This window comes from Sneathiella glossodoripedis JCM 23214 (genome assembly GCF_000616095.1).
Lineage (GTDB): Bacteria > Pseudomonadota > Alphaproteobacteria > Sneathiellales > Sneathiellaceae > Sneathiella > Sneathiella glossodoripedis.
Map to the genome: position 1 here is coordinate 173,014 of NZ_BAMS01000001.1, position 57,671 is coordinate 230,684.

The following is a 57,671-nucleotide window of genomic DNA, read 5'->3' on the forward strand; positions in this document are numbered from 1 at the left end:
ATCGCCATAAACCTGGCCAGCTTCATCATGACTTTGGTCATTGAAATACATGCTCCGGGACTGGGTAAACATAAAAATCAGGCCGCGATGACATCACCGCGGCCTGCGGAGGCTAAGGTCTTATTTGCTGTATTTATCGATGAGCATTTTTGCTTCATCGATCAGCGCCTGACCGTCAATTCCTTTGGACTTCATATCAGCAACCCACTCGTCATAAATCGGTTGAGCCAGTTTGCGCCATTCAGCTGTCTGCGCCTCATCGATCGTGATGATGTTGTTACCGGCATCCACCGCTTTTTGTCGTGCTGGACCATCTGAATCTGCCTGAGTACCGCCCGCAAAGACAGAAAATTCAAGCCCGGAATTTTTATCAATAACCTTTTTCAGATCATCAGGGAGGCTTTCATATTTGTCTTTGTTCATTGCCAGAACAAACGTCAGAGTATAAAGCGCCTTGCCAGAAAATTCCGTGTGATTTTTGACCAGCTCAGGAACCTTGAGTGCTGCGGTCACTTCCCAAGGGATAGTTGTCCCGTCAATAACCCCTTTTGACAATCCTTCAGGGACTGCCGGTACAGGCATACCAACTGGTGTCGCACCAAGCTTCGTCAACAAAGAGTTCACCGAACGCGAGCCACCTCGAATTTTCATTCCTTGCAGATCGGAAGGTTTGGACACCGGATCTTTTGTATGGATCATGCCCGGACCGTGTACCCACGTACCAAGAATATGCACATCCTTGAACTCGGTATCTTTCATGTGCTTTTCAAACATTTCCCAGTATGCGCGACTGGCGGCGCGGGCGTTTGTCATCATGAAAGGCAACTCAAACACCTCAGTGGATGGAAAACGGCCTGGCGTATAACCAACAACTGTCCACACGATGTCAGCAACACCGTCAATGGCCTGGTCCATCAGTTCAGGTGGCTTGCCACCCAATTGCATGGACGGATAACGATCAACCTTGATACGGCCACCCGAATCTTTTTCAACATTATCGGCCCAAACATCGAGCACCAACTTTGGTACATTTGCCTGCGCTGGCAAAAACTGATGCAAAGTCAGCGTTACATCAGCTGCCAATGCAGATCCGGTTAAAAAGCCTGCAGTGGCAGCGGCAGCAACAGTTCCGCCCACCCAGGACATTAAGGTTCTACGTTTGATCATTATTCATCCTCCCAAAGACGCTTAGCATTATAATGCCAATTATTGTCACAGTATGCATGATAATGCCAGTGCAATTTCTTATTTGATTGCAACACAGGGTTTATTTTTCTGGCACGCTATGTATATCAAAACACTTTTTTATAGATAGTTGCAAGATGAAACTATTCTTCAATGCCCTATCAAAGTTAAAAATCAACTTTATTGCTATTTTGCTGACTTAACAAGGCTCTCAGGTTCTTCTGTTGCCGAATTCAAGCCTTAAACATCAGCTTGCCTCAGATGAAAGATCAATTATCCTTCGCATTCATACACATTCTAAGCGGACGGGCTATTTTGGATACTTTCTACAAATTAAGAGAAAACCTCATCTCTACCGTTCTAAAAATGAACGAGTTGGGCATCAATCAAGGAACCGCAGGAAATGCGTCCGTAAGAGTTGATGGGGGTTTTCTAATCACCCCTTCGGGTATGAAGTATGAAGAATTAACACCAGAAGACATCGTCTTTAAGAAATTTGATGGCCCATATGAAAGCCTCAAAGAAAACAGAAAGCCCTCCAGTGAATGGCAATTTCATGAAGATATTCTTGTCAATAGAAAGGAGATAAGCGCAGTAATTCACACTCATGGAAAAGCAGCCATGACAATCGCTTGCCTGGGAAAAGACATACCGCCGTTTCACTACATGATCGGAATTGCAGGCGGCTCAACAATCCGCTGCGCTCCATACCACACCTTTGGAACCAAAGCTTTATCTCTAGCCGCCTTAGACGCACTGAACGAACGCAAAGCATGCCTGCTCGCCAACCACGGGCAAATAGCGCTAGGCTCTTCACTGCAACAGGCACTGGATCTTGCAATGGAAGTCGAAACTCTCTGCGATGTATACTGGCGCACTCTTGCTGTGGGAGGCCCAGCGCTTCTCGATGAAGCACAAATGGGTGAAGTATTTGAACAATTCGGCAAGGGTTACGGGCAAAATCCCAAGGACAATTAAGCCTATCGTGTTATTTAACCTAAAATATAGGTTATTCAAGGGTTTACCTGCGAAGCTGCTGGCAAATCCATATCTGTTGAACTATACAGTTTGCTCCACATGAACATTTCGAGCAAAATTGAGAAGCAATGCCAACTCTACCCGATAGACACGCAAAAATCATAGCAACACTGGGTCCCTCCTCCTCTAGCTTTGAAAGCATTCTCGCACTCGCAAAAGCAGGTGCCAATGTTTTTCGCCTGAATTTCTCACATGGTAGTTATGAAGAACATTCTGCGCGGATTGAAGCGGTACGCCATGCGGAAGCAGAATTAGGTCATCCGCTGGGCCTTTTTCTGGATCTGCAAGGCCCAAAATTCAGACTAGGCAACTTTGAAGAAGGCAAGATCAAGCTTGAAGCGGAACAGCTTTTTAGATTTGATCTTGATGTAAAGAAACTTGGTGACGAAAAGCGTGTAGGCCTACCACATCCAGAAATCATCGAAGCTCTTGAGGTTGGACACCGGCTATTAATTGACGATGGTAAAATGATCATGACCGTCACGGAAGTCGCCGATCAGTACATCATCGCAAAAGCTGACGTAAAAGGCACTCTATCTGATCGAAAAGGCATGAGTCTGCCCGATGCTGAGATCAACGTCTCGGCCCTTACTGACAAAGATAAAAACGACCTGGCATTTGGACTCTCTCAAGGTATTCAAAGTGTTGCTCTCTCATTTGTGCAACGTGCAGACGACCTTCTGGAACTGCGGGAACTTGCTGGTCCGCGCGCGCAACTGATTGCAAAAATTGAAAAGCCTACTGCCCTACAACATCTGGAAGCGATTGTTCGCCAAAGTGATGCTGTTATGGTTGCCCGTGGAGACTTGGGGGTTGAACTACCGCCCGAGAAAGTACCTGCGGTTCAAAAAAGAATAGTGTCCATGGCCCGCAGTTACGGTCGTCCGGTTATCGTCGCCACACAAATGCTTGAAACGATGATCTCCAGCCCCACACCAACACGTGCCGAGGCATCTGATGTGGCAACGGCGGTATATGATGGTGTTGATGCTGTAATGCTATCAGCGGAAACCGCAGCTGGTGATTACCCGATAGAGGCCGTGTCACTGATGTCACGTATCATCTGTGAGGTAGAGCATGATCCACTGCACCGTCGGTTAATGGAAGCCTCACAACAGACAACCGAAAACACAAACACAGATGCGATAAGCACCGCGGCCCGTCAAGTCGCAACAACATTGGATGCTGCAGCCATCATCTGTTATTCAACATCAGGTAAAACTGCCTTGAGGGCAGCTCGTGAGAGACCGGAAAGCCAAATTATAGCGCTCACCGCGGATGCACAGGTTGCCAGAGCCTTGAACCTAGTCTGGGGAATACAGCCTGTTGTCTGCGCCGACGCCAATCACATGAATGAAATGGTCAACATCGCACTATCGGTGACGCAGGAAAAAGGGCTCGTCGAAGATGGCGACACTGTTGTCATTACTGCAGGTGTTCCATTTGGGAATGCAGGCTCCACCAATATTTTGCGCATTGCAAAGGTAGGTACCAAGGTATAAGAAATTAACTCTCATCTGTTTCGAAGCCGGAACATTGCTTTGTAAATCAACAGACAATATTGGGTTTATTCCGATCGTGCACGGAGACACTAATGACATTACCCTATACGCTTACCCTCTCCTGTATTAATCATCCGGGAATTGTTGCCGATGTAGCCAGTTATCTGGCGAAGAATGGCGCCAATATTGTTGAAGCTGCACAATTTGACGACCCTGAAACAGGTCGATTTTTTATGCGACTTGCATTCAATTTTCTGGGTGACGATCATTTTGATCAAATTAAAAATGGATTTAGTGACATAGCGAATACCCATGGTATGGACTATCACTTGCGTTCACCCAAAGAAAAGAAACGGGTCCTAATTCTGGTCAGCAAGTTTGACCACTGCCTTGTTGATCTATTGTATCGTTACAGAACAGGTGAGTTGCCGATGGAACTGGTAGGTGTTGCCGGAAACCATCCGATAGAAGTTCTCAACAAAGTTGATTTACAGGGAATTCCCTATACTCATTTGCCAATTAGCGAAGAGACAAAATCGGAACAGGAAACACGCCTGAAAGAGCTGATCACAAAGAATGACGTGGATCTGATTATCCTCGCCCGCTACATGCAAATTTTATCTGATGACATGTCGGAATTTGTGTCAGGTAGATGCATCAACATACATCATTCGTTCCTACCCGGCTTCAAGGGTGCAAAACCCTATCACCAAGCGCATGAACGCGGCGTTAAACTGATTGGAGCAACGGCCCATTTCGTCACGTCAGATTTGGATGAAGGGCCCATAATTGAGCAGGATGTGGAAAGAATAAACCATTTTGACAGTCCAGATGACCTGATTAAAAAAGGTCGTGATATCGAACGTCGCGTGTTGGCCAGGGCAATTTCCTATTATTTGGAAGACCGGGTTTTACTTAACGGATCCAAAACTGTCGTTTTCAGCCGGTAAGCACAAAAATTCAGTTTAGCTCTGTTTTTGCCACAATTGGCTATAATATGCCAAAAGTCATAAATCTTATGCAGGGGGATCGTCAAAAATGAAGGGGGCAACTTACCTTTTCACAGTGTTCTTGGCAGTGTTTGCTTTTTCCTTGCCAACATTCGCGGACGAGAAAGGACATATCCCTGCGCCACCCAAATCTGAAGATACCATCATAACAGTCATTATTGAAAACGACTCGATCGGCACCCGGGGTACCGACAAAAATTACACCAGTGGTGTTCGGCTGGGCTATTACGACATAAATGCTGAACTTCCAGAAATAGCTTACATCATCGATGACTATATCCCCACATTTGAAATCACCAAACGATCCAGCGTTTTTTATTCTCTTGGGCAAAATTTATACACCCCGCAGGACATTACCCAGACGGCTCATGACCCGGATGACCGTCCCTGGGCGGCTCATTTATATGGATCGATGGGGCTAGTAACACAGACCGACAATCACCTTGATGAACTCGAAGTCTCCATCGGCGTGGTCGGGCCTGCCGCTCTTGGCGAACAGGCGCAAAAATTTGTTCATAAATATGTTACACCTGATAGTCCGACACCAAAAGGTTGGTCTCATCAGTTAAAAAATGAACCAGCACTCATGATTGGGTGGCAACGCAGATATTATCCAGAAAGTCTGTCAGCGGAAATATTTGGACTATCTGCTTCTGCATCACCCTACTTTGGCGCCACACTCGGAAATGTTCATACTTTTGCGAATGCAGGTCTCAATTTTCGCCTGACACCATATGAAGAAACGCGGCAGGATGCGCCTATGAGAGTGCGACCTGCGTTACCGGGCACAGGGTATTTCGAACCACCCAAAGATAGCTGGAGCTGGTATGCCTTTGCAGGGATTGAAACACGGGCAGTAGCCAGAAACATATTTCTGGACGGCAATACACTCGCTGACTCCCATTCAGTAGACAAAAAATATCTGGTTGCAGATGCCAACGCCGGACTTGCGCTAACCTATGATCGCTATCGTATTAGTTATACGTTGGTTTATCGCACTAGAGAATTTGATGGACAGGATGAGCCGTCAGTATTTGGCGCACTTACTTTTGGATACCGCTTCTAAGTTACCTTACAGATCAGCCAAATAGCTGTTTTCTTCACGCGATTTGGAAAATGCAGCAGGATCAATCGTTGCAAAAATGAGTTCAGGCGCATCAGTTGCAAGGGCCAGCCCCTCGCCAGAGGGGGCAAAAATGCCAGAGTAACCAAAATATTTGAAGCGCTCGTCAGAGCCACAAAGATTGGCATATGCGACAAACACCTGATTTTCAAAGGCGCGCACCGGAACAAGCTTTCTGGCAATGAATTCAGCGTGATCACTCAAGGGAAGGGCGGTCGGTACCAAAACAACATCTACACCAGCAAGGGCCAGCCGACGCACATTTTCAGGGAATTCAACATCATAACAAATCAGAAACCCAATTTTGACACCTGCTATACTCAAAACAAGGGACTCAGGGTCCGCGGCGGTAAACAGCCCTTTTTCATAGCCTCCATACAAATGGGATTTACGGTAAATTTCCGGCTTCTCGTGAGGCCTTATGCAGACCGCACTATTGAAAAGGCTTTGGACATTGACTTCCGCAATGCCAGCAACAATCACTATGGTGAATTCGTCGGCCATCAATTGCAGTTGCTCAATCTGATCATTCTCAGCGGAGGTGCTTAAAGAGCTCATCTTTTCAGCTGCGCCGTAACCTGGAACTGCCAGTTCAGGAAATACAATAACCTGAGCTCCTTGATCAGCAGCTATGCGAGCCTGAGATCTGATTGTATCCAAATTATTCTGCACATTACCTGTTTCTGACTGCATTTGATAAAGTGCCAGTTTCATTGCTTGTTCCCCTCAGTCAAATTTCCAAGCAATTTGGGTAAATTTCCAAATTTAGCAATAAAAGCAAATACCAGCGCAGCAACCAAAACAAATAACACTGAAACCGAAGCCATAGTCGGTGTATACCCATATCGCAAAGCGTTAAAAATCTTAATGGGTAGTGTTTCCATTGTGAAACCCACGGTCATATACGCGACAATATATTCGTTCAGTGACAGCACGAAGCTAAACGCAAATCCGGAAATCACATAAGGCAGGATAAGCGGTAGCACGATTGTCCTAAAGACCGTTCGATCATTCGCTCCCATCGTTGAAGCTGCTTCAATCAAATCAGCATCAATGGAAGTAAAGCCAAGCGTGATCGTCACAAGAGGTAACGTCACAAAAAATATGCCATGGCTGATGATAGCAGTATACGGTTCGCCGTAACCGCCAGTGGTAGCCCAAAAAGCTAAGAATCCAAGGGCAGTAATAACTGGTGGCAGAATGAAGGGCGCCACACCTAACAAGCGGAAAACCTGCGCCCAAGGGGCATAATAGCGCCACAGAAACCAGGCCAGAGGCAAGGCAACAGATACCGCTAAAAAGGCTGAACCTATCGCAAGGCCCAAAGAATTGAAAAGCGCGCTTCGCCACTCACTATCAGTGAAAATCTGCCAATACCAATTCATTGAGAAACCTTGAGGAGGAAAAGCAAGGGACTGCTTCTCGTTCACCGAGACTCCAACGACAACCACAAGAGGAGCAATCAGAAAAACCGCTACCAGAGTAAAATACAAAACTGTCAGTTTCTTACTCATGCGGGCGCCTCCGATTTACGGCCAATCAATAGAGTAAGACCCACAAGCGCTAATGACATCAACACCAGAAATACTGCCATTGCAGCTGCAAAGGGCATGTTGGACTGATAGATGGCTTGATCGGTAATCAGCACTGAAAGTGTCCAGTGCTGGGGGCGTCCCAATATCTGTGGCAACAGATAGGAGCCAAGAGCAAACACAAACACCATTATAACCGTAGCCAAAATAGTATTGCGCTGCACTGGAATCAAAACGTTCAAAAATGCTCTCACTGGTGAAGCGCCCATTGTTTTAGCGGCTTCCAGAAAGCTTGTATCAAACCGCGATAACGAGGGATACAAAACCAGCACAGTGTAGGGCAGTGCCTGATAAACCATAGCAGTCAGCACTGCCCCAAATCCCGGATATAGTGCTGTCGATTTTTCTGCCACCCCAAGCCAAACAAGGATATTACCGATACCTGCCGTTCTGGAAAACAGTGTCGACCATGCAAATCCGATAATTACTTCTGAAAGCGACAGGACCGATAGAATTACAATCAGCCAGATAATTTGCGTCTTACGTTCGCAACGTGTGAGCAAATAGGTAAAAGGGAAAGAGATCGTTACGCAAATCAGAGATACAAGCATTGCCAGAGACAAGGAAAAACCCAGGATTTTTGCAAAGAACAGACTAAAAAATCGCTCATAGTTATCCCAGACAAAATCAGGGGTATAAAAGCCACCAACGTCCCGCTGAAAGAAACTGACCGCCATCATGGTCCCAAAAGGAATCACAAAAAACACCATCAGCATTAATGCTGGATAAAACAACGGTGTATAATCTGCCAAACTTTGCGGTTTTCTCTGAGTCATTTGGTGAGCACCACACACTGCTCGGCTGGTAATTGCAGACCAATATTTTGGCCAACGCTCAAATCCTGGCGCTCCCGCGGAGATGTAACCGCTACAATCATCGTGCCCTCCACATCGATGAATGTTTCCACGCTACTGCCAAGGTCTCTGATAAAGGTTACCTTACCTTTAAGTTGCCCGGCATCCTCACCAACCATATGAACATCTTCCGGTCGGACAGACAGTGTTGCCTCAGTGATATTTTCGGGACAAGCAATATGGGGCAAATGAAAATTCTCGAATACCGACCTGAGCCGTTCGCCTTGATGGTTAATAGGTTGGTAGCGCCAATAAAATCAGCGACAAATTTATCCGCAGGCTTTCGGTATATGTCTACTGGGCTGGCTGCCTGACGAATTCGCCCCTCACCCATTACAACAACCAAATCAGCCATGGTCATAGCTTCTCGCTGGTCGTGCGTAACCACGATTGTTGTAATTCCAAGCTGTTGCTGCAGTTGTCTTAACTCCACCTGCATCGCCTCACGCAACTTTGCATCTAGCGCAGATAACGGCTCATCCAGCAAAAACAATGTTGGTGACAAGGCCAATGCACGTGCTATTGCAACGCGTTGCCGTTGCCCGCCTGAAAGCTGACTGACCGCCCGCTCCTCATATCCCGGCAGATGTATCAAAGAGAGAAGCTCGTTTACGCGTTGTCGCTGCTCGGCTTTGGATTTACCCCGAATGCGCAACGAATACGCGATATTTTCAGCTACAGTGAGATGAGGAAACAGTGCGAGGGACTGAAACACCATACCCAAACTTCTCTCATGGGTTGGAATATTTGTAATATCCTCGCCATCGATCAGAATGTCTCCCTCAGTCGGTTGCTCCAACCCTGCGATCATACGCAGTAACGTTGTTTTTCCGCATCCAGACGGACCTAACAAGCACACAAAGCTTCCGTTAGGTATGGACAAATTCACGTCATTTACGGCTACGAAAGAGCCAAATTCCTTGCGAATTCCTGCCAGGGTCAATCCAGACATTCGCACCTCACTCTAATTAAGCGAACTGGCTGACTAAAGTCAGCCAGTTCTTTTTACCAAATTTCAGGTCCAGACAAAATTCTGGAACTCTAACCTACAATCAACTCTGTCCATTTCTGGTTCAACCAGTCTGATCTGTTCTGGTACATGTCGTAACGCGGTATGATTGGATCAATCTCAGATGACACTGATGCAAATTCTTCTGGGGTCAGATCCAGCAGAGACCGTTTTACCGTCGGAGCAGTTCCCACTTTTCGGGACATATTCGACTGAACCTCTGGCTGGCTCATATAGTTCATGAATATATGGGCTTCTTCGACCTTGTCAGAAGCTCTCGACAATGCCCAGCTCCCGCTATCAAGTATCCCGCCTTCTTTGGGAAACGTAGAGCGAACCGGATGACCATCAGCAATCGCAAGGCCAGTCACATCGTGATAATATTGGCCCATTGGGATTTCACCCGATTTCAAGCCCTGTTCAAACTGCGCTTCATCGCGATACCAAAGGCGTACGTTGTCTTTCAATTCAGAAAGCTTGTCAAACGCCTTGAGAATACCCTCTTCCGTAACCAGCGCACTTGTACCGCCCATAAATGTCTTTGCTGTGACTTCAAGCAGGAATGAGTTTGACACCAGCGCCAGCAATCCGAGCTGATCTTTGCGTGCTTCATCCCAAAGAGCCGCCCAGGAGGTAGGTTCTTCTTTAATCACGTCAGTATTTGACACGAGGTTCACATACCAGGAGACAGCCCCAATACCAGCAACCCGGCCATCCTCATATTTGTTAATGAAGTTACCGAGCAAATTGGCGCTGTTAGGAATTTTCGAAAGATCCAGTGCTGCCCAAAGATTTGTGGTCTGCCCTTTCAAAAGAGCCACTTGAGACATCATGGAAACATCCGCTGGAGCCCTTTTCGCACGCGCTGCCTGTTCCAGCTGTACCAGCCAGGCTTCACCAGTTGGCTCTGCGACAGATTCAACTTTGATCCCTGTCGCTTCTGTAAATGCAGGGAAAATGTGCGTATCGAAGGATTTCTTGAAATAGCCGCCGTAAACACCGACTTTTAACGACCGTTCATCCGCACGCAGGATGCCCGGCATGGACAAGGCGGCTACACTAGCGGCACTTGCACCAAGAACCGTACGCCGGCTTATCCGGCTCTGATTAATTTTTGACATAACTTGCTCCTCTGTTAGAACCTGTACACACAAGGTATTCCTCGCTTCTTATCCTATTTATTGCCCTTTATACAGGGGCTGAACCTGATCAGACTTAAAATCTCAAACAGAACCTGTGCTCCGACATGCGCGGAATTGGTTGTTGGATCATATTGTGGTGCAACTTCCACCACATCTCCACCACAGATATTCAGGCCCTTTAGCCCCCTTAAGAATTCCAACACCTCTCGTGTTGTAAGCCCACCCACCTCAGGTGTTCCTGTTCCCGGTGCAAAGGATGGATCTATTCCGTCAATGTCAAAAGACACATACACCGGCCCGTCGCCAACCACTTCACGGGCTTTTGCAATGACAGCTTCAATGCCCATTTTGGGGACTTCTTCTGCATGAATAACTGTCATTCCCGATTGCTCAGAAAATTCCCACAAATACTCTGCTGATCCGCGAATACCAACTTGAATGGTTCTTGTTGGATCAAGCACTCCATCCAGAACTGCGTTCCTGAAAGGTCCACCGTGATGAAACTTAGTCTCATCGAAAGCACCGCCCGTATCACAGTGCGCGTCAATATGTATAAGCCCAACCGGGGTTTCGCTACCAATGGCTTTCAAAATCGGATGAGTAACTGAATGATCACCACCTACAGACAAAGGGATCACACCGGCAGAAACGACTTTGCGCATATATGCCTCAATATTCTCAAGGCTTTTCTCCAGTCGATACCGACTGCCAAAAGGTATATCCCCGATATCTTCGACCTTTAGTTCCTGTACTGGGGCACATTTGAGTACATGATTATAAGGCCCAATACGTTCAATTGCACGCAGTGCCCTCGGACCAAAACGGGCACCGGGACGATTGGTGACACCCAAATCCATTGGAATGCCAATAAGCGCAACCTGCAAATCTTCCAGCTCTGATCCCGGATCAGTAACATGCCTGTAGGGCGCATCAAGAAAAGTTGGAATTCCGGAAAAAGGTGCCAGCCGGGTACCACTACCGGAAAAGATTTTATCAGCAACCTTACGAAATTCAGGATCGTGCAGTTCCCCACCATGGGCATCGCCAAATTTGGCCTTGAGCTCAGCAAGTTTTTCAGGACCCCATGATTTAGACATTTGCCACCTATCTGTATTTTTTTCACATACTATATAGATTTATATAATTCTCAATCACTGCAACAAACAGCTTCCTCAACCCGAAACCCTTTAAAATCTGTCATTGACGGATTGACGAGTTAGATTGTTGTGAATAACATCAGAAAAAGCAATTGATATGTTATCTGCAATCATGTGAATTTTTTTCACACCTAATTTTTCAAAACCGGAACGACTGATGGCCACCCCACTCCCCCCTCTCAAGCCCCTCCGCGCATTTGAGGCTACGGCTCGGGCGGGAAGTGTCACAGCTGCGGCTGAGGAACTTAACGTCACACATAGCGCCATCAGCCATCAGATCAAGGCATTGGAAAAATCACTTGGAATGAAACTGTTTGAGCGACAAGCAGCGGGCCTTAAATTAACTGCGGAAGGGAATCTTCTATTGCCAGCCGTCACAGTTGCTTTCAAGGAAATAGCATCCGCGGCCGCACGAATGAGCAGACCAACTACCAGCGGAAAATTATCAATCGCATGTCCACCCGCACTGCTTTCATTTTGGCTCATGCCGCGGATCAATCAATTTTCTGATCAGTATCCAAACATACAATTGCAGTTCACGTCATCAGTCGACAAATCACTTTTGTTCACACCAAATGTCGATGTGGCAATTTTATACGGCGATGCCCCCAGAAGAGATTGCTGGTTAAGCCACTGGGCCCAGTTTGATCTGTTTCCGGTTACCTCTCCCACACACCTGAACAGACACTCCATGAGGGATGTATCTGATTTAAGTGACCACGTATTACTGCATGCAGACGATGGTCGCGAGTGGCAAACCTGGTTTGGAACGGCTGGGGCACTGGATATAAAACCAAGACAGGAACATTACATGGGAGATGCGCGCCTAGCCCTTGACGCTGCCCTTCAGGGGCAGGGCATTGCACTTGGTGACACGCTGACGGCCAGTAATCTTCTCGGCACCGGTGATCTTGTGGTCCCTTTTGACCTTGCAGTGCCAGCCAATGACGCCTTTTATATTGCCTGCAAACATGAAATCAGATCGACACCTATTGTGGACGTGTTTATAGAATGGCTCTTTCGCACTTTGTCCGAAGATCAAAGCAAACTTCCTGTTCCAAACTCGGAAAAAACTGGACTGGTTCGCAAGCGCAAGCGTAAAAGCTGATACATACCCATTAAAATATCTAACTTAAAATTGACTTCACTATGACCGCTGCCTCTTATAATTCTGCCGTTCAGTCACTCTCATTGCCCCCTATTCCTATGGTTCATAAATGGGCAGGCAACTATAATGGAAAATACGGGGAGATGCTGGACATGTCGCAAGCGGTGCCCGGTTATCCGCCGCCTCAACTCTTGCTGGACTGGTTGGTAAAGCTGCACAGAACGCCAAAATGACCGGATATGGGCCCATTGAAGGTGAACCGATTTTGCGACATGCTTATTGTGAACACGTGGGTGGGCTATATGAAAGCAAGCTCAAACCAGAGCAAATTCAGATCACTTCTGGATGTAATCAGGCATTTATCGCAAGTGTTATGGCGATCGCCGGGGCTGGCGACTCTGTGCTCGTCAGCAATCCATTTTATTTCAATCACGCAACAACTCTTGCCATGCTCGGCATTACCTGCAAAGAATTTGATTTGCGGGCCGAAAACGGTTTTCTTCCTGATGTCGAGGATATTCGGCAGAAAATCGACCCCTCTGTAAAAGCTGTCTTACTTGTTAGCCCCAACAACCCGACGGGCGCAGTCTATCCACCCAACTTACTTGACGCCATATTTGAACTCTGTCGGGAATTTGGAATTTGGCTCATTCTTGATGAAACATATCGTGACTTCCTGCCTCTGGGCCAAAAACAGCCGCACTCCATATTCGGGATCCAAGACTGGCAGGAGAACTTCATCCAACTTTACAGCTTTTCCAAATCATTCTGCATACCTGGACATCGATTGGGAGCAATTACCACTGGCGAGCAAACCGTCGTGCAAATCGCAAAAGTGATGGACAATCTGCAGATATGTGCCCCTCGCCCTCCTCAGGAAGCAATCGCTTATGCGATACCCAGATTAGGAAGCTGGCAGGCTGATAACCGACGTGAGATAGCAACTCGGGCGGACACATTGAAAACCACGTTAAGTCCGCTCGAAAATTGGCAAATCAGCTCAATTGGCGCCTATTTTTCATACATCAAACATGGTTTTGACGGAGTTTCCTCGGAAATAGTCGCCCGCGAACTGGGCCAGAATATGGGAATATCCGTACTTCCAGGTACTTTTTTCGGTAGCAATCAAGAACAATATCTACGCTTCGCATTTGCAAATGTTGATTGCGACAAAATCCAGCTTTTGGGATCCAGACTAGCCGAATTTACTCTTTGATCGCCAGCTTCTCACCGCTATTAAGAGGACGCATCAAACCGATGATCTGACTTCTCATCCATCCATGAAAAGGTGAATTTCTGTGCCGTCGATGCCACAAAGCAACAATCAAAGGAGTTGGAATTTCCATTGGCGGCTGGTAAAGCGACAATCCAACTTGCGGCGCCATTTTTTCGGCAAGTTGGCGTGGGACCAGGGCAATCAGATCACTCTCTGCTACCGCGCGGCAAACGCCTGAAAAAACAGGCAACGTCATAATAACCTGGCGTTCTTTTCCGACAGCCGCCAGCGCTGCATCTCCCATTGCAGCAAAATTTCCTTCAGGTGAAAAAAGCACATGACCCAATTCGCAAAATAGATCCAACGGCACTACTTCGCCCTCTTTAAGCTCATTCAGCAACGAGTGGTTAGTCCGCGCAATGACAGCAAAACTGGAATAGAAAAGCTCTGCTCGATCCACCCAATCAGGAGTGGCCTGATCGGGAACTAGCGCGATGTCTGCGCTATATTTTTCGAGACTGTCAACATAGCTATCCGGCACCAGATCGACAAGCTGAACCTTAACCCCTGGTGCCTCCTTTCGGAGCAGGTCCGCCAAGGGAGGCATTAACATTTCAGCAAAAAAATCACTTGCAGAAATTCGATAAACCCCTGACCAGGTTTTCGGATCAAAAACGACAGGTGGCATGAACAGCATTTCAAGCCGTTCAATTTCTTCCCGAAGTCTAAATTCAAGTGATTTCGCGTATTCTGTAGGGACCAGCCTATTGCCTTGTCGTACAAACAATTCATCATTTAAGGCATGTCTAAGACGCCCAAGTGCACCGGAAACAGATGATTGGGACATGTTCAGTTTTTTTGCCGTCCGAACCGTTGACTTTTCCCGAAGCATCACATCAAGAACACGCATCAGGTTGAGGTCAAAATTTGCAAAATTCAATTTACCGATATCCCTTATCGTTATTATCGTTTCGCGCGATAATGATGCATAAGATATACATAATGCAACTAAGTTTTTAGCGACCTTGCAAGGATTGCCAGATGCCAAAACATACGATCTATCATATTCCGGTCTGCCCTTTTTCTCAGCGCCTTGAAATACTTCTGAGACTGAAAGGACAAGAGGATAGTGTAGATTTCAAGGTTGTTGACATTACGCGACCACGCGATCCTGAGTTACTTAAAAAAACCAGAGGGACAACGGCCCTTCCTGTTCTGGAAACTCCGGACGGAGATATTCTGAAGGAAAGTCTGGTAATATTACAGTATCTGGAAGAGATCTTGCCCGGCGGCCTGATCCGTCAGTCAGATCCCTTGAAACATGCGATCGAGAATATGCTCATTGCAAAAGAAGGCCCCTTTACAATGGCCGGATATCTGTTCGTAATGAACCAGCAAACGGATCGGCGAACTGAACATGAGGAGAAACTCCTTGGCATTTATCGGGATATCAATGAGTTTCTGATCAATTTTAATCCCGAAGGGACTTATCTGTTTGATGAATTTGGTTTGGCTGAAACAGTGTATACGCCTATGTTTATGCGTTTCTGGTTTCTGGATTATTACGAAAACTTCACATTACCAGACAATGAACAATACCAACGGGTTAAAAGATGGCAAGACGCTTGCCTTACTCATCCGGCTGCCCAACAGGTAACTAAAGAAGAAATCGTTAAATTATATTATGATTACGCGTTGGGCGCGGGAAATGGTGCAGTACCGGAGGGCAGAACCCGGTCTAGTTTCGTCTTTGAACCGCACTGGAAAACTCGCCCCTGGCCACCCAGAAACAAATATGATGCAAAAACCACGGATGAAGAATTAGGGCTGATATCCGCGTAGCCACAGAAATAAACGACGCATGCCATGGCTGGCAGCGAAAAAAAGGGTCATGGAACTATATCCATGACCCTTTTTTTTAGTAGCCCATGACTGCTAAATTCTGGGCCCTGCTCTTTTATCAATCGCACCGAATACCAGTGCCACCACCAATAGCGCGATGAAAATAAAGAAAATAAACTGTGCGATGTCAGCTGATGCTGCTGCGATTCCACCAAATCCAAATAGGCCTGCGATAATCGCAACGATGAAAAACATTAATGCCAAACGTAACATGTTTGCCTCCTTAGCGAGATGTCTAATTTTGGTTATTCGTCACTTGCTTCTTCTGCCGCTTCTTCAATCGCATTACCGGCAGATTCTACGTCCTTGCCAAAACCTTCCATGGTGCTGCAGGCCCCAAGCCCCAAAAGGCCAATGATGGCTAATAACTTCAGAGTCGAACTTCCAAGTAGCTGTTGCATTTCTCTCTCCTTCGGTTGGAGTAATATTTTGCGTCGTTTATTTCGATTTGAAAGTTAGAGGCACGAAGTTCAAATTTCGATTTGTAGAAGCACCGAATAAAATAAAATCCCCATAAATTTCCGGGCTGGAAGCGGTAAAATTTATGATCTCTTTATGCTTGGAGGCACGGCTCCATAGAGACCCTTTATCCAGTCCTATCTATTTTGACCTTCAAATGACGGAGGTTCCAATAGATGAAACCAGAAGAATATATTCAGGAAGCTGAAGAAAAAATTGTTCCTCTAACTGAACAGTTTCTAACTTGGGCACAAAATCCAGACATATATTACCAGCTAGCCATTGCGGCAGGGGCTATTACGATTGCATATGTCTTCACTTTCTTGATTAAAGCAGGCGTAAAAGAACTCCAGAAACCGAAGAGAAGTCATCGCAAAACTTCTCTTCGCTGGTTGCTATACAGCCTATCGAGAATCATTTTTCCTGCCATCAGTATATTTTCACTTATATTTGCAACTCAGCTCGCAGAAGAAATCGTCCAACAAACCGAAACAATTGACGCAATTCAACGGCTTTCAATTGTTTGGCTTTTATGGGCTTGCATAAATGCTTTTGTCAGCAACACTTTGATCAGAACCATCGGCTTGTGGATGGTGCTTCCAGCCGCACTGCTTCAGCTGTTTGGATGGTTTGAGCCAGTCACAAATTTACTGGAAAGCTATGGCTTTACATTGGGAAAAGTGGAAATCACTGCCTACACTTTTGTAAAAGCCATCTTTTTTGTCAGTATCATAATCTGGCTAGGTAAACTTATCAGTAATGCAGGTGAGGAATATATCCGTCGCAACAGGAGCCTAACACGAGCAACAAAAGAACTGTTGATTAAACTGTTCGACGTTGTTCTGTATGCTGTCCTTTTCATGACAACCTTAAACCTGATTGGCATCGATCTAACAGCACTGGCTGTTTTTAGTGGTGCACTCGGTGTAGGGTTAGGTTTCGGGCTTCAAAAAGTCGCTTCCAACTTTATCAGTGGAATTATCCTGCTTAGTGAGCGCTCTATAAACATCAACAATCTTATAGAAATGGATGATGGAGTCTTCGGCTATGTCCGCAAACTTGGCGCGCGCGCCAGTGTCGTGGAGACATTTGATGGGAAGGAAGTTATGGTTCCCAACGAAGATTTCATCACATCCCGAGTTGCAAATCTTACGCATACGACCACGAAAGGTCGCGTGGGTATTACAGTTGGGGTATCCTATGGCACAGATCTGCGACTGGCATACGATCTTATTAAAACAGTGGCTGACGACTATGAAAGCGCTGTACATGATGACGAAGAACTAAGCCCACAGGTTTATCTGAGAGACTTTGGCAGCAGTTCGGTTGATTTTCTGCTGACCTTCTGGCTCGAAGATGTCAGCAAAGGACGCTGGCGCGCAAAAAGTGATGTCATGTTCGCCATTTGGGATGCCTTTAAAGAAAACGACATTGAAATTCCGTTCCCACAACGAGACCTGCATTTACGCAGTGGATTTGATCAGCTCGAAGTAAAACAGCCATCAAACCTAAGCGATGACGCAACAAGCGAGGATAAGGAGAGCGCTTAATTTTATGCTCTCTTTATATCAAAAGCCGTCACTTCGAATAGAAGCCTTACGCTGCACCCTCTAATTTATTCATCATGAACGAAGGAGAGATAACGCAATGAAAAATACAACACTTGAATTGGTTGACGATAAGTCTGTTGAAATCGGCGTTAAAGAAGAAAGAAGGGCAGAGGTTGCCAAGTCACTCTCTACGTTTCTGGCTTCCACATATACGCTGTACATGAAAACACTTTACTACCATTGGAATGTGACAGGGAGCAACTTTTCAAGCCTGCATGCCTTATTTGAAGATCAATATAATGATCTTCATGATGCCGGTGACAAAATTGCCGAACGCATCAGAATGCTGGGCCATTTCACACCAGGCACCTTTTCTGAATATATGGAACTTTCCTACATTTCCGAGGACAAAAAGCTTCCAGAGAATTCAACCAAGATGGTTGAAAATCTGCTTAAAGATAACGAAACCTGCTCACTACAAGCACGCAAGGTCATGAAAACCGCGGAAGCCGCAGAGGATGAGGTGACCGTTGATATGATGGTTGATCGTATGTCGACGCATGATGAAGCTGCGTGGATGTTGCGATCCTTAATTCAATAACGGAGGAGATCATGGGAAATACAATGTTTTTAAAACGACGTAGATATGGTGTCACTACATTGATCGCCGTCATTCTGTCAGCCTTCATGCTCACAGCCTGTGATGATGATCCGGTCATTGTAGATAAGGCACAGGAAATTTCAGACAAGGTTGATGACGCAGTTGATAGTCTGGATCCCAATAGAACAGTTGGTGAAAAAATTGGGGATGCGGTTGAAGATACCGGAGAGAAAATCCAGGATGCAGCCAACTGATAGAGATTCTCCATACGCGCAACCAAGCAGTCCCATCGGGGCTGCTTTTGCCATTTCATAATGGAGAATTTATATCAACCTATCTAGGATGAAACAGGTTTGATTATCGGGTGATTGTTCATGGCGGTTACAGAAAAAATTGTTGTATTTATTGACGCACATCCCAAAACCTATGTGCTGTTGAGAAGTGCCGCTAACAAAGCACGCGAGATGAAGCTTCCTTGGGAAGCTGTATATATTGAAACGGAAGACCATTTTTTGATGGATCGCGAGTCACGTGAGAGGATTTTGCGATATTCTGAGCTTGCAGAAAAACTTGGTGGTTTGTTCGTTCAAAAAACGGCCAAATCAGCACTGGATGGGGTGACTGACCATATCGAAGCCAGTAACGAAAAAGGCCAGCTAGTTGTACAGGTAATAATCGGACATACGAGCAAAGAAGGTCTTTTTGCAGAGCTTAAAACTTCTCTTGCTGAAAAAGTCACCCGACGTTTTCGCAATCAGCCTATTCAGGTTCAAATTGTACCGCTCAACAGCCGACAATATGCCGTTAGCTGGCTTGACCGTTTACGCTTGAGAGAGGTTCGTTTCATAGACATTTTCCTCTCAATCGTAGCTGTTGGTATCGCCTATACAATCACGGCGATCCTGAACTGGACTGTAGATAATACGGAATGGACAATTACCCACAACAATATCGCCGCCATCTTCATTATTGCATCTGTTTTTGTGGCCATCCAATTTGGCCTTTTGCCCAGCCTTTTGACGACTCTACTGGGTTTTTCAGCAATAAATTTCTTCTATATTTCTCCGCTTAACAGCTTTGATATACACAGTATTTCTGACGGCATTGACCTGTCCATATATCTGGTTGCGTCAATCATCATTTCGATCTTGGGGGCTTACAGTCAAGCCGCACGAACTGCTATTCAGCAAAAAGAAAAACGCTCCGAAGTCTTATATCGAATTAATCAATCAGCAAATGCCGCAAATGACCGCGAAACAGCCCTGAAAGTTCTTCACGAAGACCTGAGCAGTTATCTGCAAATGGATGTTGCTTTTTTCTTACCGCCAGCTCTCAACCCGGATGCAATCGAGCTTGCATTTCCAAAGAACGTTTCGTTTTCAGACAATGATCTGCAGTTGCTGGACAAATGCTGGAACGATGTTCGGGCGACCGGCCTTGGTACCTTGCGGCATTTCGGATCTCAATGGCGATTTGAACCGCTGACCTCTCCAAACGGGGAAATTGGCGTGTTAGCATTTAAAATACCGCCGCTCACGCGGCTTGACGTGTCTTTTGGTCGTCTCGTTACCGCACTCGCGGATCAAATAGCAGCTATTTTGGAAAGAATTGAGCTGACTAAAATGATTAGCGAAAGCCGAATTCGCGAGGAACGCGAAAAGCTGAGAGGCATGCTTCTCTCTAGCGTCTCGCATGACCTGAAAACGCCTCTCGCCTCAATAATTGGATCGTTAAGTATCTACCGACGTATGCAAAAAGCAGGACGACTGACCGAAGATACTGCTAATGAACTGACCGATACCGCACTGGAAGAAGCCCAGCGGCTTAACAGCTTTATTACGAATATTCTGGACATGACCCGTATTGAGAGTGGTGACATTGAATTTTCGCAAGAGTGGGTTCTTCCATCATCGCTGCTTGCCTCCATGCCAAAGCGATTAAAACAAACCTTGAAAGGGAACAAAATTCTGTTTGATACGGAAACTGAACCCTGCGAGGTCTATGCAGATAAATTGATGACCGAGCAGGTTCTGCAAAACCTGATTGATAATGCTGCCAAATATTCACCTGCCAATACCGATATAGAAATCGGCTTCGGGCCGTATGAAGACGGCTTTGCCATTTGGGTTAGAGACTTTGGCTCAGGAATTCCCGATGAAAAAATGGAAGCGGTTTTCGATAAATATGAGCGGCTGAAAAGATCTGATACCCAGGTAGCTGGCACAGGATTGGGCTTGGCAATCAGCAAAGCGGTTATGGAAAAACAGGAGGGCCGTATTTGGGCCACAAACCACACTGAGGGCGGCGCCATATTTACAATCTGGTTCCCAAAATGGAGAAAAGTGGGGGAAGAAAGGACAGCGAGTTAATGAGTTTACAAGGCGCAAAAATTGTAGCGATTGATGACACACCGTCCATTCGCACGTTTTTAAAAGTGACGCTGGAATCTGAAGGAGCAGAATTCTATGACGCGGCAACTGCTGAGGAGGGACTTCATCTGTGCGAAAAAGTACTGCCAGATATAGTCGTTCTTGACCTTGGCTTGCCTGATGCGGATGGGCTGGACATTTTACCGCAAATCAAAAAAACCCAGGAGGGCGACAAACCGCCTGTAGTCGTTTTGACTGTCCGAAAGGGTCGGAAAACCATGCAGGCCGTATATGAGAAAGGCGCGGATGGTTACCTTACCAAACCATTTATGGTTGATGACCTTTTGGAAGTATTGGAAGAAAAGATATTGCGATGCCATATTCCTTAACCCCCCAAGAACTTGCCATACGACTGGGCGTAGCAGCTCTTTGCGGTTTTCTTATCGGGCTCGAGAGAGAAATAAAACACAAAAGTCTGGGCGTTCGAGCCTTTGTACTGGTTTGCCTTGGCTCTGCAGGCTTCTCGCTCACATTGATCGAAATTACCAATTTCTATATTTCGACATATGACGATATTGCGATGGACCCAACACGGATAATTCAAGGAATTGTCACTGGTATTGGTTTTCTTGGTGGTGGAGCCATTCTTCAGTCACAAGGCAAGGTTAAAGGAGCCGCGACAGGTGCAAGTATCTGGGTTGCGGGCGGTATCGGTGTTGCTTGTGGATATGGATTTTACTGGCACGCTTTCATTACAACAGCATATGCATTTTTAATCCTGACAATTTTCGGATATTGCCGGGCAAAATTCCGCGATGATGTTAAAGATAACATCAAGGAGGAAGAAAAGCCTGAAAGAGACGAGGGATAAGAGACTAGTCATTTGTGTCTTTATGTAGAATTTATCATTTGAGTTACTTCTCACTCTCGTTTCTTTATCTCTGCAGAACCAAATCTGTTCCTGTAAACGCGATCCGATTTGTGGATCGCACTAGGAAACGAAATTGGAACAGAAAGAGGATCAAATGTTTAAGAAATTGTTGTCTACAACAGCCCTGACAATGTTCGCCGGATCACTGGCATTTGGAACTGCAAGCGCTGCTGGTACAGACCCAACCGACAGCAAATTCGATAACGAAAGTCCCATTAGCATTAGCGGCACTATTACAGCCGTCACAGAGGGCGCCTTTGAACTAAGATATAATAATTCAGACAAAGGCGAGGATGGTGTGATCGTCGTTGAATTGGATGACTGGGATTTCACCGACGAAGCTAAATTCGTAGAAAAAGGTGAGAAAGTCACTATTTACGGCCATATCGACCATGATCTGTTTGAAACACGGAAAATCGAGGCTGACACAGTCTTTTCTCACAACGACAAGGTCTACTATTTTGCCAACTCTGTCGACGAAGAAGACTTCTATGACACCTACTATGTCACACCGAATAGCGTGAAACTGGAAGAAATTCCAGATGAAGCCTGGGTGAATATTAAAGGTAAAGTGACTGAAATCGATGGCCGCGAGCTTACCATCAGCCTCGGCGGTAAGGATATGGTAATCGATACTGATGAAATGCCATACAACCCGCTGGATAAAGTTGGTCTCCAGAAAATCGAAAAAGGAGACTATATCTATGTGTCTGGTGAAATGGACAAAAACTTCTTTGACGATAACGAGGTTGATGCCGCTAGTATCATAACCTTGCGAGATGCGTCAAAATCGAAGGCTAATAATTCTTAATATATTAGCACCGAAAAAGTCCCCGCCCTGTGCGGGGACTTTTTTGTATCACGACTCCTCTTTAATAGTCTGATAGGTTTAGCCACTACCCATCCATAACACCGGGCGAACATGAGTAATCCAAACTATATTTTTCACACCAAAACTCAGGATGCCTGGTCAGCGATGATGAAGTCCTGCTTTACCGCTGAAAAAAGTATTTATCTTGAGCAGTTTATTCTGCAACCAGATGAAATCGGGTGCGAATTTATAAACGCCTTTATTGATCGAGCGAAAGAAGGAATTGAAGTATCTCTGATACTTGACTGGTGGGGATGCAGAGAATTATTCAAATCAGAGCTGGTAACGAAGATGCGCAACGCGGGCGTGACAGTCCGGGCATTTCATCCACCATCACATAGCTGGCTCTGGCTTCAAAAAGGTCCTCTTCCTCGCGATCATAGAAAGCTGCTGATTATCGACGAAAAGTCAGCCTTCATCGGCGGTGTTTGCATGTATGACGATATCCGAAACTGGCGTGATACCATGGTAGAGATTGACGGTGGGATTGCTGCTCAGATTACACATATTTTCAAGCAAACATGCCACAAGATCGATATTCGAAACGGGTTACTTGATTCTGCGAATACCGTACCCACACACCCACATTTCGAAACCCATGAAGACTATTCCATTTACGCAAATGCACCGGACGCTGATGAGCACTACTTTTCCACTAAACTAATCGAAAAAATTGAAAATTCGGAAAATTCTATAAAACTGACGACCCCGTATTTCACACCAGGGAAAGATCTTACCACAGCGATAACGAACGCGGCTAAAAAAGGCATCAAAGTCGAGATTGTCGTCTCAGCCCACTCCAAATATGCTCCCCACGTAGTCGGACAATTGTTGTCCGCCCGTTTCATATCAGCGGGGGTGGATTTCTACTATTACCATCCTCAAATGCTCCATTTGAAAATGATGATTATCGACGATAACTGGGGAGCAATTGGAAGCTGCAATCTGGATGGCCTAAGCTTACATCAAAATCAGGAATCCATGCTGGTTAGCACCGACCCTGAGTTTGTCAGTCAGATTTCCAACCACTTTAAAATTGACCGAGATGCCGCCAATCAATATTCGCTGAAAGACTGGCAAAAACGACCTATCATGGATAAAATGGCTGCCCGGATTTTACTCCCTTTTCGGAAATTCTTATAGTCAGCTATCAAATACTTCCATGCGGTATCCCACACCCGGCTCCGTAACCACATAAGACGGTGACTTTGGTTCAGGTTCAATTTTTTCGCGCAACTGGCTGACATACACTCGTAAATACTGCATGTCATCAGCGTGGGCCGGTCCCCACACATCCTTTAACACCTGCTTGTGTGTAATCATTTTACCCCGATTAACCATGAAGTATCTCAACAGTTCATATTCTTTTGGGGTTAGAAACGTATTTTGCCCGTCGATATATACTTCATGACGAACCAAATCCATCCGAATTCGTCCATTTTCCAGGTCCGGTTCACCAGCTTCCTGCGTCACTGATTTTCGAAGATTAGCTAAAATTCTGGCGATCAGGACATCAGGATTGAACGGTTTAGTAACATAGTCATCTGCCCCCATCCCCAGTGCGGCCACAACTTCTTTGTCTGCATCACGAACGGAACAGACGATCACCGGGACCTGTGACCATTCCCTGATGTTTTGCAGCACTTCTTTTCCGTCCATATCCGGGAGACCAAGGTCCAGAATAATCAGATCCGGCTTCACCGAGGCCGACATCCTGATGGCTTGCGCACCATTTTCCGCCTCTTCGACACCGAACCCCTCATCTTTTAACGTGATCTTCAGTAGCTTTCTGATTTGAGGTTCGTCGTCAACAATCAAAATTATGTTTTTTTTGTTATGCGGATTATCCGGCATCATCTGTCCCCTATTTGGCAGAAGTAACAACTCTCTGGATATAGATAGTCAGACGCCTTATTCCACTATTTTTTGTGACGTTCAACTCGGTATTCTAGACCTGATCCAACACTCGCTTTTTATAAGCTGTCCTGTTCATATCTCGCACATCAATTCCAATACTCGTAACAGTCGGCATCAGTTTTTCCAATACCGAGCGCAAATCAATTGCAAGTCCTTCTTTCATTTCATCTGTTCGCCCTTCAAGCAGATAAACCGTTACATGAAAAAAAGTCTGCCCAGGCTCTGGCATCAAATAATGATCAAAAGCTTTGGCGCGTATTTTCACATCCGCGAGATTCATGAAATCGCATTCATCTGCTACATCCTGAACGGCTTTCATAGTTTTTGGAATATCAACTGTTTGTTCGATGTCAGCGGCATATTCCAGCACGAAATGAGGCATCTTTTTTATCCTTAATCTAAAAAAGTGAGAAATATTCCCGCTCTTCCCATTCAGAAACAGTTGTTAAATACCTGTTCCATTCAGCTTCTTTTAAAACAGCCATATAGTCAATAAAACCATCACCGAGCTGTTGGCGGTAAAATTCACTTTCTTTTAGAGCAAGTAACGCATCAATCATACTTACCGGCAAGGTTTGAGCTGTACTATCATAGGGGGTTTGAACAGGTGCGGGCGCGACCATTTCCTGTTCTATTCCATCCAGACCACTCAAAATTTGGGATGCCAAATATAGATATGGATTTGCAGCAGGCTCTCCTACCCGGTTCTCAATACGACTGGCTGTGTTTCCAGGCCCTGCAAGGCAACGGATCATGCGCCGCGATTATCTTGTCCCCATTGAATCCGATCTGGCGCCAGCGCAAAAGGACGATATCTTTTGTACCCGTTAATGGTGGGTGTAGAAAACAGACAGCTTTCCTTTGCATGCGCAAGAAGTCCCGCAATCCATTGTAAACCCAAATTTGAAATTGGTTGCTCTGTCTGTGGCATAAACAGGTTTTCACCACTTTCAGCATCCACAAGGGATTGATGCAAGTGCCAACCACTTGCCATTGATTGTTCAAAACGAGGGCGGCACATGAAGGTGGCATGATAGCCGGCCCTTCGGCAGACCTGCTTTACCAGAGACCTGAACAGAACCATGTTATCGGCTTGCTCTAATGCTTCCGCTGGATCAAAGGTAACTTCACATTGACTTGGACCGAACTCAACTTCCAGAGACCTTACGGGCAACCCTATCTGCTCTGCATTTCGGCGTATAAGGTCAAACACATCTTCTATCTGATCATACCTGTCTTCGGTCAGATATTGATATCCATGCGACAATAGCTTTACATTGGGCGGTGTACCTGGTTGCCCGGCATCCTCATATCCCATCGGTTGATCTGTCAGCCGAAAAACATGAAACTCAACCTCCAACCCAGCAATGAAGCGGTAACCTCGTGCGCTCAGCTTTGCAACACTCTGCTTGAGAATATCGCGCGTTGAAAAAGGTACCGCTCTTCCATCCGGAAAGTACAAGTCGCACAAAATCCAACCTGAATGTGGCGACCATGGTAAAACACGAAAAGTGTCAGGGTCCGGTAGCATCAGGATATCACTGGCGCCAGTCAGGTTTCCAGCGCCAAAGCCTGAATCCTCCTGCCACAATGGGAAAACGGTTTTGTGTGACGTGTCCTTTAACAGCATGGAAGACGTCATCGTGATACCGCTTTTTAAGGCGGACTGAAGAGCGGACTTCGTTATCGTTTTTCCCCTCAAAATTCCATGCTGGTCCACAAAAGACAGCCGAACCACCTCAAGATTTTGAGCCTCAGCTTCGGCGAGTATCTTCTGCGCTGTCTGAAATTGCGTTTCACTCCAAAGCCCGTGCTGTGAAGCGAATCCTGTTGTCACATCATCGCCAATTGAAGATTTCATATCCATTTCCCTTACCAGACTTCCCTGATAAACCTATCAAAGGGATGCATTCCATTCACAGGCATTTCGCCGATCTGCATCCTTTTCTCTCCAAACTCCTTGCCAGTCTTTCGTCGGTGCGATGACATCAATTGACACAGGACCCCTAATTTCTCTCGCTTGCTCTTTTCCTATTTGAAGTGGAAGTGAAGAGACATCCTCCTCAGAGACTACGACAGCCATTGCTTTGGAGAGTTTGCGGCGATGCATCGCAATGGCTTTGTCGGTCGTTCCCAGATTCTCTTTTGTTCTATCCTGAATGGCACCCATGGACTCGCAAGCCCATTGATCATGAACATTAATATCCATACCCATTCCCGTATAGGTCAGAGTTTCTTGTTCCTGCCTATTATAACCATAGTTGTTACGCTTGTTTTTAATGGGCGCATAATCCGGTAGTGTATGCTCTTCCATACGCTGATCGCGCATCTTTTCCTTATCGACCGGTGCGCCAAAACTCGTGAACATGGAAACCCAGTAACAGTTTTCATCGTCGATGGGGACATGCCACTGGGTAATTGTCATTTCATTAGACATCGGTATCGTGATTGCGCAAGGAAACACTTGGTTTGTAACCCTTACATGGCTATTACCGTTGCCAAGATCCCGCAGCGCGATCAGACGCATGCCAAAATCCGTATCCTCCACATGAATTTCCGGCGCAGGAAATTCACGCAATAACTGGGTCATCGGAATATCTGTATTGGCTGCGGTATCACGAAATTGCTTGCCGTAACTATCTTTGGGGTCTTCGTCCTGTAAAAATCGATGCAAAAAAGAAGCATGAGCTGGATCGATGCCCACCTCCAAAGCCTGAAGCCAGTTACACTCCCAAAGACCTTTGAAAGAAAAGACATGGCTTTCCGGAGCTACAAAACAATCCAGATCTGGAACAGCCGGCGGCTCACCTTCCCCAAGGTAGGCAAAAATTAGCCCATTTCTCTCGAAAGTAGGATAGGATTTAATTTTAATCCGCTCATACATTTTCAGGTTTGAGGGCTCTGCTGGCTGTTCAACACATTGTCCTGTTTCATCAAATTTCCAACCATGAAAGGGACATCTGATCCCTCCTTCTTCACCCGGCCAAAACATAAATCCGCCCCTCTGTGCGGACAATGACGCTCCGTTAGCACGAGTTTGCCATCTCTATTTCGATGCAACGCAAGCTTCTCGCCCAGCAAGTTCACCGGAACAACGGGGCGATCGCGCTCCAATTCTTCGCTTAATGCTGCTGGCATCCAGTATTGGCGTAAAAGCTTTCCGCCCGGAGTGTCCGGTCCAACCTGTGTAAGTTCCCGATTTTTATCAACTTTCATCATGATACCGCTTACCTCATCTAGCCTGAATTTCAGAAGCACGAGCCCTGAAATTTGTTACTTATTTTTATTGTCCGATTATCGAACATATGATATATAATCGGACAAATTTTTGTTATACTCCTAAAACTTGGGCTATTAGTCAAGTTCCACAAAACCTGAGTGAAGTGAATGTCCGCATGAGTGAAACTCTTTCAGACAAAGAAATCTCCCTTACCTTCATGAAAGGCCTGCAGGTCTTGGCGGTTTTTGATGCGACAAACCGCGAAATGACAATTTCCGACATTGCAAAAAAGACGAAACTGAACAGAACTGTAGTTCGCAGACTTCTTCTGACACTGGAAATGATGAATTATGTGGAGTGCCGAAATCGCCTTTATCGCCTTACCCCTCGCATTCTTCGTTTGGCTGGCGGTTTTTTACAAAGTCGCGAAATAGGAAAATACGCAACACCGATCCTGACCAACTACTCACGAATAATAAGAGAAAGTATCTCTTTTGCCATGCTGGATGGTGATGAGGCGGTTTATGTCGCTCATTCTCCAGGTGATCCCGCCATGATCACAATGGGTTTTACTGTTGGATCACGCCTACCTCTTCACGCGACAGCGATTGGACGGACTTTGCTCAGCTTTGTTGAACAAAACAAGCAACAGGAACTTCTAAAATCAATTAGCCCACGTGCCTACACCCCCTGCACCCTCACCGATAAAGAAGATATAATTGAAAGCCTGAAAGAATCAGCTTCACTTGGATACTGCCTCGTTCAGGATGAGTTTGAAGAGGGGGTCACTTCATTGGGAGTGCCCGTTCAACATGAGAGCGGCACACTAATTGGTGCGCTGGGAATTGTGGGCCCCAACCCAAGATTTTCTGACAAGGAGATACTTGAGAACAAAAAAGAATTGTTAGTTGAATGCGCTGCTTCAATTGCTGCAATTCTATAACGGAGCGCGTTAGAACGCCACGTCTTGCCCCATTCCTTTCTGTACCGCCTGAGTTAGCACATAATGTGCAGCAGCTAGATCTTGCGCAGCGATACCCAATGAGCGATACAGGGTGATCTCAGAGATATCTGACCTGCCTGAAGCTTCACCACTCAAGGCCGCGCCTATTTCACCACGAATAAAATTACGATCTAACTTTCCCGCTCCCATCATGTCTACAATCTCACCAGCCTGCGCCTCTGCAGACGGCCAGTAGTCTACCCAGATCGAAGATTTCAGAACAGCAGCATCATCAATTTCCCGCATAGTTGGAATGGATGAGCCAACCACATTCAAATGAGTTGAAGGTGAAATCCAGTCCCCTTTCAAAACAGGTTCTGCCGAGGCTGTAACCGTACAAATCACATCCGCATTCGCGGTATGAGGCTGCACTTCAATATCCGAGGTAAATTGCAGTTCGGGGTATTTCGTAGATGCTCTATCGACAAAAGCGGTCACTTTTTCAGTCGATCTTCCTACAACTGTAACTTTTTCAATAGGTCGAGCGCAGACCATGGAATCCAGATGAAATTCAGCCTGCTCACCATTCCCGACAATAAGCAATGAGCTGGCGTCTTTATTGGCGAGCAGTCGAGTTGCCACCCCACTCGCCGCAGCGGTTCTAATAGCCGTCAGAAGGCCGGCATCCATCATGGCAATCGCGCCGCCTGTTTCTGCTTCAAAAAGTACGATTGCGCCGCGATGTGAAGATAATCCTTTTTCCGGATTATTCGGAAAAAGGCTAACCAGCTTTACACCAAAGCATGCGGGGTCGCTAATTGCACCTGGCATAACCCCCATCTTGTTACTCCCGCCGACTGGGATCGCTGTGCGCAAAGGTAATGTCTCGCTCCCTTTGGAGACATTTTTCATGACTTTTTCGACGACGTCTATTGCGGTCGCCATCGGAAGAAGTGTCGCGACGTCTTCGTTACTCAGGATTTTCATAGACGACGCACCTCTGTACTTCCTTTTTCAAAGTCATCTGCTTCTATCTGCAAAACCTCCTCAAGAAGTTTGGTATACTCATCAGGTCGGACCACATACGGGAAATGTCCACCCCAACCAAATTGAAAAGCAAGACGTGGACTATTTCTCATACGGACAGCTTCGCGCATTTCCAGTGGAATAAGCGGATCGTCATCCGCTTCAATTGTTACAACTTTTGAATAAGAAGGCCCAAGCTCTGGCCCAAATTTGAGCGCTGATAAACGTGCTCTCATTTCCGCTTCCAGAATTCGCCCTCCTGCTTCGGCAAGCAATAACGCTACAAGGTCGGACTGATCAGGATGCTCTTTTTCCCATCCCCCTAGTGCAGAGGAAAACCCCGCACGGATCTCTTCAATGGCAATATTTTGCAAATCGAGCGAGTAAGGTAGGCGCTGATCCATGCCAATAACAGAATGCAGTGTATTTGCCGCCAGCAAGACATTTACCTTGTCCGGGAAATTACCTGCAAAATATTGCGCCAGATATCCGCCTAATGAAGATCCAAGCACGCTGGCCTGATCTATGGAAAGCCTTTCAAACAAACTTGCCAGATCACTAGCCCAATCTTCAATGCCTCCTGAAGACGGGTAACTCACCGCAAGAACGCGATAGCGATTTGAAAGGGCTTCCATTTGCTGCCAGAAGATATCACCCCGCCCAAGCGTTCCGGGTATGAGTAAAACAACAGGTCCCTCCCCTATATCGGTCAGCCCCCAATCGCGCCCATTTAACAAAATCCGGCGTTCAGGATTTTTCTGCGAGAACAGATCTCTGGCCTCAATCAAACAATTGCTCACGCGAACGGGTCCTCCACTTTTGGCCAGTAATCAGGCTGTCTGTTTTGATAGGGAATATTTGCAAAATCCGGTGTAATGGCGCCGGGAGTCGCAATCGGTATTACCTTTTTAGCAATGGGATTAAATCCTGCCTGATAATGGTTTGATGACTTAACACATATATATTTGCGCTCGGACAGGTTTATACCCAGCTGTTCGAAGGCTTGTGGATGAAAAGTCTGGGTGCGGACGGTGTTTACCACAATATCAACCCCCTCACATTCCAACCAAACCGCTTCACCCATTGGGGTTGGCAATGTTCCAAACATCTGCTGCGCATTTAACATGCAGGCGCGGACTGTAACCATAAGGTCCAATGGCTTGCCGGACATAGGGCCGCATTTTCCACCCAAACGAACCGCCAATTTCGCACCGACCCCGGCCTCCTGACAAATTCTGACTGTCCCGGGATCCCAGAAAACGCCAATCGCAACCGATGTCATCCCCCGGCCCAGAATCGCTTCCAGCAAAAATGTAGAATCTGATGGCGCCCCTCCACCCGCATTATCTGACATATCTGCGAGCACAACCGGGCCTGCAACCTCCGCCTCAGCCAAATCCAATGCCTGGTCTATAGTTATGTTTTCGGCCAACAATTGGTGCCGCATTTCATACAGCTGCGTTCCCAATTCAGTAGCAATTTTCTGTGCCTGGTCTGCATTTCCATCACAGATGCTAGAGCCCTTGTACCCGTTCTTTCATGATCACCCCATGGGAAACCATGTGCGATAGACAGAGAAAGAATGCCATCCTTTCCCTCACGCGCAATCATACTATCGACAAACTCCCGCATCGGTCCCGACGGTGTAGGTAGTGCCAAAATCATTCGGCAGTCGAAGTCTCGCATCACAGGAGTAATGTTCCCCAGTGCAGTCTCTTTCGCTAATCGAAACAGGTCCTCTGCACGCTCTGGGATATCGACATGAGGATATTCTTTATATGGCATCAACAAATCTGCGGCCTGCATCATCAATTCTGTCAGATGACAATGCGGATCAAGTAATCCTCCAATGACGGCATTCGGACATAACTCGCGACATCTGTTAATCAAATCCCCTTCGCAGTCATCGTAACCATCTGCAATCATTGCCCCATGTAACGATAGAAGAATAATATCGACAGAGCCCGCATTCCGCAGATCTTCAAGAATTTCGTCTCTAAATGTTTCGTAAACGGAACGAATGGTCAGTCCCGCCGGTTGGGCATGCGCCGAAAGGCTTTCAACCACATCCCAATTATTTGCCAGACTATTCTTTTTCCAGATATGCAATGGCGAGGTCCAGAATTCAATTGGATCCGCTGTGGCCGTACCGCGGTGAATTTTGCCCTCTTCGAAACTCTTCAGGCCCGTCGGGAGTGGAGAAAATGAATTAGTCTCCGTACTGAGCCCGGCGATAAATACTTTCATATTCTAGTTGTCCTCTGTCGCAAGGTTTTCAGTCTGATTAAGTCCTGATATTTGCATCAAAATTCCTGCAAACACATGCAGAACAATTAATGCGAAAGCCACTGGAACCGCTGACGTGAACCAGATCATGGAAAACGGGATTAATTCGGCCTGACGCCCCAGACTACGGGCCAGAAAGCCATATGCAATGCTATTATTCGCGCCAAATAAGGAATACCAGATCACAGGCGCCGCAAATAACAGTACTCCGACTCCTCTGATGATTGAAAGGACCGTACCGAAAGTTCCTTTCACATTTTGCATGGCGGGAAAAAGCGTTGGATCTGCTTTTAACCGGAACGCAGCCGAGGCACCAAGCATGCCCGCCCAAACCATTGCCCGACGCGCCAATTCTTCAGTCCAAATGGGAGGCGCATCGAGCAGATATCGCGCAAACACCTGCCAGGAAGCTGCAAAGACCATCACCAGCACAGCCAGTACAGCTCCCCACAGCGCAACCCTGTTCAAGGTCATTGAAACTCTATCAAGCCCAAGTGCAAGCGCTCGCATTTGCTCAGTTACCCTTCGCTTTTTCCCAAAGGGCGATCTGCTCTTTACTGATAAGCCCACTGTTATAAGCTGGTGCAGATGCGGCCCTGAATTCTGCCCGGGCGGCTTGATCCAACGTTTCAATGGCAACGCCCGCTGCTTCCAGCTTTTTAAGAACAGCATCCTGCTTTTTCAGCCATTCCCTGTTTGCGTTATTAGCCGCAACTGCCGCTGCATCAACAACTGCGCGGTCGTCTTCATTGAGACCCTGATACCACATTTCAGAAACAATAGTGATCCTCAGGGAAGGCGAAATGGCAGCATCCGTAAAATGCTTGATGAAATCAGTATGGCCAAAAAGTAGGGGAACAAAGGCTGGGTTCAAATATCCATCCGCAACGCCGGTTTGCAACGCATTGGGAACTTCCGCCCAACTCACGATCGTACCAGCGGCGCCCCACGCCTTATATAACTCGATCTGGCTTTCATCCAATGCCCGCATCCGAAGACCATCCATATCTTTTACAGAACGGACCGGACGTTTGGTGTTAAAAATTCCGGATGCCTGCCCAACAGAATTAACCGCCAGTACTCGCACACCAGCCGGTGTTGTCTTTTCGTTGATTTTGGCAAGCATACCGCCTTCATATAAGGCGCGGTCGACTTCAGCCATGTCTTTGAAAAAGTAGGGAAGACGTAGTCCATACACCAGACTATCCAATGATCCGACAATATTCAGCGGTGACATGGAAACTTCCAAAAGGCCCTGACTAATCTGATCAAATAACTCGTCGTCACCTCCCAGTGATCCACGTTGATACTCTTCGGCCTCAATACCATTATCATTTAGGTAAGTGCTGAATGTATGTGCCCAGACATAACTCCCTGAAGCTTCCAGATTTTGAGGGCTGTCTAGTGCAATTTTAACTTCTGCAGCCGTGGGCCCCGAGAAAACAGCCAAAGCCGCCAGTATGACTCCACCCAATATTTTTTTTGTTTTCATTTTAGTCTCCATATTAATTGGTTACACGAAACCTACGGCTACCCTCCCGTCACGAGTCCGAAGGCTCTTGGCAAAAACAGGCTAATAGAGGGGATCTCTATCAGCAAAAAAAGAACTGCGATTTGAACCAGCACAAAAGGCAATACTGAGCGCGCCAGTTTCCAATAATTCACCCCTGTCACCGTTGAAACGACCAGCAAACACCCACCAAGCGGAGGGGAGACAAGTCCAATACACAGATTAAAACACAACACGATACCCAAATGGACAGGATCCGCCCCGTTAGCCAGCGCAACCGGCGCCAGCAAAGGCACAAGTAGAGCTAGTGCAACTGGGATATCCAGCACCATGCCTGCCACAAGAAATATGATATTGAGAACAATCATATAGCCTGCTGGCCCCAATCCCAGCGCTGCTACTAAATCCGATATAGCTTCCGGTATACGTTCTAGTGCCCCTAAATACCCAAGGGCAGACACGGCACAAATGATAATAAATATTGAACCGGACAGCATTGCAGTTCGGCGCAACGCCTCAACAATTCCTGATTTATCAAGACCTGCGTAAAACCAGCCGGCAGCAAGCGCGGCAAAAACAGCAATTGCTGCAGCCTCGGTTGGCGTTGTCCATCCAAGCACAATCCCACCAAGAATGATGATCGGAAGAGAAAGCGCAGGCAACGATGTCAGAACAGTTGGTAAAAATTTTGGTGTATCTGCGCGTTCAAGTCGGGGATGTTCATCCCGAATTGCAAAGAACGCATTAACCAGTATCAATGCGGCCGCAAGAATTAACCCTGGAATAATACCAGCCAGAAACAGGGCTGTCACAGATGTGCCCATCAATGCACCATAAAAAATGAGAATGATGGACGGTGGTACAATCGGCCCAATAATAGAAGATGCTGCGGTAACTGCGCTGGCATACACATTACTGTAGCCCCGCTCACGCATGGCTGGCACAAGTGTATTGGACAATGCCGCAGCGTCCGCAACGGCTGAACCGGAAATGCCTGCGAAAAATACACTGGTTAGAATATTTACATGCCCCAAGCCACCACGTATACGCCCCACAATAGCCATCGAGAGGTTAATCAGGGCCGTTGTTACGCCGCCGCGGTTCATAAACTCCCCCGCCAATATGAATAACGGCATGGACATCAAGGCAAATACATCGATTTTCGAAAAAATCTGCTGCGGCAGGATCGCCAGATACCGCTCGTTGCCAGTCCCCCAAAAGGCCAGCACTGCACTACCCCCAATGACATAGGCGATTGCCAGACCTGATCCCAAAAACAGGATAGCGATGAGCGGGATCAGGTAAGTCATGCTGCAAGCCCCTCACGTTCCCGGCTCAAATCCTTTTCAGTGACCCCTTCATCCTGAATATCCTGAGGCAATGCCCTACCCAATATCAGCGATGAAGCAGCCCGGGCCAGCGCTGGGGCGGATTGAATTCCATATCCGCCTTGACCAACCAGCCAGAAAAATCCGTCCACTCCCGGCTCAAAACCGGCCACCGGGCATTTATCTGCGACAAAGCTTCGAAGCCCCGCCCATTTGTGGTCAATTCTCCTAATTGGAAGATCAAACGCTTTCTCAATTCTATCCACACAAATCGCCACATCCAGATCTTCTGGCTGGGCATCACATGGAGCAGAAGGCGTTTCATCGGCCGGCGAAATCAATAATTTTCCGGCATCCGGTTTCATATAAAATTTTTCATCTATATCAACAACCATCGGCCAATGATCCACCTCACACCCCTCCGGAGGAGAGACCAGCAAGGCGGTTCGGCGTTTGGGTACAAGCCCCACAGGCGCAACAGATGCCAGTCTGGCAATTTCGTCACCCCAGGCCCCCGCAGCATTAACGATGGTTTCCGCCTGATATTTCCCGTTTGTAGTTACGACTTCCCAGCCGCGTGAAATCTTGTTGATTTCAACAACCTCGGTCGAATTGGACAGCGAACCACCTCTGTGCCTGAACAGTTTCAAATAATGCTGATGAAGCGCATCCACATCAATATCTGCAGACCCCTCTTCAAACAAAACCCGATCAACATATTCATTGCGTAGCAAAGGAAGCCTTAATCGCGCGCTCGATAACGCAATTTCCTGCACCCCTGCTCCCAACTCGTCGAGGGTCGCTTCTACCGCTTCTGCCTGATCGCTACGCGCAACGAAATAAAGCCCTCTTGGCTTTAACAATTCTGAACTCACAAATTCAGAGTTTGGATTTTCAAAGAATGCGCCTGACGCCCGGGACAGGCCCCTGATAACAGGCGGCCCATAAATGCACGAGTAAAGCGCTGCGGAACGACCTGTTGTATGGTAACCCGGCTGAGTTTCGCGCTCCAGCAGAACAACAGAAGAAGTCTCTGCCAGTTCTGCTGCGACAGACGCGCCGGCAATTCCAGCGCCAATTACAATGATGTCGCATACTGAAGCTTGCACGCCCTGTCTCCTTGTTTAGCTTTTTATTAAGCCTAACATTGATTTTCCGATAGGAAAAGTATTTTTTCCAATAGGAAAATAAGTGACATGATTTATGTTGAAGCCTTATACTTGCTCCCATGACCATTCAACCTCAGACAGATATACAACGAATAGAATTTGGCCGGCGGCTCAGACAACTTCGCAATGAGCGAGGCTGGACGTTATCCCAGGTCGCGGAAAAATCGGGTCTCGCCATTTCCACAATCTCCAAGGTGGAACGCGGCGTCATGTCACTGACTTATGATCGCCTTGCCTTATTGGCCAATGGGCTTGGTGTAGACATGGCCACGTTCTTTTCGGAACATGGTAAAATCTATGAACCGGGTAGCTTTGCAATAGCTCGAAAAGGTGAGTTCCAGCGACAGGAAACAAAAAATTATGTTTACGAGATGCTCTTCCCAGACATCTGGCACAAAGCGATGACCCCCATGATGGGCACTCTCAAAGCACATAATGTTCTGGATTTTGACGAATTTGTAAGCCATCCGGGGCAGGAATTCCTGCTCGTACTGGAGGGGTCCATCACCGTGCATTTGCAGGGGCATGAGGATGTCAAACTGGACGCTGGTGATAGTCTATATTTTGACAGCTCCAGAGGTCATTTATACGCATCCACCGGAGCAAAGGACGCACGTATTCTTGTCGTCTGTACAGATATTGAAAACCCACCAATGGAAAAAGAGAAGTAAAACCGCTCAACAGGACGCTGATGGATCAAATGGCAGCTAATTTTCTCAAAACTGTCTTAAATAGTTTCAGGCTGCTGCTACCTGCAATCGTACCTTCCTGGCGGTTTTTTGATGAAATCGCCCCATCGCCTCGTGTCGAATATGCCCTGTCGGACAAAAACCTGAATAACAACCTGAACTGGATCGAATTCAGGCCATCACCTTCGAAAATTCATCCAATCCAACTGATAAAAAATCTGTTCTGGAATCCTGCCCGAAATGAGGACCTGTTTCTGGTCAGCTGCGCTGAACGGCTGCTCGCCTATAATTCAGAACACAGCGAAAATGAACTCTTTAACCGGATCGCCACGGAAATTGGAAATTCGGATACTATTGAAAAACAGTCTCAATTCCTGCAGTTTCGGCTTGTACTCCTTGAAAGATCTGGTAGCGAACTGATACAAACCACAGCCTATCAATCAGAAGGCAGGCCGTTCAAAGAACAGGTCGTCTCATGACGTTGCAAGAGGCTATTGGGTATTCAGAAATCCTTCTGGCACTCGCCTTCATACAGCAAAGTTTTGAGCATTTAACCGCTCGCAGGCGCGAAAGAATTCTGTTTTCGATCCGAATTTTGCTTTCAGTCTGTCTGCTCGCTGGATTTTACGCTGACTGGGCACTACTCGGACTTTTTATTCTGTATCTTGTGCAGTTGAGTTGGTTTGAAGGCCCTTATAATGGCGGTAGCGACCGCATGGGTATTTTAATCCTGACCGCCTTGTTAATCGCGAATTTCTCACCCGCATTGCTCGTCCGGGAACTGGCGTTCGGATATCTGGCGCTTCAACTTGTCCTGTCCTATTTCATTTCTGGATGGGTAAAAATTCGTAATCCCGACTGGCGAAGCGGACTCGCGTTAAATGATGTCTTTCGCTTCTCCGCCTATCCGGTTTCGGATCAAATTCGCCAATTTGCAGCCAGTCCGCGATTGCTCTTTGTAATGTCCTGGGCCGTGATGTTGTTTGAATTGCTGTTTCCGCTCTGCCTTTTGCACCCGATCAGCCTAACTCTTGGCCTGGCTATCGCGGCACTCTTTCATCTGGCAAACGCCTGCCTCTTTGGCCTGAACCGATTTTTTTGGATTTGGCTTTGCGCCTACCCGTCAATCATCTGGTTTCAGGAAAGATTTATTCAAATCTAGCTGTAATCCTCTGCTATCATCAGGGCCGCTTTTTCTGCAATCATGGTAACGGGTGCATGGGTGTTTCCCGAAGGAATTGTTGGCATGATGGACGCGTCGGCAATCCTCAACCCTTCAAGCCCGTGGACCTTTAACCGCTCGGAGACTACGGCTCGATCATCTTGTCCCATGCGGGCAGTCCCAACTGGATGGAAAATAGTCGTCGCGATATCACCTGCCACCCGGGCGAGATCCTCTTTGTCAACAATATGGGGGCCGGGCTTAAATTCCTGCGGCCGAAACGGTTTTAGTCGGTCCGTGGCCATAAGTCTGCGCGCGTGCAGAATACTGTCCGCCGCCACCTGCCGATCAGAAGCTGCAGATAAATAATTGGGCCTGATCGACGGGCTATCGCGAAAATCGGCCGACCGGATATGGCAACTCCCCCGGCTTTCAGGGCGCAGGTTACAAACGGATACTGTAATCGCTGGGAAATCATGCAACGGCTCACCAAATTTTTCCAACGAAAGGGGTTGAACATGATACTCAATATTCGCCGTCTCATATTCGGGGGAAGATTTGGAAAAAATACCCAACTGGCTTGGTGCCATGGCCATCGGACCTGAGCGGTTGAATAGATACTCACTCGCGATTTTCAACTTGCCAAACAGACTGTGAAATCGCTCATTCAGTGTCGAGGCACCTTCAATCTTGAAAATTGTCCTGATTTGCAGATGATCCTGCAAATTCTCTCCGACGCCCGGTAAATGATGCTGCAAGGGAATCCCAAGATCACTCAATATTTCAGCAGGTCCAATACCGGATAGCTGCAAAATCTGTGGTGTACCGATTGCACCGGCACTCAGCACAACTTCTCTGCGCGCCTTTACCTCAATGGATTTATCGCCGCGCCTGTAGATCAGGCCCGTGACCTTCTTATTTTCCAGTGTTAGCTTTTCCACCTGAGCATGTGTTACAATTGAAAGGTTCGGTCGGTTTTTCACCGGATCAAGAAAAGCCTTTCGCGCGTTCCAACGAACACCCTTCTTCTGGTTCACAGGAAAATATCCGGCGCCCTCATTATCACCATCATTGAAATCCTTACGCGGGGCGATCCCAATTTCAGCAGCCGCTTCCTGCACTGCATCCAGAATGGGCCAGCTCAATCGTTGTTCTTCAACTCTCAGCTCTCCATCTGTTCCGTGAAATTCATTACCGCCGCCCATATGCTTTTCCGATTTGCGAAATAGCGGCAATACATCATCCCATCCCCAACCGCTATTACCCATCTGTCGCCACTGATCATAATCGCGGGCCTGTCCCCGCATATAAATCATCCCGTTAATGGACGAGCAGCCCCCCAGGACCTTACCGCGCGGATAATTCAGCGACCGGCCATTCAGGCCCTTTTCACTTTCCGTTTCATAGCACCAGTCGGTATTTGGATCCCCCATACAATATAAATATCCAACGGGTACATGAACCCAGAACCGATTGTCGCTGCCTCCGGCTTCAAGCAGTAAAACCTTTGCAGACGGGTCCGCGCTTAAACGATTTGCAAGCACACAACCCGCTGATCCTGCCCCCGCAACGATGTAATCAAACTCATCCATACTGCCACCACCCTGTACCCTGTTTGAACCCCACCATTTTGCCGATAACCATAACCGGTTCAAGACTTTATCGCCAACGTCCTGTAAAAACGATCTGGGTAAAATGATCTGCAACCGGTATTAGGGAAGTTCGGCAGTCACCAACCTCCACAAAGCACCGTTCCCCGACTGCCAAGTCCTCGTAGTCAGGAGTGGATTTGAGGATTCATCTTGTGACAATTATAATCTCCAATGTTTTCGGTTTATGAGATAGAGCCATAAACAGAGCCCTCCCAGCCAAATTAAAACCAAGTTAGACAAAACAATAAAATCGCCTATATGCTCTTCTCTCGGCACGAAACCTCGCCTGCCCGGTCCTTCATGCTTTCTTAGGGAAGTCAAACCAACCAACAATAGTGATATACCAACGGCTGGCAATGCAATTCGGTAAAATCTAGAAGATTTTACAAAATAGTCTGCCCAAAAGGATTTCGACAAACTATCCTCCAACCGCAAAGCGCAGTAAGTTACAAATATTACAGAAAAGAGAAATATTGGAGGCAAGACCAATCGCTCTGAAATCTCATTTAAATTGCATTCAGTCGATCGAAAATCTTTACACCCCTCAAAATTCTCAATTATAATAATTGAATAAAAAGCTTTAGCGATGTCTTGCAGATATGCAGCAATTTCAGGGTTCATATGCATGATCACACTCATTGCGATCAGCAGAAAACCACCGCCAAAAAAAATTGCAATTGTATAGACAACAAGTAAATTTCTCCTCAGATTCACATTACTACTCCACGGCTGCCAAAATCCAATCAGCAGATAATACCCACGGATGTATAGCCGTGGTGCCACCCCCCCCAAAAAAACTCAATTAACCGAGATGATTGTGCATCAAGGGAGTTTAATTTTGAATATAACCAGCTCCACCAATGGTAGCAAGATTACAAGCCGCCACCCTGCAATCGAATTATATCCTGTATGAAACAGTCCTTTGGTGCCCATAACTCATTATCGTCAAAGTCTTGTAAAAACGATCTGGGTTAAATGGTCTGCAATCGGTATAACCAAGTCCGGCATTATTTGAACAATCGACACTCAGGCCGTATTACGATGGGGAATAATAGGGGAAGACAAATGACAGATAGCAGTATGTTTTCAAATCCGCAGACTTTCATGAATGTGCCCTACGATCCTCAGCCCGAAGGCGCCCACGCCGCCATTTTAGGGGTTCCCTTCGATGCCGGGACAAGCCCCGACCGCATTGGATCACGCGGCGGCCCCAACGCAATTCGCGCGCAATCTCGCCAACTGGATCAGTTTCAGCCTCCCTTCACCAAATTCAGTCCCGTCCAACGCTTAAATCTGGTTGATTGCGGTGATGTAAATGTGATCCCCAGCGTAATCGAACAGTCATTTGATCAGACAGAAAAGACGGCTCTTAGCCTTCACGAAGCTGGCGCGGCCCCTCTTGGCTTTGGGGGTGATGGCATGATTTCACTGCCTTTGCTCAGGGCCGCAAATGCCCATCACAAGGATATGGTTGTCCTGCATATTGATGCCCATACGGATACCTATCGCAGCGTTGGACAACAGCTGCATGAAATCTATAACACTGCCACAACCTTTACTCGCGCCGCAGAAGAAAAATTGATCGATACGCAAAACTCCTGGCATGTAGGTATTCGTGGCACCGCATCGCAGGTGGATGTGTTCGAACATACCCAAAGTCACGGATACAATATCATCAGTGCCGAGACATTTTTTGAGCAGGGCTATCTAGCGATAGCGCAAGAACTGAAATCTCGGCTAAAAGGCAGGGCTGTCTATCTCTGCTTTGATATGGATTTTTTTGACCCCTCCACCGCACCGGGGGTTTGCAGCCCCACATGGGGTGGCGCCACAGCTCGTGAGGGGCTCGGGTTTCTTCGGGCATTGCAAGGCCTCGATATTATTGCAGCGGATATCAATACGGTTTCTCCTCCCCATGATGTTGGCGGAATGACTGCTTTGCTAGCGGCGAATGTAGCATTTGAAATTCTGACACTTTTTTGCCATTCTCCCACTCTCAAAACCAAATTCGCCTCATCTTCATAATGTGAAAGCTGAAAAATGTCTGAAACCAACCGCCTTGTTATTGTTACTGGCGCAACCAGCGGGATCGGCCTCGCCACCACGGCGCTGCTCAAACAAAAAGGCTACCGTCCTATCCTGACAGGCCGAAATGAAAAGCGCGTTGAAGAGTTCGCTGCCTCGTTGGATGTACCCGGCTATGTCCTTGATGTTTCAAGCGAAACAGATTGCGTGAACACTGTCTCAAAAATCCGCGAGGAGCACGGAGATATCTGGGGCTTGGTCAATAATGCCGGGGTCTGGCTTGAAGGCGATTTTGACAAGCACTCCTTGGAAGATATTCGCTCTGTAATGGAAACCAACACCCTTGGCACCATGTTTATGAGCCACGCCGTATTGCCCCATATGGTCAGAAGAAAATCCGGTGCAATTGTAAATGTTGTCTCGACTGCTGGACTGTACTGCCGCAAACAGATCAGTGTCTATAGCGGCAGTAAATGGGCAATCCGCGGATTTACTGGCTGTCTTGAAGCCGAATATGCCCCGCAAGGCATTCGCGTTATGGGCTATTTCCCGGGCAAGGTGGAAACCAACATGTATGACAGCGCCGGTATCGAACGAAATCTTGATATTGCCATGAAACCGGAACAATCCGCGCAGATGATCCATCGCATGCTGGACGATGACACCATGGTTTGGGGGCTGGTGACAGGCCGCAGCATCAATGACTATGCTTAAGCTGGATATTTAACGGACCGAATAGCCCTCTTTAACAGGGCGTCCCGTTCAGACCGCGCTTCTGTCCGGACAATTTCATCCCGGACAGAAAACTCGTGGGAAATTTCCATCCGATCAGGTTCATGAAGGCAAGTGAACGCAGTTCATGCCCTTTGATAATTCCTTGCTGAACAAGAAGGGATAGATCCTGACTTGAACTACTCTGACTTTGTGCAGTGGCTGAAATGTTAAGATCATTTTGTGTCATGGTTCACTCCTGTATCAGTGAGGGGGTTGACCAACTGTGATGTCTTTAATGTAGCTATATTGAAATTAAAAATAATCTTCCTTGTTTGGTTTTCTTTATTTGGTAAAATCAAATAATGAATCTGGATACCAGCACACTCGAATTATTCATTCGCATCGCCAGTATTGGCGCCATCGGCAAGGCTGGCCGGGAATTTGGCCTCTCCCCCACTGCTGCAACCCAACGGATCCAGACACTGGAAGACAGTTTGGGCGCAAAATTATTCAATCGCACAACCCGCTCGGTTGCACTGACGTCCGATGGGGAGGCATTCTTGCAGCATGCAAGACGCATCGTCCAGAATATCGATGATGCCCGAACAGACCTGTCCGGCGGTACAAAAGTAATCAAGGGTGAATTGCGGGTGGCCGCTCCCGCCTCTTTTGGCCGGCGCCATATCGCCCCTTATGTTACGGAATTCCTGCAAGCGCACCCGCAGGTGCATGTCCGTCTGGATTTTAGCGACACCGTGGTCGATATTGTCGAGCAGGGCTTTGATCTGGCACTGCGTATTGGGGAATTGGCACCCTCCAGCCTGATCGCGCGAAAACTGGCAGACATTCCTCGGGTTCTTGCTGCGTCACCCGACTATCTTAAAACGGCACCGCGACTTGAAACCCCTCAAGACCTGACACATCACCAATGCCTTGTCCTCACGGGGCAGCGGATCTGGCATATGCGTGATGCAGCCGGCGAAACACATGAAGTGAAGGTTGGCGGCAATTTATCCACCAACTTTGGCGACGTCATTACCGAGGTTGCACTGGCTGGCGGTGGGGTCTCCCTCCGATCCTTATGGGACGTCAGCCCTTTGATCAAGGAAGGAAAGCTCATAGCCCTACTGGATGAGTATACGATCCTGCCTGAATGGAACCTTTGGGCTGTCCGCCCCCCCGGACAAATCGTCCCCGCTCGCGTTCGCGCCTTTATTGATTTTCTCGAACAAAAGTTCCGCCACCTGAAAGCTGAGCCGATCAAAACCTAGCCGACATTTCACTTTGTCTCTTGAGTTCAACGCCGGAAAAATGAGCAGGAATTAATCGAACAAGAAGCTTTTTAGGCAGATGGGACCGCAGAAAAAAGGAATTGTAATTCTTAAGGGCGTCGCTACCTAACGTGCAGGAGGTCGCCAAACAATCCGGGATTGATGATGCAAAAAAGTTTGTCAGAAAAAGCGTTTGAAATTCTAACGTCTGAAGATGACGGTCGAGCGTGCAGAGATATTGCTGATAGCGCCTGCCGCGACCAGCCGGGCAATTTTTTCAAGCATATCTTTTCTCTGTCCCTGACCAAGGCGGCCGATGGAATGATCGATCCCAAGCTGGTTCTGAGCTGGTTGCTGACAAATGCCGGTGCACCGGCCTATCTGGTCGGTCTGCTCGTCCCCATCCGTGAAGCAGGTGCCCTGCTGCCACAGTTATTTACCGCCAGCTATATTCGCACCCTCCCCCTTCGTAAATATGCCTGGTCAGCGGGCAGTGCCGTTCAGGGCATCTGCGCACTTGCAATTGCGGGGAGCGCATTTGTTCTGCAAGGGGCGTCCCTTGGCATTGCCGTTCTTATACTCCTTGCAATTCTGGCTGTTGCACGCAGCATTTGTTCCGTGTCCTACAAGGATGTGCTTGGAAAAACCGTTGATAAATCCCGGCGGGGAACCGCCACCGGCGCCGCCACCTCAATTGCCGCCGGATTTGTTGTCGTATTCGCCCTGCTACTCAGCTCAGGCATCTTCGACAAAGCAGAACTGGTCAGTTTTGGTTTACTCCTTGCCGGTGGGTTCTGGATCGGGGCCAGCCTGCTCTTTAGCAGCCTCTCCGAAGACAAGGGCGCCACTGAAGGCGGGCGCAACGCTTTTCATCTGGCGCGCGATAATTTCGATTACCTTAAATCGGATAAGCAGCTTCTTTTATTTATTGCCACGCGCGGACTTTTAATTGCAACAGCACTGGCTCCGCCCTTCATGGTGTCTTTAAGTGCCAGTGAACAGGAAAGTGCCTTTGCTGAATTGGGCCTGCTTTTGCTGGCCTCGTCTCTAGCGGGGATCAGCAGCAGTTTCATCTGGGGGCGGCTCGCGGATCGCTCCAGCCGCAAAGTACTCATGAGCGCAGGTCTTATCGGTGGACTTTCCCTATCGGCAACCGCTCTTACCTCGATCAGTGGGTTACTGGATGAGAGTTGGGTGCTTCCCCTCCTGCTCTTTGCCCTCATGATCGCCTATCAGGGAGTTCGCCTCGGCCGGACTACCCATCTTGTTGACATGGCCGATGAGGACAGACGCGCCGCCTATACGGCCCTTTCAAACACGATTATTGGCGTTCTGCTACTGGCGGGTGGCTTGTTCAGCCTGATTGCAAGCCAGTTTGGTGAAGCAGCCGTGCTGGGCCTTTTTGCCGCCATGTGTTTCGCGGCGATAGCCTGCGCTGCTGCACTCAACGATGTTCAGCAGCGTACCCACTGATCCTCAATCACCATTGTCATCTGCCCTGTCTTTTTCCTCAATAATTTGGGCGAGCTGCAACAGATTTTGGGCTTGTTTCAAATGCGGCATATCCAGCATTTGCCCATCAAGACCAATCGTTCCCTTTCCCGGATTATCTGCAAAAAGCTTCACGACTTTACGCGCGTGGCTGATTTCCGCCTCACTGGGAGAAAAAGCCCGGTTAATAACCTCACATTGATCAGGGTGAATGGCCGCCTTGCCAACAAAACCGGTCCGCCGATCATGCAAACATTCCGCCTCCAGCCCGGCAAGATCCCTATAATTCACATACACCACCCCAACCGGCTGAGCGTCAATGGCGCGGGCAGTCGCCAGACACATGGATCTGGCGTAAATAAACACGTCATCATACCCGCCCGTTTGTGGATTTTTATTGTCACTGGCCCCCAAAGCCGCAGCCAGATCTTCGCCGCCCCATGTCAAGGCGACAAGCCGTTTGCTCACCGATTCAAGGTAGCTGTGAAAGGTAAGAAGCGATTGCGCCGTCTCGGTTGCGACGGACAGAATTTTAGTCGATCCCGCTGGAAGCCCCTCTCTCACCTCAAGAATGTCCAGATAATCGGACAGTTTATTGATATCATCGGCTGATTTGACTTTCGGCAGAACAATCCCATCAGGTGCGCCGGGCATAACAGCTGCCAAATCCGCCAGCGATAACGCGTGATCCAGAGGATTGATCCGCACCCAAAGCTGTTGGCGAGAGCGATCTGTATTACGAATTAAAAAGTCCCGCGTCAGTAATCTTGCTTCTTCCTGATGATCATCAGAAACAGAATCCTCCAGATCCAGAATAAGCGCATCCGCCGGATTTCCACGCCCCTTCTGCATCTTCTTATCGCTGTCACCGGGTACAAATAGCCATGAGCGGATCATCACGCGGTCCTCTTTTTCATCAGGCCGGTGCGCACAACGTAACAGACCTCTTCATCGCGTTGATTATAGCCTATATGTTCGAACGTAACGATCCCTGTATCGGGCCGTGATTTACTTTCGCGCTTGTCTTTGATCCGGGTGACGACCCTCAAAGTATCGCCATGAAAGACGGGGTTTTTAAAACGGATATCGGTCATTCCCAGATTGCCAAGTGTCGTCCCAAGGGTTGTCTCTGCGACCGTAACACCGATGACAAGCCCCAATGTGAACAGGCTGTTGACTATTCGCTGGCCATACAATGTTCCTTTGGAAAATTCCTCATCCAGATGCAGCGGCTGTGGATTATGGGTCATGGCACTGAACATGATATTGTCCATTTCTGTCACAGTACGTGTCAACGCATGTTTGAACTCCATCCCGATTTCGAATTCTTCGTAATATAAGCCTGACATTCTATCCTCGTTTTTCTTGTTGTTATTGTGGGCAGGAAGCCTAATTTTGCACAGCCTAATAGGATTTGGGAAGCCCCAGCGCATTTTCCGCCAGATAGCTCAAAATAAGCTGCGGGCTGATCGGAGCCAAGCGATGGATCAGGCACTCGCGCAAATACCGCTCTACATGAAACTCTTTTGCATATCCCATACCCCCGTGGGTCATAACCGCATTGGTGCAGGCCTTGAACGCAGCCTCCGCCGCGAGATATTTTGCGGCATTAGCCTGAAGGCCGCATTCCTCACCGCTGTCATAAAGACGCGCAGCGGTGAACGCCATCAGATTTGCTGCCTCCAACTCCGCCCAGGATTCCGCCAGTGGGTGCTGAATGGACTGGTTCATACCGATAGGGCGACCAAAAACCACTCTGTCACGCGCATATTTTCGGGCCTTCTCCAGCGCCGCCCGGCCAAGGCCGACCATTGAGGCTGAAATCAAAATCCGCTCCGCGTTCAACCCATGCAGCAGGTAACGAAACCCCTTTCCTTCCTCCCCGATCAAATGCTCTTTGGGTACAGGCAATTCATCAATATAGAGCTGGTTTGAATCCACACATTTACGGCCCATTTTGTCGATGGGCCTGATCTGAATATAATCGTGATCAAGGTCTGTATAGAAAAGGGACAGTCCATCTATGGGACGCGCTGTTTCTTCTTCCGGTCGGGTTCGCGCGATCAGGAGCATTTTATTTGCCTGTTGCGCAGTAGATGTCCAGACCTTCTCGCCCGTGACGATATAGACATCACCCTGTCGGCGGGCCTTTGTCTTGAGCCGTGTGGTATCCAGCCCCGTATTGGGCTCTGTCACCGCAAAACAGGCTACATCCTCACGCCTGATAATCGGGGGCAACCATTTGCGTTTTTGTTCTTCGGTGCCAAACACAACAACCGGGTTCAAGCCGAAAATACCAATAATCAGTGCGGCAAAACCGGCATTGGCCGCGCCAGATTCCGTAATGGCCTGCGCCAATACGGCAGCTTCGGTGATGCCAAGGCCGCTTCCGCCATAGTCTTCGGGCATTGCAATTCCCATATATCCCTGATCCACTATGGCCTGGCAGAAATCCTCTGGAAATTTCCCATCCGTATCGCGAGCCAGCCAGTAATCATCATCAAAATTCTGGCACAGGCGCAGGACATTGTCCCTGATCTGTTGCTGCTCTGCTGTCAATACTACGCTCATTCATCCCTCCCTTTTCTGGCGGCTGGGTGTCCATGAAAGCGGGTCGATCGACATTAAGATCGTTTGCATCGCCCATATCCGTTCAAAACTGGATGATAAGTCGGCCCATATGCTGTACCTGTTTGTTACTTCTTGATTTGCACAGCTTCACTTTACCGGCCCCAAATTCGCCCGCTCGATACCCTTCACGCACCACCGACGATATCGGCAGCCACAAAGCACTGTCAACTTATTTTATGAATAAGTGAATTTTGTTCTATTATTCGAACAAATAAATTGAATGTATCGACGGCTCTGTCAAATTAGCAATACCCGAAATAACGTACTCCGCTGGATGATCAATCCCGTCAATTGCCTCTAACCATTCTCTCGTTTTGACCGTCTTCTACAATTTCCTCAACAAATCTAGTAACCCCATCAAAATACTGTCGCCATTTTTTCAGCTCATACTTTTCAAAGAAAAAATCGACCGTTAAGCCTTCATAAAAAAACCCACCTCGGCACAAATAAAAGGCTGTGTAGTTTGGCGGTGTGGACCAGCAGGTAATATAAGCATTTCGTCCATATTCCTCAGCGGGAAAGAAAAAAGCGCGCTCCTTCATACCATACCCATAGGAAACTAAATCAAATTCAGACATATACTTCTTCACACCGTGTTGTTTTAGGCTTTCTAACATTTCTAAATACGTATTTTCCGTATGAATGTTCTTGACCCAAACCTCTATCACCTGCCACGACCGTCCTTCATCTCGCAAATATTCGGTCCAAACATTTTGGTCCACCTTGTCAATATAGGTCTTTACAAAAGTCGTCTTCCCTTCATGTTGACTAGCAAAACGAAAGGCATATTTTGGCAAAAAGATAGGTGTTTCTCCTATCACAAAATATTGCTCTTCCCGCAAAGCATCACGGATTGAGCAATAACTTGGATATGCAAATATAATTACAGCGCAAATCAACAGTTTAAGTAATCCGTTCATTGCCTCACATCACCACTCCACAACAGCCATGCCCTTGCTGCATAACCCAAAGTTAAATACACCACACAGATTGCACACCAAATGCCTGAAACGCAAGGGCAAGGCAATTACTGCTTTCGATACAAAAACCGCCTCAGCCCAATAAATACGGCTCAAGCCATCAGTTTTTACGTGCCATAAAAGCGGCGACAGCGGCTTTGTGTTCCTCTGTCTCGTATGAAGCGGCAAGTGCGTGATGCTCGCGCAATGTCACAGCATCCAGATCGTCGCAGGTGCCATTTTGCGTGATCAACCCTTTTATCTTTTTCAAAGCAGGGGCCGAGTTAGTGGCAATCTGAGCCGCGCACGCTACTGCTTCGTCTAAAAGCTCATCATGGGGGACGATACGGTTGAACAGTCCCGTCCCTTCCAGCTCGCGCGCATCATATAATTTACCGCTTAGGAACATTTCGCTGGCCAGTGCAAATCCAACCCGCTGAACCAGAAAATGGGTACTGGCAAGTTCAGGAACCACGCCCAAACGCACGAAAAACATGCCTATACGCGCCCTGTCAGATGCCAGAATGATATCTGCTGGTAGCACCATGCTAATTCCAATCCCTACGGCAACCCCGTTGAGCGCCACTACAATGGGCTTGGAACCTCTCAGCAAACGCACCCAGGGCGAGCTGCCCGGCTCTACTTCCCCGTTCAGGCGTGCCTTCTCACCCGCCTGCAGGGGGTCATGGAAACTTTCTTCGATATCGGCTCCGGCACAAAAACCCGAACCCGCGCCGGTGAGGACAATTGCGCCGACTTCCGGATTTTCATTCGCCCGCTCAATTGCGCTCTGCAATTCCCTGTTCAAAGTGCGGGTCCAGGCATTCAGTTTGTTTGGGCGATTAAGTGTGATGATTTCAACGGCATCGCGCCGTTCGGTCAGCATTTCTGTATATGTCATATTTCTCTCTTTATTGTTTTTATTATGAGAGCCTAATTTGACCCCATATTCCCATACGGGTAAAGGGAAATCCCCAAGAAGCCAGCTAATCGAGAAAACTGCTAGAATGAGTGCTGAGCATCAAAGTGGAAATCAGACACTCTGAGGTTCAGCAAAGTGGCAGGATACCAAGTGACCATCACCGAAGTCTCGCAACTTTGGAGCCTCAACCATACAGCGATCGGTTGCTTTGGGGCAACGGCCGGAAAACCGGCAACCTTTGGGCAGATTAATAGGGCTTGGCGGGTCACCAGCAAGCGGCACCCTTTTTGGTGTTCCGGGCACAGAATGAACCCTCGGAACCGATGCCAACAAAGCTTGTGTATAAGGATGCGCCGGTGCCTTGAAGAGTGTCTTGCGATTAGCTTTTTCTACAATCTGACCCAAATACATAACGGCAACCTCATCGCATAGATGCTGAACAACCCCCAAGTCATGACTGATAAACAGATAAGTGAGACCCAAGTTTTCCTGTAGTCTTCTCATCAGGTTCAAAATCTGGGCCTGAACGGCCACATCAAGTGCGGAAACCGGCTCATCACAAACGATCAGATCTGGCTCTGTCGCGAGGGCACGGGCCAGCCCCACCCGTTGCCGTTGTCCTCCGGAAAACTGGTGTGGAAACAGGCTGGTGAGTTCCGGCCTTAGTCCACTTGTGTAAAAAGCTGACGAACTTTTTCGTCCCTCTCTTCGGGTTTACCTATTTCCATCAGTTCGAGCGGCTCGCGTACAATTTCTCCAACCCGTTTGCGCGGATCGAGAGAAGAGTAAGGGTCCTGAAAAATCATCTGAAAATGGCGACGTGCTTTTCGTAACTCCTCCTTTTCAAGCTCACAGATTTTCTGATCAGCCAACTCAATACTGCCATCAGTTATTGGCACTAACCGTAGAACTGCGAGAGCTGTCGTAGTTTTGCCAGAGCCGCTTTCACCGACGATTCCCAAGGTCTTGCCTTTGGGTATGGAAAAATTCACCCCGTCAACCGCGTGAACCACTATTGGGTCGCGAAACATCTTCTTTTTAGCGAAATGAACTTTCAGGTCCTGAACCTTTAGGAGCGTCTGATCTGTCATGCGAGTTCTTTTTCCTTGAGCAAATGACAGGCCACCGAATGTTGTTGGCTGACACGGCCAATCACCGGATTGGTGGTCAAACATCTGTCCATCACATGTTTGCAGCGTGGGGCAAAAGCGCAGCCAGTGCCAAGCTCGGTTAGCGGTGGTACAACACCTTCGATTTCCTCAAGATAGGGGCGCTCATCTCCCGGATTATCCTCCAGATGCGGAACACAGGAAATCAGACCACGGGTATATGGATGTCGCGGATCATCCAAAATTTGCCGGGTAGACCCTGTTTCTATCACATGGCCGGCATACATAACCGAGACACGATCCGCAAGTTCGGCAACGGCCCCCATATCATGCGTAATCAATATGATTGCTGTACCGGTTTCTTCCTGCAGGTTTTTCAACAAATCGAAAATCTGAGCCTGCACTGTTACATCCAGCGCCGTCGTTGGTTCATCTGCGATCAACACTTTGGGCTTGCACGCAAGGGCAAGGCCAATCATTACCCGTTGACGCATCCCGCCAGACAATTCGTGCGGATATGAGCGGGCGCGGACAGCAGGTTCAGGTATCCCCACCAGCTCCAACATTTCAACAGCTCGTTTCCAGGCTTCCTTTTTACTGACATTCTGATGGAGCAGAACACTTTCAGAGATCTGATCCCCTATTCGAAACACAGGATTAAGTGACGTCATCGGCTCCTGAAAGATCATAGAAATCCGGTTACCCCGTATTGCCCGAAGCTTGGCTGCGGGCATAGACGTGAGTTCTTGTCCATCAAGCGAAATGGACCCGGAAGTAATGCGGCCCGGTGGGTTTGGTATCAGCCCCATAATGGACAGGGCTGTCATGCTTTTACCGCACCCACTTTCACCCACTATCCCTAATATCTCTCCTTCTCTCAGATCGAGGCTGACTTGATTGAGTACACGGGCATTACCTGCGCGGGTCTTGAAATCAACAACCAGATCTTTTACGTCGAGCACAACAGACATCAGCGTTCCCTCAGCTTGGGATTAAAGGCATCATTCAGACCATCCCCAATGAGACTGAAACCCAGAACAGTCAGAAAAATCATCAGTCCGGGAAAACTGATCGTCCACCACCCATCAAGAATATATTCTCGGCCTGCACCGATCATCATTCCCCAACTGAACACATTGGGATCCCCAAGACCCAGAAAACTCAGACCTGCTTCAAATAGAATGGCTATACCCACAGTCAAAGTGGCGGAAACGATAAGGGGGGCTAACGCATTCGGTAAAATGACCCGCCAGATGATCCTATTGTTGCGCGCACCGATTGAGCGGGCTGCGTTCACATATTCCAGATTTCGAATGCGCAAGAACTCCGCGCGCGTCAGTCGCGCCGTTGCCGGCCAGCTCACGATACCAATTGCAATCGAAACAACATAAATGGACGGTGTAAACAGGGTGACCAACACCATCGCAAACAACAACGCTGGCAGCACCTGAAAAAATTCCGTAAGCCGCATCAGGGCTTCGTCTACCATTCCTCCGTAGTACCCCGCAATAGATCCAACCAAGATACCAATGGTCATGGTCAAAACTCCGGCGACCAACCCCACAAACAAAGTGGACGCGCCGCCATGGATCAAACCCGCCAGAATATCACGACCTAAATAATCTGTGCCCAAAGGGACATTGGCAACTTCACCGGGTGGCGTCAGCGGCGCCCAGATCACCTCAAAGGGGTCAACCATATAGATAAAAGGACCGGCGAGGCAGAACACGCAGACAAGAAACAAAAGCACAAGCCCTAGCATTCCCGCCCAACTTTGACGAAAAGCACGAGCTACTTCCTTGAGCGGACTTTGACTGGAAATATGCAGATTTTGATCACTGGTGACTGTCACAATCAACCCTCCATCCGGATTCTGGGATCTACCAGTCGGTAGACAAGATCAGTGAGCAGATTTGCGACAATCACCAACAGGGAGGAGAAAAAGAGTATTCCAAGTACCGTTGGGTAGTCCCTCGCCAGAATACTATCGAAGGCAAGAGTACCAAGACCTGGCCAGCTAAAGACCGTTTCAACAAGCACCGCACCCGAGACAACACTACCAAACTGCAAGCCCGCAATGGTTACAACGGGCAGAATCGCATTGCGAAGCGCATGACGCCCATAAACACTAATCTCAGAAGCGCCTTTTGCACGCGCGGTCCGAATATAATCAGACCCCAATATCTCCAGCATGCTGGCACGGGACAAACGAGCATATTGCGCGAGATAGACGATACCCAGTGTGAGGGCAGGCAAAACCAGATGATGCAGGATATCAAGGGCCCGCGTCCACAGATCGTCACCTTTCGTAATATCATACATTCCGGAAATCGGAAAAATTGGAATAGACCATGCAAACAGGATCACCAACATCATACCGGTCCAGAAAATCGGGGCAGAATAGCCAATGACGGAAACAAGCGTCACCAGACCACTCACAATCCCCTTGGGTTTGTGAGAGGCGATAACCCCCAACAATGTCCCTACAAATATGGCAAACAAGAGGGCTGTCATCACCAACAAAATAGTCGCACCGATACGACCGCTAACCAATTCAAGAACCGGCGCATTGTAAAAAAATGATTGGCCAAGATCTCCCTGCAATGCCTTCCCCAAATAGGTACCAAGCTGGACAATTACAGGTTGATCAAGGCCGTAGGCGGTGCGGATTTGCGCCAGCATTTCCTCTGTTGCACCGCCCATTTCTCCTGCGATCACTTCCGCCGGATCACCCGGTGCTATGTGAATAAGAAGAAAATTCAGAACCAATACAGCCAGGATCAGCAGAAACGCGTGGACCAGACGACGAAAGATTACCAATAATATACTCAAGACACCCCCCCGTCGCCGATCCAACCTTACTTACTTGAAATAGACTTCATCCAAAGGAGACATTGCGCCCCATACGGTCAAAGGCGGATTACCAAGCTTTTTGCTGTAAGCTGTGTGATAGGGAAGCGTATTGATAAACGCCAGTGGAGCCTCGCTCACGATAATTTCCTGAGCTTCCTGATAGAGGGCGATCCTTTTATCGGTATCCTGCTCTTCTGCAGCCAGCTTCAACAGGCCGTCCACTTTTCCGTTACAATAGCTTTGTGTATTAGACCAGATCACGCCTTTGCGAATATTTTCACAAGAGTAAGTCCGGTGAACCCCGATGACCGGATCACCCCAGTTAAACACGATATCAAGGGACATATCAAAATCATGTCCACCAACGCGCTTTGCCCATGTTGGAAAATCCGGTGACGCCCGAAGCTCCACGTCCACACCAATCTTTTTAAGCTGCGGCTTCAGATATTCAGCCACACTCTTCTGCATTTCAGCAGCACCGGGGATATAATCCAGTTTCAGCTTGAAACGCATGCCATCTTCGCCGGGTTTATAACCCGCCTCATCAAGCAGTTTATTCGCCTTTTCAATATCTAGTTCAAATTTTTCCACATCGGCTGCGTAAAACGGACTTCCCGGTGCTACAGGCCCCGTTGCCGCTGTTGACTGCCCCCCGTGCAAAGCGTTAGTGATAAAATTTCTATCAAAACCATAGGCAATCGCCTGACGGACTTTCTCATTTTTCAGAATTTCATTGTTGGTATTAAAAGCCAGCCAATTCATTGGACCGACTGCCTCATAACCCTTTGAAGTCACGACAAGGTCATCATTCTTTTTAAGACGCCGGATATCCTTGGTGCTGGAGAGGAAAGGAAACATCGTCACTTCCCCCTTGTCCGTCGCAAGAGCCAGACTTGTCGTATCTTTATAATTTTTGATAATGATCTTATCCAGATAGGGCCGTCCTTCCAGAAAATAATCACTATTCTTTTCCAGAATTATATATTCGCCGGGCTTAAATTCCTTGAATTTGAAAGGACCGGATCCAACAGGGGCATTATTCATCGGATGACTTTTCAAATCCTGCCCATCCCCATAAACATGCTTTGGAATTATCGGCAGAAGCGCACTGCTCATGGCCAGCAAAGCCGCTGGATGGGATTTAGAAAATGTAATAATGGCTATGTGAGGATCGGAGGTGTCCACATTCTCAACCGGTTCAAACATTGACTTGAACGGATGATTTGTTTTCACCGTTTCAATGGAAAATTTCACATCTTCTGACGTTATGGGTTCACCATCATGAAAGCGCGCGTTTTTGCGTAAATTTAGAGTGATACTTCTCCCGTCCTGAGAAACATTCCAACTTTCCGCTAAATAGGGTTGAGGTTGCCAGTTCTCATCAATTCGAAGCGGGGTTGCAAATATCTGTGTTCCCGGTACAGCGGTTGCGATACCAGATTGAACCGCAGGGTTTAAATGCCGCGCCTTTTGTGTCGTTCCCATCACCAATGTACCACCGGGCTTTCCCTGCTCCGCCTTTAATGGTGTTATGCCGAACGTACCCGCCAGAAGCGTGGCGGCAAGCGCCATGACTCCGATTTTTCTCATCCCAGCCTCCTGTTAGTTGTAGCGAATTATTTTTGATTTTTATTCCGCTTACATGATCAAAAAAAGGCTACCCAACTCCCTTTCTTTAGTAAAATATATTTTTACTTTGTATATCATCTAAATATTTGAGGATATACCCTCAGGTCAGATCCATCGCCAATACCGCATCGTTAAACGCCCCTTCAGATCGAAGGCGCAAGCAGGTTTCAATGACCACTTGATCCGCCTTGCTCAGCGCTGCATCTTTTCTTCGCAATATACCGAATTCCACTACACGGTATCCAGAGGTCAGCGGAATTCGAACCAAATCCCCTACAGTATACTGCTGTTTTCTTAATGGGCGCAGGTTAAAGACCGAATATCCAAGGCCTGCTGCAACCATACTGCGTACCATTTCCGCTGATTTTGAGGAATAAACGACACGTGGCGTTAAATTATCTTCTGCAAACAGACTGAACATATAATCCCGTGTCTGCTCCAGATCCAACAAGACCATCGGTTCAGTATGAAGATCCTTCAAGGAAAGTACTGTTTGGCTGGCAAGCGGGTGGTCATGAGGCAATACCACATGAGGTGGAGCTTTGAACAATGGCGTAAATGAAATGCCTTCATGTGGTTCGCCCAAAAATCCAAGCCCAAGATCGATTTCATTGTGAACCACTTTTGTCAGGTTTGCCTGATTTTCTCCCTCTTCGAAATGCATTGAAATGCCGGGATAATTATTGGCAACGGACCGCGTAATGAGGGGCAATAAAATCGGTGCCGCCGGTGTAAAACAGCCCATTTTTATCGACCCGTTAACCGTATTTGCCTGCTGCGTAACTGCATCTTCAAACGTTAGGTGAGCCTTTAACAACTGGCGGGCATGCCCCAAAAAGGCGGCGCCAAACTGTGTTGGCGTAATCCCTTTGGATGGGAGGCGCCTGAAAATAGCCCGGCCCAATTCCTGCTCAATCGAGTCGATGGCAGCAGAGATGGAGGAGGGAGAGATATTCAATTCCTTTGAAGCATGCGTAATGGAACGGTGACGCGCAGCAACTTCAATATATCTGAGCTGTTTAAGAGTATATCTCATTATAACTCCACTTATTCCTCAAAAAGTCAGAGGAATAAAACTTAAATAATCTATTTTTCAGAGGTTAGGACGGTCCGTAAACTCTGTCCATAAAAAACAGAACTGAAAAATTCAGGGGAGCGGCCGTGTCTTCAATTACTGTATATAAAGCCAAAAAAGTCATCACTATGGACCCCGCATGTCCTGCTGCTGATCATATCGCCGTCAAAGATGGGAAAATCCTTGCGGTGGGGACTGAAAAAGAAATTTCGGCTTGGGGAGATCATGATCTGGATGAAACCTTCAAAGACTTGGTCATCATGCCAGGAATGATCGAAGGGCACTGCCACCTTATGGCAGGTGCAATCTGGCAATTCACCTATGTTGGCTATCAGGATCGAATTGACCCCGATGGAAAATTTTGGCCGGGCGTGAAGTCCATAGACGATGTACTTGACAGGTTGAAAAAGGCCGAGGAGAAACTTGGACCTGACGAGCCGCTTGTAGCATGGGGCTTCGATCCCATTTTTCTGATGGCTCGCCGAATGGATAAGTCCGACCTTGATCAGGTTTCAACAACTCGGCCTATTGCAGTTATCCACTCCAACTTTCATTTGATGACGGTAAATTCAGCCTCTCTGAAACTCGCCAATTATGTCGCAGATATGGGAATAGATGGCATAGCGCTTGGTGAAGATGGCACACCGAATGGTGAGCTGCAGGAAATGGCAGCCATGTTCCCGATCATGAGGCGACTTAACATCAATCTGAGAGAACTTGGTAGAGCCTCCAAAAGTCTGCTTGCTTTTGGACAGGTCTGCAACAGAGCAGGCGTTACCACCGCAGCGGATCTGCTGAACGACCTGCCTGATGAAGACGTTGAAGAAATGACAGAAATCACGTCTCGCGAAGATTATCCCCTTCGCCTGCATTCCATGTTAAATGCGCTGTCGCAAACTGCAACAGAAATCCGGGATCGAGCATTGATCCTTCGACAAAAAAGCACAGATAAGCTAGTCTTGGGGGGTGTGAAAATTGTAACTGATGGATCCATACAGGGATTTACCGCCCGAATAAGATGGCCGGGTCATTTCAATGGAAATCCAAATGGAATTTGGAATATCGCTCCGGGTCAACTCCACGAGTTGGTAGATGTCCTGAACCAGGCAGGCGTGCAAATGCACATTCACACTAACGGGGATGAAGCCATTGAGGTTGCACTCGATGCCTTGGAAGCAGCGCGTATAAAATCAAACCGGCCAGATGTTCAACATGTACTGCAACATTGCCAGATGGCGGATCGAGCCCATTTCAGGAAAATGAAACGTTTAAATGTTCACGCCAATCTGTTTTCAAATCATATTTATTACTTCGGCGATAAACATTTAGAAATTACGATCGGGCCTGATAGGGCACGCCGAATGGACGCATGTCGTTCTGCGGCGGATATGGGTGTTACTTATGCGATTCATTCAGACGCCCCTGTAACGCCAATGGCCCCTTTATTCACTGCTTGGTGTGCGGTCAATCG

56 protein-coding genes and 5 pseudogenes (2 of these 61 only partly in view) are annotated in these 57,671 nt (G+C 47.6%); 24 read left to right on the forward strand and 37 right to left on the reverse strand.

The genetic code is table 11. The annotated features are described in order from the left end of the window. Together JCM23214_RS00835 and JCM23214_RS00840 are read right to left on the reverse strand one after the other, a co-directional pair. Nucleotides 1–41, reverse strand: partial view of a TRAP transporter small permease gene (locus JCM23214_RS00835; RefSeq protein ID WP_025897012.1) — the beginning only. 544 nt of this gene lie to the left of the window's left edge; the window shows 41 of its 585 coding nt (coding positions 1–41); it begins with the start codon at nt 39–41; its stop codon lies off the left edge, out of view. 79 nt (nt 42–120) lie between these two features. Further along, the gene (locus JCM23214_RS00840) at nt 121–1,167 is read right to left on the reverse strand and encodes a TRAP transporter substrate-binding protein (RefSeq protein WP_025897013.1); all 1,047 of its coding nucleotides are present in this window, start codon (nt 1,165–1,167) and stop codon (nt 121–123) included. A gap of 279 nt (nt 1,168–1,446) precedes the next feature. Between JCM23214_RS00840 and JCM23214_RS00845 the strand changes: the two genes are divergently transcribed. The 4 genes from JCM23214_RS00845 (at nt 1,447) to JCM23214_RS00860 (ending at nt 5,801) form a co-directional block, all read left to right on the forward strand. Further along, a complete protein-coding gene (locus JCM23214_RS00845) occupies nt 1,447–2,163 on the forward strand; it encodes a class II aldolase/adducin family protein (protein ID WP_025897014.1) in 717 nt (238 codons plus the stop codon). Nucleotides 2,164–2,291: 128 nt separating this feature from the next. Next, the gene (gene pyk, locus JCM23214_RS00850) at nt 2,292–3,725 is read left to right on the forward strand and encodes a pyruvate kinase (RefSeq protein ID WP_025897015.1); all 1,434 of its coding nucleotides are present in this window, start codon (nt 2,292–2,294) and stop codon (nt 3,723–3,725) included. 92 nt (nt 3,726–3,817) lie between these two features. After that, nucleotides 3,818–4,675 (forward strand): formyltetrahydrofolate deformylase, encoded by an 858-nt coding sequence (gene purU / locus JCM23214_RS00855; protein ID WP_025897016.1) that lies wholly within the window; start codon nt 3,818–3,820, stop codon nt 4,673–4,675. A gap of 88 nt (nt 4,676–4,763) precedes the next feature. After that, entirely contained in the window at nt 4,764–5,801 is a 1,038-nt protein-coding gene (locus JCM23214_RS00860; RefSeq protein ID WP_025897017.1) for a lipid A deacylase LpxR family protein, read from the forward strand. A gap of 6 nt (nt 5,802–5,807) precedes the next feature. Here JCM23214_RS00860 and JCM23214_RS00865 read toward each other — a convergent pair whose 3' ends face one another. The 6 genes and pseudogenes from JCM23214_RS00865 to speB form a co-directional block, all read right to left on the reverse strand. Further along, nucleotides 5,808–6,572, reverse strand: a complete 765-nt coding sequence (locus tag JCM23214_RS00865; protein WP_025897018.1) for a carbon-nitrogen hydrolase family protein — start codon at nt 6,570–6,572, stop codon at nt 5,808–5,810. Beyond that, a complete protein-coding gene (locus JCM23214_RS00870; protein WP_025897019.1) occupies nt 6,569–7,372 on the reverse strand; it encodes an ABC transporter permease in 804 nt (267 codons plus the stop codon). Before JCM23214_RS00870 ends, JCM23214_RS00865 begins: the two co-directional genes overlap by 4 nt. Beyond that, nucleotides 7,369–8,226: an ABC transporter permease gene (locus JCM23214_RS00875; RefSeq protein WP_025897020.1), complete on the reverse strand. Its 858-nt coding sequence runs from the start codon at nt 8,224–8,226 to the stop codon at nt 7,369–7,371. Before JCM23214_RS00875 ends, JCM23214_RS00870 begins: the two co-directional genes overlap by 4 nt. Continuing rightward, nucleotides 8,223–9,256, reverse strand: a pseudogene (locus JCM23214_RS18445) (ABC transporter ATP-binding protein). Before JCM23214_RS18445 ends, JCM23214_RS00875 begins: the two are co-directional and overlap by 4 nt. An 89-nt stretch (nt 9,257–9,345) precedes the next feature. Then, a complete protein-coding gene (locus tag JCM23214_RS00885; protein ID WP_037492551.1) occupies nt 9,346–10,434 on the reverse strand; it encodes an ABC transporter substrate-binding protein in 1,089 nt (362 codons plus the stop codon). 53 nt (nt 10,435–10,487) lie between these two features. Next, a complete protein-coding gene (speB, locus tag JCM23214_RS00890; RefSeq protein ID WP_025897024.1) occupies nt 10,488–11,552 on the reverse strand; it encodes an agmatinase in 1,065 nt (354 codons plus the stop codon). Nucleotides 11,553–11,769: 217 nt separating this feature from the next. On the opposite strand from speB, the gene JCM23214_RS00900 reads away from it, so the two are divergent. Together JCM23214_RS00900 and JCM23214_RS18450 are read left to right on the forward strand one after the other, a co-directional pair. Next, complete coding sequence (locus JCM23214_RS00900; RefSeq protein WP_025897026.1) at nt 11,770–12,720, forward strand: LysR substrate-binding domain-containing protein; 951 nt, start codon at nt 11,770–11,772, stop codon at nt 12,718–12,720. Nucleotides 12,721–12,761: 41 nt separating this feature from the next. Beyond that, nucleotides 12,762–13,936: pseudogene (locus JCM23214_RS18450) on the forward strand (aminotransferase). Here JCM23214_RS18450 and JCM23214_RS00910 read toward each other — a convergent pair. Beyond that, nucleotides 13,926–14,876 carry a LysR family transcriptional regulator gene (locus JCM23214_RS00910; protein ID WP_025897027.1) on the reverse strand — a complete coding sequence of 317 codons (951 nt, stop codon included), beginning with the start codon at nt 14,874–14,876 and terminating at the stop codon, nt 13,926–13,928. The pseudogene JCM23214_RS18450 and the gene JCM23214_RS00910 sit on opposite strands and share 11 nt — an antisense overlap. A gap of 101 nt (nt 14,877–14,977) precedes the next feature. Here JCM23214_RS00910 and JCM23214_RS00915 point away from each other — a divergent pair, with 101 nt between their 5' ends. Then, nucleotides 14,978–15,778: a glutathione S-transferase family protein gene (locus JCM23214_RS00915; protein ID WP_025897028.1), complete on the forward strand. Its 801-nt coding sequence runs from the start codon at nt 14,978–14,980 to the stop codon at nt 15,776–15,778. A gap of 93 nt (nt 15,779–15,871) precedes the next feature. On the opposite strand, the gene JCM23214_RS00920 is transcribed toward JCM23214_RS00915, so the two are convergent. Together JCM23214_RS00920 and JCM23214_RS22950 are read right to left on the reverse strand one after the other, a co-directional pair. Next, nucleotides 15,872–16,051: a DUF1328 domain-containing protein gene (locus JCM23214_RS00920; RefSeq protein WP_025897029.1), complete on the reverse strand. Its 180-nt coding sequence runs from the start codon at nt 16,049–16,051 to the stop codon at nt 15,872–15,874. Nucleotides 16,052–16,083: 32 nt separating this feature from the next. Next, nucleotides 16,084–16,239, reverse strand: coding sequence for an entericidin A/B family lipoprotein (locus JCM23214_RS22950; RefSeq protein ID WP_084264483.1), 156 nt, complete (start codon nt 16,237–16,239; stop codon nt 16,084–16,086). A 234-nt stretch (nt 16,240–16,473) separates the two neighbouring features. On the opposite strand from JCM23214_RS22950, the gene JCM23214_RS18455 reads away from it, so the two are divergent. The 8 genes from JCM23214_RS18455 to JCM23214_RS00965 all read left to right on the forward strand — a co-directional run bounded on the left by JCM23214_RS18455 (nt 16,474) and on the right by JCM23214_RS00965 (nt 23,762). Further along, a complete protein-coding gene (locus JCM23214_RS18455; protein ID WP_025897030.1) occupies nt 16,474–17,847 on the forward strand; it encodes a mechanosensitive ion channel family protein in 1,374 nt (457 codons plus the stop codon). A 97-nt stretch (nt 17,848–17,944) separates the two neighbouring features. Continuing rightward, entirely contained in the window at nt 17,945–18,448 is a 504-nt protein-coding gene (locus tag JCM23214_RS00935) for a Dps family protein (protein ID WP_025897031.1), read from the forward strand. A gap of 11 nt (nt 18,449–18,459) precedes the next feature. Then, on the forward strand, nt 18,460–18,702 hold the full coding sequence (locus JCM23214_RS00940) for a hypothetical protein (RefSeq protein WP_025897032.1): 243 nt from the start codon (nt 18,460–18,462) through the stop codon (nt 18,700–18,702). 120 nt (nt 18,703–18,822) lie between these two features. After that, complete coding sequence (locus tag JCM23214_RS00945) at nt 18,823–20,817, forward strand: ATP-binding protein (protein ID WP_025897034.1); 1,995 nt, start codon at nt 18,823–18,825, stop codon at nt 20,815–20,817. Further along, nucleotides 20,817–21,206, forward strand: a complete 390-nt coding sequence (locus JCM23214_RS00950) for a response regulator transcription factor (RefSeq protein ID WP_025897035.1) — start codon at nt 20,817–20,819, stop codon at nt 21,204–21,206. The genes JCM23214_RS00945 and JCM23214_RS00950 overlap by 1 nt, the downstream gene beginning before the upstream one ends. Beyond that, entirely contained in the window at nt 21,191–21,688 is a 498-nt protein-coding gene (locus JCM23214_RS00955; protein ID WP_025897036.1) for an MgtC/SapB family protein, read from the forward strand. Before JCM23214_RS00950 ends, JCM23214_RS00955 begins: the two co-directional genes overlap by 16 nt. Nucleotides 21,689–21,842: 154 nt before the next feature. Further along, complete coding sequence (locus tag JCM23214_RS00960; RefSeq protein ID WP_025897037.1) at nt 21,843–22,559, forward strand: hypothetical protein; 717 nt, start codon at nt 21,843–21,845, stop codon at nt 22,557–22,559. 111 nt (nt 22,560–22,670) lie between these two features. Beyond that, nucleotides 22,671–23,762: a phospholipase D-like domain-containing protein gene (locus JCM23214_RS00965; protein ID WP_025897038.1), complete on the forward strand. Its 1,092-nt coding sequence runs from the start codon at nt 22,671–22,673 to the stop codon at nt 23,760–23,762. On the opposite strand, the gene JCM23214_RS00970 is transcribed toward JCM23214_RS00965, so the two are convergent. From JCM23214_RS00970 to JCM23214_RS18465, 4 genes and pseudogenes are all read right to left on the reverse strand, one after another. After that, on the reverse strand, nt 23,763–24,476 hold the full coding sequence (locus JCM23214_RS00970) for a response regulator transcription factor (protein WP_199899177.1): 714 nt from the start codon (nt 24,474–24,476) through the stop codon (nt 23,763–23,765). Between the two features lie 91 nt (nt 24,477–24,567). Then, nucleotides 24,568–24,918 (reverse strand): 5-carboxymethyl-2-hydroxymuconate Delta-isomerase, encoded by a 351-nt coding sequence (locus JCM23214_RS00975; protein WP_025897041.1) that lies wholly within the window; start codon nt 24,916–24,918, stop codon nt 24,568–24,570. A 16-nt stretch (nt 24,919–24,934) separates the two neighbouring features. After that, nucleotides 24,935–26,397, reverse strand: a pseudogene (locus JCM23214_RS18460) (glutamine synthetase family protein). 36 nt (nt 26,398–26,433) lie between these two features. Further along, nucleotides 26,434–27,755, reverse strand: a pseudogene (locus JCM23214_RS18465) (Rieske 2Fe-2S domain-containing protein). Nucleotides 27,756–27,931: 176 nt separating this feature from the next. On the opposite strand from JCM23214_RS18465, the gene JCM23214_RS00990 reads away from it, so the two are divergent. Then, the gene (locus JCM23214_RS00990; RefSeq protein WP_025897042.1) at nt 27,932–28,699 is read left to right on the forward strand and encodes an IclR family transcriptional regulator; all 768 of its coding nucleotides are present in this window, start codon (nt 27,932–27,934) and stop codon (nt 28,697–28,699) included. Nucleotides 28,700–28,708: 9 nt separating this feature from the next. Here the strand turns inward: JCM23214_RS00990 and JCM23214_RS00995 are convergent, their stop codons facing one another. The 8 genes from JCM23214_RS00995 to JCM23214_RS01025 are packed head-to-tail and all read right to left on the reverse strand — an operon-like array spanning nt 28,709 to nt 35,958. Beyond that, the gene (locus tag JCM23214_RS00995) at nt 28,709–29,686 is read right to left on the reverse strand and encodes an ornithine cyclodeaminase family protein (RefSeq protein ID WP_025897043.1); all 978 of its coding nucleotides are present in this window, start codon (nt 29,684–29,686) and stop codon (nt 28,709–28,711) included. Further along, entirely contained in the window at nt 29,683–30,525 is an 843-nt protein-coding gene (locus JCM23214_RS01000) for an alpha/beta fold hydrolase (RefSeq protein ID WP_025897044.1), read from the reverse strand. Before JCM23214_RS01000 ends, JCM23214_RS00995 begins: the two co-directional genes overlap by 4 nt. After that, nucleotides 30,522–31,121 (reverse strand): MlrC C-terminal domain-containing protein, encoded by a 600-nt coding sequence (locus JCM23214_RS23615; RefSeq protein ID WP_199899182.1) that lies wholly within the window; start codon nt 31,119–31,121, stop codon nt 30,522–30,524. The genes JCM23214_RS01000 and JCM23214_RS23615 overlap by 4 nt, the downstream gene beginning before the upstream one ends. 20 nt (nt 31,122–31,141) lie before the next feature. Next, nucleotides 31,142–31,972 carry a M81 family metallopeptidase gene (locus JCM23214_RS23620; RefSeq protein WP_199899183.1) on the reverse strand — a complete coding sequence of 277 codons (831 nt, stop codon included), beginning with the start codon at nt 31,970–31,972 and terminating at the stop codon, nt 31,142–31,144. Nucleotides 31,973–31,975: 3 nt separating this feature from the next. Then, complete coding sequence (locus tag JCM23214_RS01010) at nt 31,976–32,521, reverse strand: TRAP transporter small permease (RefSeq protein WP_025897045.1); 546 nt, start codon at nt 32,519–32,521, stop codon at nt 31,976–31,978. 4 nt (nt 32,522–32,525) lie between these two features. Further along, nucleotides 32,526–33,503 carry a TRAP transporter substrate-binding protein gene (locus JCM23214_RS01015; RefSeq protein WP_025897046.1) on the reverse strand — a complete coding sequence of 326 codons (978 nt, stop codon included), beginning with the start codon at nt 33,501–33,503 and terminating at the stop codon, nt 32,526–32,528. Between the two features lie 38 nt (nt 33,504–33,541). Next, nucleotides 33,542–34,831 carry a TRAP transporter large permease gene (locus tag JCM23214_RS01020; RefSeq protein WP_025897047.1) on the reverse strand — a complete coding sequence of 430 codons (1,290 nt, stop codon included), beginning with the start codon at nt 34,829–34,831 and terminating at the stop codon, nt 33,542–33,544. Further along, complete coding sequence (locus JCM23214_RS01025; RefSeq protein WP_025897048.1) at nt 34,828–35,958, reverse strand: NAD(P)/FAD-dependent oxidoreductase; 1,131 nt, start codon at nt 35,956–35,958, stop codon at nt 34,828–34,830. The genes JCM23214_RS01020 and JCM23214_RS01025 overlap by 4 nt, the downstream gene beginning before the upstream one ends. 119 nt (nt 35,959–36,077) lie before the next feature. Here JCM23214_RS01025 and JCM23214_RS01030 point away from each other — a divergent pair, with 119 nt between their 5' ends. Genes JCM23214_RS01030 through JCM23214_RS01040 form a run of 3 tightly spaced genes read left to right on the forward strand, consistent with a single transcriptional unit; the run spans nt 36,078 to nt 37,869 of the window. Further along, complete coding sequence (locus JCM23214_RS01030; protein WP_025897049.1) at nt 36,078–36,689, forward strand: helix-turn-helix domain-containing protein; 612 nt, start codon at nt 36,078–36,080, stop codon at nt 36,687–36,689. A gap of 20 nt (nt 36,690–36,709) precedes the next feature. After that, complete coding sequence (locus tag JCM23214_RS01035) at nt 36,710–37,186, forward strand: hypothetical protein (protein WP_025897050.1); 477 nt, start codon at nt 36,710–36,712, stop codon at nt 37,184–37,186. Further along, entirely contained in the window at nt 37,183–37,869 is a 687-nt protein-coding gene (locus JCM23214_RS01040) for an HTTM domain-containing protein (RefSeq protein WP_025897051.1), read from the forward strand. Before JCM23214_RS01035 ends, JCM23214_RS01040 begins: the two co-directional genes overlap by 4 nt. On the opposite strand, the gene JCM23214_RS01045 is transcribed toward JCM23214_RS01040, so the two are convergent. Together JCM23214_RS01045 and JCM23214_RS01050 are read right to left on the reverse strand one after the other, a co-directional pair. Next, nucleotides 37,866–39,461 (reverse strand): GMC family oxidoreductase, encoded by a 1,596-nt coding sequence (locus tag JCM23214_RS01045; RefSeq protein WP_025897052.1) that lies wholly within the window; start codon nt 39,459–39,461, stop codon nt 37,866–37,868. The two genes, JCM23214_RS01040 and JCM23214_RS01045, sit on opposite strands and share 4 nt — an antisense overlap. Nucleotides 39,462–39,680: 219 nt before the next feature. After that, entirely contained in the window at nt 39,681–40,304 is a 624-nt protein-coding gene (locus JCM23214_RS01050; protein WP_025897053.1) for a hypothetical protein, read from the reverse strand. Between the two features lie 282 nt (nt 40,305–40,586). On the opposite strand from JCM23214_RS01050, the gene JCM23214_RS01055 reads away from it, so the two are divergent. Together JCM23214_RS01055 and JCM23214_RS01060 are read left to right on the forward strand one after the other, a co-directional pair. Then, the gene (locus JCM23214_RS01055) at nt 40,587–41,546 is read left to right on the forward strand and encodes an arginase family protein (RefSeq protein ID WP_199899185.1); all 960 of its coding nucleotides are present in this window, start codon (nt 40,587–40,589) and stop codon (nt 41,544–41,546) included. A gap of 15 nt (nt 41,547–41,561) precedes the next feature. Continuing rightward, the gene (locus tag JCM23214_RS01060) at nt 41,562–42,260 is read left to right on the forward strand and encodes an SDR family oxidoreductase (RefSeq protein WP_025897055.1); all 699 of its coding nucleotides are present in this window, start codon (nt 41,562–41,564) and stop codon (nt 42,258–42,260) included. 31 nt (nt 42,261–42,291) lie between these two features. Here the strand turns inward: JCM23214_RS01060 and JCM23214_RS01065 are convergent, their stop codons facing one another. Then, nucleotides 42,292–42,507, reverse strand: a complete 216-nt coding sequence (locus JCM23214_RS01065; protein WP_025897056.1) for a hypothetical protein — start codon at nt 42,505–42,507, stop codon at nt 42,292–42,294. A gap of 115 nt (nt 42,508–42,622) precedes the next feature. On the opposite strand from JCM23214_RS01065, the gene JCM23214_RS01070 reads away from it, so the two are divergent. Both JCM23214_RS01070 and JCM23214_RS01075 read left to right on the forward strand, forming a co-directional pair. Then, complete coding sequence (locus JCM23214_RS01070) at nt 42,623–43,531, forward strand: LysR family transcriptional regulator (RefSeq protein WP_025897057.1); 909 nt, start codon at nt 42,623–42,625, stop codon at nt 43,529–43,531. 162 nt (nt 43,532–43,693) lie between these two features. Next, nucleotides 43,694–45,004: an MFS transporter gene (locus tag JCM23214_RS01075; RefSeq protein WP_199899186.1), complete on the forward strand. Its 1,311-nt coding sequence runs from the start codon at nt 43,694–43,696 to the stop codon at nt 45,002–45,004. A 3-nt stretch (nt 45,005–45,007) separates the two neighbouring features. On the opposite strand, the gene JCM23214_RS01080 is transcribed toward JCM23214_RS01075, so the two are convergent. The 11 genes and pseudogenes from JCM23214_RS01080 to JCM23214_RS01130 all read right to left on the reverse strand — a co-directional run bounded on the left by JCM23214_RS01080 (nt 45,008) and on the right by JCM23214_RS01130 (nt 56,161). Then, a complete protein-coding gene (locus JCM23214_RS01080; protein WP_051547978.1) occupies nt 45,008–45,919 on the reverse strand; it encodes an HpcH/HpaI aldolase/citrate lyase family protein in 912 nt (303 codons plus the stop codon). After that, complete coding sequence (locus JCM23214_RS01085) at nt 45,919–46,371, reverse strand: MaoC family dehydratase (protein WP_025897060.1); 453 nt, start codon at nt 46,369–46,371, stop codon at nt 45,919–45,921. Before JCM23214_RS01085 ends, JCM23214_RS01080 begins: the two co-directional genes overlap by 1 nt. Nucleotides 46,372–46,426: 55 nt before the next feature. Next, nucleotides 46,427–47,593: an acyl-CoA dehydrogenase family protein gene (locus JCM23214_RS01090; RefSeq protein WP_025897062.1), complete on the reverse strand. Its 1,167-nt coding sequence runs from the start codon at nt 47,591–47,593 to the stop codon at nt 46,427–46,429. 347 nt (nt 47,594–47,940) lie between these two features. Continuing rightward, entirely contained in the window at nt 47,941–48,573 is a 633-nt protein-coding gene (locus JCM23214_RS01095; RefSeq protein ID WP_025897064.1) for a hypothetical protein, read from the reverse strand. A 160-nt stretch (nt 48,574–48,733) separates the two neighbouring features. After that, on the reverse strand, nt 48,734–49,513 hold the full coding sequence (locus JCM23214_RS01100) for an enoyl-CoA hydratase/isomerase family protein (RefSeq protein ID WP_025897065.1): 780 nt from the start codon (nt 49,511–49,513) through the stop codon (nt 48,734–48,736). Between the two features lie 132 nt (nt 49,514–49,645). After that, a pseudogene (locus JCM23214_RS26370) lies at nt 49,646–50,625 on the reverse strand (ABC transporter ATP-binding protein). Beyond that, the gene (locus tag JCM23214_RS01110) at nt 50,622–51,614 is read right to left on the reverse strand and encodes an ABC transporter ATP-binding protein (RefSeq protein WP_025897067.1); all 993 of its coding nucleotides are present in this window, start codon (nt 51,612–51,614) and stop codon (nt 50,622–50,624) included. The pseudogene JCM23214_RS26370 and the gene JCM23214_RS01110 overlap by 4 nt, the downstream one beginning before the upstream one ends. Beyond that, entirely contained in the window at nt 51,614–52,471 is an 858-nt protein-coding gene (locus JCM23214_RS01115; protein ID WP_439646368.1) for an ABC transporter permease, read from the reverse strand. Before JCM23214_RS01115 ends, JCM23214_RS01110 begins: the two co-directional genes overlap by 1 nt. A gap of 26 nt (nt 52,472–52,497) precedes the next feature. After that, nucleotides 52,498–53,475, reverse strand: a complete 978-nt coding sequence (locus tag JCM23214_RS01120; RefSeq protein ID WP_025897070.1) for an ABC transporter permease — start codon at nt 53,473–53,475, stop codon at nt 52,498–52,500. A 30-nt stretch (nt 53,476–53,505) separates the two neighbouring features. Further along, nucleotides 53,506–54,813 (reverse strand): ABC transporter substrate-binding protein, encoded by a 1,308-nt coding sequence (locus JCM23214_RS01125; RefSeq protein ID WP_439646369.1) that lies wholly within the window; start codon nt 54,811–54,813, stop codon nt 53,506–53,508. Nucleotides 54,814–55,225: 412 nt separating this feature from the next. Then, nucleotides 55,226–56,161, reverse strand: coding sequence for a LysR family transcriptional regulator (locus JCM23214_RS01130; RefSeq protein WP_025897072.1), 936 nt, complete (start codon nt 56,159–56,161; stop codon nt 55,226–55,228). Nucleotides 56,162–56,328: 167 nt separating this feature from the next. Here JCM23214_RS01130 and JCM23214_RS01135 point away from each other — a divergent pair, with 167 nt between their 5' ends. Next, nucleotides 56,329–57,671, forward strand: partial view of an amidohydrolase gene (locus JCM23214_RS01135; RefSeq protein WP_051548070.1) — the 5' portion only. 247 nt of this gene lie beyond the right edge of the window; only the first 1,343 of its 1,590 coding nucleotides appear in the window; the start codon lies at nt 56,329–56,331; its stop codon lies beyond the right edge, outside the window.

Bases quoted from the DNA above. Each gene is read 5' to 3' on its own strand.
- JCM23214_RS00840 (WP_025897013.1), bottom strand. From the start codon at position 1,167: ATGATCAAACGTAGAACCTTAATGTCCTGGGTGGGCGGAACTGTTGCT.
- JCM23214_RS00845 (WP_025897014.1), top strand. From the start codon at position 1,447: ATGAAAGATCAATTATCCTTCGCATTCATACACATTCTAAGCGGACGG.
- pyk (WP_025897015.1), top strand. From the start codon at position 2,292: ATGCCAACTCTACCCGATAGACACGCAAAAATCATAGCAACACTGGGT.
- purU (WP_025897016.1), top strand. From the start codon at position 3,818: ATGACATTACCCTATACGCTTACCCTCTCCTGTATTAATCATCCGGGA.
- JCM23214_RS00860 (WP_025897017.1), top strand. From the start codon at position 4,764: ATGAAGGGGGCAACTTACCTTTTCACAGTGTTCTTGGCAGTGTTTGCT.
- JCM23214_RS00865 (WP_025897018.1), bottom strand. From the start codon at position 6,572: ATGAAACTGGCACTTTATCAAATGCAGTCAGAAACAGGTAATGTGCAG.
- JCM23214_RS00870 (WP_025897019.1), bottom strand. From the start codon at position 7,372: ATGAGTAAGAAACTGACAGTTTTGTATTTTACTCTGGTAGCGGTTTTT.
- JCM23214_RS00875 (WP_025897020.1), bottom strand. From the start codon at position 8,226: ATGACTCAGAGAAAACCGCAAAGTTTGGCAGATTATACACCGTTGTTT.
- JCM23214_RS00885 (WP_037492551.1), bottom strand. From the start codon at position 10,434: ATGTCAAAAATTAATCAGAGCCGGATAAGCCGGCGTACGGTTCTTGGT.
- speB (WP_025897024.1), bottom strand. From the start codon at position 11,552: ATGTCTAAATCATGGGGTCCTGAAAAACTTGCTGAGCTCAAGGCCAAA.
- JCM23214_RS00900 (WP_025897026.1), top strand. From the start codon at position 11,770: ATGGCCACCCCACTCCCCCCTCTCAAGCCCCTCCGCGCATTTGAGGCT.
- JCM23214_RS00915 (WP_025897028.1), top strand. From the start codon at position 14,978: ATGCCAAAACATACGATCTATCATATTCCGGTCTGCCCTTTTTCTCAG.
- JCM23214_RS00920 (WP_025897029.1), bottom strand. From the start codon at position 16,051: ATGTTACGTTTGGCATTAATGTTTTTCATCGTTGCGATTATCGCAGGC.
- JCM23214_RS22950 (WP_084264483.1), bottom strand. From the start codon at position 16,239: ATGCAACAGCTACTTGGAAGTTCGACTCTGAAGTTATTAGCCATCATT.
- JCM23214_RS18455 (WP_025897030.1), top strand. From the start codon at position 16,474: ATGAAACCAGAAGAATATATTCAGGAAGCTGAAGAAAAAATTGTTCCT.
- JCM23214_RS00935 (WP_025897031.1), top strand. From the start codon at position 17,945: ATGAAAAATACAACACTTGAATTGGTTGACGATAAGTCTGTTGAAATC.
- JCM23214_RS00940 (WP_025897032.1), top strand. From the start codon at position 18,460: ATGGGAAATACAATGTTTTTAAAACGACGTAGATATGGTGTCACTACA.
- JCM23214_RS00945 (WP_025897034.1), top strand. From the start codon at position 18,823: ATGGCGGTTACAGAAAAAATTGTTGTATTTATTGACGCACATCCCAAA.
- JCM23214_RS00950 (WP_025897035.1), top strand. From the start codon at position 20,817: ATGAGTTTACAAGGCGCAAAAATTGTAGCGATTGATGACACACCGTCC.
- JCM23214_RS00955 (WP_025897036.1), top strand. From the start codon at position 21,191: ATGCCATATTCCTTAACCCCCCAAGAACTTGCCATACGACTGGGCGTA.
- JCM23214_RS00960 (WP_025897037.1), top strand. From the start codon at position 21,843: ATGTTTAAGAAATTGTTGTCTACAACAGCCCTGACAATGTTCGCCGGA.
- JCM23214_RS00965 (WP_025897038.1), top strand. From the start codon at position 22,671: ATGAGTAATCCAAACTATATTTTTCACACCAAAACTCAGGATGCCTGG.
- JCM23214_RS00970 (WP_199899177.1), bottom strand. From the start codon at position 24,476: ATGATGCCGGATAATCCGCATAACAAAAAAAACATAATTTTGATTGTT.
- JCM23214_RS00975 (WP_025897041.1), bottom strand. From the start codon at position 24,918: ATGCCTCATTTCGTGCTGGAATATGCCGCTGACATCGAACAAACAGTT.
- JCM23214_RS00990 (WP_025897042.1), top strand. From the start codon at position 27,932: ATGAGTGAAACTCTTTCAGACAAAGAAATCTCCCTTACCTTCATGAAA.
- JCM23214_RS00995 (WP_025897043.1), bottom strand. From the start codon at position 29,686: ATGAAAATCCTGAGTAACGAAGACGTCGCGACACTTCTTCCGATGGCG.
- JCM23214_RS23620 (WP_199899183.1), bottom strand. From the start codon at position 31,972: ATGAAAGTATTTATCGCCGGGCTCAGTACGGAGACTAATTCATTTTCT.
- JCM23214_RS01010 (WP_025897045.1), bottom strand. From the start codon at position 32,521: ATGCGAGCGCTTGCACTTGGGCTTGATAGAGTTTCAATGACCTTGAAC.
- JCM23214_RS01015 (WP_025897046.1), bottom strand. From the start codon at position 33,503: ATGAAAACAAAAAAAATATTGGGTGGAGTCATACTGGCGGCTTTGGCT.
- JCM23214_RS01020 (WP_025897047.1), bottom strand. From the start codon at position 34,831: ATGACTTACCTGATCCCGCTCATCGCTATCCTGTTTTTGGGATCAGGT.
- JCM23214_RS01030 (WP_025897049.1), top strand. From the start codon at position 36,078: ATGACCATTCAACCTCAGACAGATATACAACGAATAGAATTTGGCCGG.
- JCM23214_RS01035 (WP_025897050.1), top strand. From the start codon at position 36,710: ATGGATCAAATGGCAGCTAATTTTCTCAAAACTGTCTTAAATAGTTTC.
- JCM23214_RS01040 (WP_025897051.1), top strand. From the start codon at position 37,183: ATGACGTTGCAAGAGGCTATTGGGTATTCAGAAATCCTTCTGGCACTC.
- JCM23214_RS01045 (WP_025897052.1), bottom strand. From the start codon at position 39,461: ATGGATGAGTTTGATTACATCGTTGCGGGGGCAGGATCAGCGGGTTGT.
- JCM23214_RS01055 (WP_199899185.1), top strand. From the start codon at position 40,587: ATGACAGATAGCAGTATGTTTTCAAATCCGCAGACTTTCATGAATGTG.
- JCM23214_RS01060 (WP_025897055.1), top strand. From the start codon at position 41,562: ATGTCTGAAACCAACCGCCTTGTTATTGTTACTGGCGCAACCAGCGGG.
- JCM23214_RS01065 (WP_025897056.1), bottom strand. From the start codon at position 42,507: ATGACACAAAATGATCTTAACATTTCAGCCACTGCACAAAGTCAGAGT.
- JCM23214_RS01070 (WP_025897057.1), top strand. From the start codon at position 42,623: ATGAATCTGGATACCAGCACACTCGAATTATTCATTCGCATCGCCAGT.
- JCM23214_RS01075 (WP_199899186.1), top strand. From the start codon at position 43,694: ATGATGCAAAAAAGTTTGTCAGAAAAAGCGTTTGAAATTCTAACGTCT.
- JCM23214_RS01080 (WP_051547978.1), bottom strand. From the start codon at position 45,919: ATGATCCGCTCATGGCTATTTGTACCCGGTGACAGCGATAAGAAGATG.
- JCM23214_RS01085 (WP_025897060.1), bottom strand. From the start codon at position 46,371: ATGTCAGGCTTATATTACGAAGAATTCGAAATCGGGATGGAGTTCAAA.
- JCM23214_RS01090 (WP_025897062.1), bottom strand. From the start codon at position 47,593: ATGAGCGTAGTATTGACAGCAGAGCAGCAACAGATCAGGGACAATGTC.
- JCM23214_RS01095 (WP_025897064.1), bottom strand. From the start codon at position 48,573: ATGAACGGATTACTTAAACTGTTGATTTGCGCTGTAATTATATTTGCA.
- JCM23214_RS01100 (WP_025897065.1), bottom strand. From the start codon at position 49,513: ATGACATATACAGAAATGCTGACCGAACGGCGCGATGCCGTTGAAATC.
- JCM23214_RS01110 (WP_025897067.1), bottom strand. From the start codon at position 51,614: ATGTCTGTTGTGCTCGACGTAAAAGATCTGGTTGTTGATTTCAAGACC.
- JCM23214_RS01130 (WP_025897072.1), bottom strand. From the start codon at position 56,161: ATGAGATATACTCTTAAACAGCTCAGATATATTGAAGTTGCTGCGCGT.